This window comes from Geomesophilobacter sediminis, from assembly GCF_016458275.1.
Taxonomy (GTDB): Bacteria; Desulfobacterota; Desulfuromonadia; order Geobacterales; family Geobacteraceae; genus Geomesophilobacter; species Geomesophilobacter sediminis.
This window is the reverse complement of record NZ_JAEMHM010000002.1, coordinates 173,014-229,801: the sequence shown is the minus strand read 5'-3', so window position 1 is coordinate 229,801 and position 56,788 is coordinate 173,014. Positions and strand designations below refer to the sequence as shown.

Here is a 56,788-nt window from a genome sequence, read left to right as displayed (position 1 = left end):
ACGCCCTACCATCTGCAGAGAACCTTCAGGATCACCGCCGACAAATAGTAGCGGCTGATGGCCGGATAGTTACTTCCCCATCTCCGTCCCCAATTCCCCCTCCCCGCGCGGGAGGGGGGCAGAAGCGCCACCTGCAGCCAAGTGCCACCTTGAGCAGCGTGCCGGCGTCCCCCCACCTTTAGAGGGGACGGTTACCCTGGCAGACGGGATGGGTTTTTTCCAGATCGGAACAATGATGTCGCGCAGCAAAAGATAAGGTGACTCGTGCTCAATTACCATTTCGACTGGTCGATCATCACTTCGGGTAAGTATTTCGATTGGCTGGTCTCCGGGCTCAAGACGACCCTGGAGATATCGGCCGTCGGCATCGTGGGCGCCTTTCTGATCGGGCTTCTCATCGCGGTCCTCAAGATGAGCCACTTTGCGCCGCTGCGCTGGGCCGCCTCCGCCTACCTCGAGTTTTTCCGGAACACCCCGCTGCTGGTGCAGATCTTCTTCTGGTATTTCGGCTCGTACAAGATCCTTCCGGCCGCCGTCAACGATTGGCTCAACAACACCAACTTCGAGTTCGCCGCCGCCGTCCTCGCCCTCACCATCTACACCTCTGCCTTCATCGCCGAAGACATCCGCAGCGGCATCCTGTCCATCCCCAAGGAGCAGATGGAAGCCGCGCGCAGCGCCGGATTCTCGTACCTGCGTTCCATGCAGTACATCATCCTGCCCCAGGCGGTGCGCATCACGGTTCCGCCGCTGGTGAACCAGTTCCTCAACCTGGTCAAGAACTCGTCGCTTGCCATGACCATCGGGGTCATGGAGATCACCTACCAGGCGCGCCAGGTCGAAAGCTACACCTTCAAAGGGTTCGAAGCGTTCACCGCCGCGACGGTGGTTTACCTCACCCTTTCCGTCACCATCACGGCGGCGATGGAGTTTTACAACCGACGGGTTCTCAACCCGCAAAGAGGCTAAAGCCCACCCTCGCCTGCCCTCACCCCACCCTTTACCGAAGGGCGAGGGCGTTATCGGTTCTACGGAGCAAAAGCAGACATGGACTTCCAGGTCATTGCGGACAACTTCACCTACTTCATGATCGGGCGTTACCCGAACGGGCCGCTCGGCGGGCTGGGACTGACCCTCTATCTCGCCGTGGTCTCCTGCATCCTTTCCTTTTTCGGAGGGCTGATTCTCGGGCTTTTAAGCCTCTCCCGGATCGCCGTCATCCGCTATCCGATCAACGCCTTGATCAACGCCGTCCGCGGGCTGCCGCTGCTCATGGTCATCTTCTGGATGTACTTTCTCCTTCCGGCCGTCCTGGGCAAACCGGTGCCGGAAAGCCGGACTGTCATTGCGGCACTTACCATCTTCACCTCCGCCTACATGTCACAGATCGTGCGCGCCGGGATCGAGGGCATCCCCAAAGGGCAGGTTGAGGCCGCGCTGTCGACGGGCCTCAAACCGTGGCATGCCATGCTGTACATCGTCCTGCCCCAGGGGATGCGCAACATGATCCCCTCATTCGTGAACCAGTTCGTCTCCCTCATCAAGGACACCTCGCTCGCCTTTATCGTGGGGGTCTCCGAGATCACCCACGTCGGGACCCAAGTCAACAACCGGACCATGGCCTACCCTACCGAAATCTTTATCTTCATCGCTGCCGTCTACTTCATCGTCTGCTTTGCCTTCACCTCGTTTTCTCGCTGGCTGGAGGGGAGACTGGCCTGGAGGAAATCGATTTAGCATAATCAAAACAGCATTTTCTTTGACACTCGCACCTAAACGCGCTAGATTAGGCCCGCTTTACGAGCGCCAGCTGAGGGAGTCACGAGTGATCAAGACCAACAACCTTAAGATCAAAAGCATCACCCCCATCATTGCCCCCACCGACCTCCGCCAGGTTTTCCCCATTTCCGACGAATCCAGCATCTGCGTAACCGAAAGCCGCGAAGCCATCACCAAGATCCTTAACGGTCAGGACAAGCGGATCATGGTCGTCGTCGGCCCGTGCTCCATCCACGACACCAAAGGCGCGCTGGAATACGCCGAACGCCTTGCGGCGCTCTCGAAGCAGGTCTCCGAAGAGCTTCTCTTGATCATGCGGGTGTATTTTGAAAAACCGCGCACCACGGTCGGCTGGAAAGGTCTCATCAACGACCCGGATATGAACGGCACCCACCTCATCTCCAAGGGACTCGGCATCGCCCGCGGCCTGCTCTCCAAGGTCACCGGGATGGGTCTTCCGGTGGCGACCGAGATGCTCGATCCGATTACTCCCGAATACCTGGCCGACCACCTCTCCTGGGGGGCCATCGGCGCCCGGACCACCGAGTCGCAGACCCACCGGGAAATGGCCAGCGGCCTCTCCTTCCCGATCGGGTTCAAAAACGGCACCGACGGGAATCTCCAGATCGCCATGGACGCGATGAAAGCGGCCCTTCACTCGCACAGTTTCCTCGGTATCAACCGCGAAGGGCTTACCTCCATCGTCCAGACCAACGGCAACCCCGACGTGCATGTCGTCCTGCGCGGTGGGAAGAAGCCGAACTACAGCCCGGAAGACATCAAGAATACCGAGGAGATGCTCACCAAGGCTGGGCTCAACCCGACCATCATGGTCGACTGCAGCCACGGCAACTCCGAAAAGGATTACCGGCGCCAGCCGGAGGTTCTGAAGAGCGTGGTGGACCAGATTGTGGAAGGTAACCGCTCCATTTCGGGGGTGATGATCGAAAGCTACCTGAAAGACGGCAACCAGCCGCTCAAAGACCCCGCCAATCTTGCCTATGGCGTCTCCATCACCGACAGCTGCATCTGTTGGGAGACCACCGAGAAGATCCTTCTCGACGCGCACCAGCGGCTGAAAAAGTGCGGTGGGCGGAAACTGGCATAGCCTCCCGGTACTCATCCTTACCCAGTACGTCAAAAGCTCCCCCCGCCAGCCGGCAGGGGGGAGCTTTTTTTTGCGGAATTGGCGTATCCGCATCCGGTGGCCCCTTCGGTAATGAGCGAAGAATATGCTACGAAGGATTGTGGAATATTCTCCTCCCACATCTAGCCTAACCCCCCTACCCACCGAAATCACGGGCTTTTCAAGTTGGTACGCCCTATGCTTTGGTAGCTGCGAAGACTTCAGCTCAAAGGAGAAACCGCATGAACAAATTTATCGTCCTCGTCGCCGCAGCTCTCGCCTTTTCCGCCCCGCTTGCCGCCCAGGCCATGGATCACGAGCACATGGACCATGGGAGCCATGGCATGGCGGACCACGGCAACGTAGCTCATGAGGAAGTGGTGAGCGGAGTAAAAGCAACCTTCAAGATCATTCCCTGGAAAGAACGTCAGCCGGGGATGATGGAAACCCATCATGTCATGGTCGAGTTCAAGGATGCGAAAACGGGCCAGCCGCTGACGCAAGGACAGGTCCTGGTAAAGATCCAGGCACCGGATAAGAGCATCCAGACCAAGGAACTCATGGGAATGCAGAACCACTTCGGCGCCGACTTCGACCTGTCCCAAAAAGGCAAGTACGGCATCATGTCGAAATTCAAACTGAAAGACGGTAAAGAGGGGAGCGCCAAGTTCTGGTATCCCGTGAAATAGGACCACCGGCAGGCTTTGAGGGCGCCTCCTGCGCCCTCGGGCCTCGCACCACCCAGAAACCAGGTTTCTCATGCAAAAGAAATTTATTCTGGCCCTCCTCTTTTCGTTGTTAACCCTCCCCCCCACCGCTTTTGCCATGGAACAAAGCTTCAGCCAAAACGGCGTGAAGGCGACCGTGCACCTCTCGCCGGACCAACTTACGCCGGGCAAGGAAGCGACCCTGCGATTGAGCCTCGAGAAGGATGGGCATCCCGTCACCGACCAGGCTGTCGTCCTTGAGGTTTATGAAAAGGACGCCAAGGAACCGGTGATCAAGCGCAAGGTCGATGTGCTGGAAGGCGAGTACGTGGATTCCTGGAAGTTCGAGAAGCCGTCGGATTACCGGGTGGTATTGAAGATAGCCGCTCCTGGCCAGGCGGAGGGATTGCGCTACGAGATCGTGGCCTCAGTGGAAAAGGATGAGCACCAGGGGCACGGTTTCATGAGCCACATGTTCGGCGGACATTGGGGCTGGTGGGGCGGCGCTTTGATGGTGGGGATGATGGTTACGATGATGGTGCTGCTGTAGCCGTTATTTTTCCGCTCCAGACAGCCCCATCCACGCTTCAGGAGAGGCAGATACCCCATCCTCACCCTGTCCTCCCCTTGAAGGGGAGGGGACGCAGAATCTACCGTCGAGATGAGTTTACTGGATACGGTCGTAAAAAAGCCCCGGTGTCGGATGACGCCGGGGCTTTCATTTTGGCATGGAAAGGTAATCCTACTTCGCGGTCACCAGGTGCAGCGGCTTGATGAAGGTCGCATCGGTGGCGGCGCGAGCCTCCTCGACCACATCCGCCGGGACCTCGGAGTCGAGCGACAGGATGACCATCGCCTCCCCCTTCTTCTCGCGGCGCCCCAGGTTCATGGAGCCGATGTTGATGTCGTGGGTGCCCAGGATGGTACCGATCTTCCCGATCATGCCCGGACGGTCGGCATAGGCCAAAAGGAGCATGTACTCCTCGGGACGGAAGTCCATCTGGTAGTCGCGCAGCTTGACGATGCGCGGCACGCCTTCGAAGAGGGTCCCGGAAATGAGACGCCGCTCGCCCGGGCCTTCGATAGTCAGGGTGATCATGTTGGAGAACGCCTCGGACTGTGTCGATTTGACCTCTTCCACCACGATCCCCATGTTGTCCGCCACGAGCTGGGCGTTCACCATATTCACTTCCTGCTCAACGCGCTTGTTCAGCAACGAAGCCAGACCGCAGACGGTGATCGGGGTGCAGTCGTGCTGGGCGAGTTGACCGGTGTAGGAGAAGGTGATCTTGTTCGGGTTGGTGTCGGCCAACTGGATGATGAAGTCGGAAAGGACGTTGACCAGGTTGAGGTAGGGCCGCATCTGCCCCATGAGCGAGGCATCGAAGCGCGGAATGTTGATCGCGTTTTCGATCGGCTGCTCGTCGAGGTAATGGATGATCTCCTTGGAGACGTCCACGGCGACGTTCACCTGGGCCTCGAAGGTATTGGCGCCGAGGTGCGGGGTGACCACCATCTTCGGATGGCCGATCAGGCGTTTGAGGACGTCGGTGTCGGGCGGCTCCTTGCTCCAGACGTCGAAGGCGGCGCCGATGACTTTGTCGGAATCCAGCGCCTCGATGGTCGCCTCTTCGTTGTAGATCCCGCCGCGGGCGCAGTTGATGATGATCACGCCTTGCTTCATCTTGGCGAATTCGTTCTTGCCGATCATGTTGCGGGTTTCGTCGGTGAGCGGGGTATGGACGGTGATGATGTCGCAGACGCGGATCAACTCGTCCAGGGATACCAGCTTGACCCCCAGATCGTGGGCCCGTTTTTCGGCGATGTAGGGGTCGCAGGCGAGGACTTCGCACTCGAAGGCCTTGAGGCGGGTGGCGACGCGGCCACCGACCTTGCCCAGGCCGATGACACCGGCGGTGCGCCCTTTGAGCTCATAGCCGGTGAAGGGAGCACGCTTCCAGGCGCCCCCTTTCAGGGAGCCGTTGGCCTGGGTGACGTTGCGGCAGAAAGAGAGGAGCAGCGCCATGGTGTGCTCAGCCGCGCTGTTCGTGTTGCCGAAGGGGGCATTTACCACGATGACGCCCTTGGCGCTGGCGTAATCCACGTCGACGTTGTCGACACCGACGCCGGCGCGGGCCACCATCTTGAGGTTCTTGCCGGCGTCGAGCAGATCTTTGTCCACCGTCGTGCCGCTTCGGGTGATGATAACTTCGTAGTCCCCGATGATAGAGAGGAGTTCTTCCTTCTTCAGTCCCAGCTTCACATCAAGCTGCACGCGGGGATCGCTGTGCAAAAGAGCTAAGCCTTCCTGAGCCACCTCATCGGTCACGATAATCTTCATTTTCACTCCTTTTCTTTTTTGTGACTTAACTTCAACTTCTGGGTTCTACATCATAGATACTTCAACAAATCTATACTTATGACTCGCGATAAACCCCATCCTCACCCTGTCCGTCGCAAGCTCGCGCTTTCGCGCGCGACACCTTGAAGGAGAAGGGACGCAGGAAAAAGGGAATCCAAAGAGTTAAGCATGATCCTTCCTGGGTCGGTACCCCTGTCCGGTCGCACGGCAGCGCGGCTTGCGACGGTCGGGGGAGGATTGGTTACAAACCTTTCGCTCGCAGGATAAACTGCCTCACCTTTTCCGGATCTTTTTTCCCCGGACTGAGCTCGACGCCGCTGGAAACGTCCACGCCGTAGGGCACAACCTGGGCCACGGCATCGGCCACGTTCTCCGGGGTGAGTCCTCCCGCCAGCACGATCGGCCCGTAGTTTTTGGCCTGAACGGCCAGATCCCAATCGAATCTCTCGCCGGTCCCACCATGGGCATTGGGGGAATAGGCATCCAGCACGTAGCCGGCCACCCGGTAGGACGGCATCGGCACCAGGCTTTCGGCTCCCTTGACCCGGAAGGCCTTCATCACCCTGCGGCGCACGGCGGCACAGAACTCCGGCGTCTCCTCACCGTGCAACTGGACGAGGTCCAATCCCACCCGATCCGCCGTTTCATTGACAAAATCCAGGGGAGCATTGACGAAAAGGCCGACCGTCTGGATGAATGGAGGGAGTTCCGCCACGATCCGCGCGGCCTGTTCGAGGTCCACGTTGCGGGGGGATTTCTCGAAAAAAATCAACCCGATGGCGTCGGCACCGGCCTCAACCGCCAATCGGGCATCGCAGGCACTGGTTATACCGCAGATCTTTACCCTTGTCATCGTTGTATACTCCGCGAGCCCCCACGCGGCCTGTCTTCCTTGAAGCTCCTCCCTTTGACAAAGGGGGGCCGGGGGGATTTGCCTTTGAGATATTAAACCTGCTGAGTAAGTTGCCACCCTGCCCCCTCTCCTTCAAGAAGAGGGACAGGGTGAGGATGGGGTTAATTGGGGCAACTTTCTCTTTAGACAAGACGTCACACCCTGACGCGGGCGGCTCAGAAGCAAATCCCCCTAGGTCCCCCTTTGTTAAAGGGGGACTTAAGATCCTTCTTTTAAAACCGTAATCCTTTACAGCTGCACCTTCGGCAGGCGTTCGAGGGCTTCCTTGATCTTCGCCTCCGGGTACTCGTAATCTTCGAGCGAACCGGAAAGGTAGGCGTCGTAGGCCCCCATGTCGAGCTGCCCGTGGCCGGAAAGCCCGAACAGGATGGTCTTTTCCTTCCCCTCTTCCTTGGCCAGGACCGCCTCGTCGATGGCGCAACGCAGCGCGTGGGACGACTCCGGCGCGGGAACGATCCCTTCGCTGCGGGCAAAGAGGATGGCGCCTTCGAAGCAGGCGTTCTGCTTGTATGCCTTCGCCTCGATGACCCCGGCGTTGTAGAGCTGGGAGACCAGCGGCGAATCCCCGTGGTAGCGGAGCCCACCGGCATGGATTCCCGGCGGCATGAAGTCGTGCCCCAAGGTGTACATCATCGCGATCGGGGCGAGCTTGGCGGTGTCGCCGTAATCGAAGGCGTAGACCCCCTTGGTCAGGGTCGGACAGGAAGCGGGCTCGACCGCGATGCAGCGGACCTGTTTGCCGGCGGCGCGGTCGGCGATGAACGGGAAGCTCAGGCCGGCGAAGTTGGAACCGCCGCCGCAGCAGGCAATGACCACGTCGGGATAGTCGCCGGCGATGGCAAGCTGCTCTTTCGCCTCCAGGCCGATGACGGTCTGGTGCAGGCAGACGTGGTTCAGCACGCTCCCCAGCGCGTAGTTGGTGTCGTCGTGGGTCGCCGCATCCTCCACCGCCTCGGAGATGGCAATGCCAAGGCTCCCGAGGTTATCGGGATCGTGAGCGAGGATCGTCCGTCCCGCATTGGTGAACTCGGAGGGGGACGGGATCACGGTGCCGCCCCAAAGCTGCATCATGCTTTTCCGATACGGCTTCTGGGTGCAGGAGACCTTCACCATGTAGATGGTGCACTCCAGGCCGAACATGGAGCAGGCCAGCGCCAGGGAGCTCCCCCACTGCCCGGCGCCGGTTTCGGTAGCCAGGCGGCGGATGCCGGCCTGCTTGTTGTAATAAGCCTGGGGGATCGCGGTGTTCGGCTTGTGCGAGCCGGCCGGGGAAACCCCTTCGTACTTGTAGTAGATCTTCGCCGGAGTCCCGAGCGCCTGCTCCAGCCGGCGGGCGCGGTAAAGCGGCGCCGGTCTCCACAGGCGGTAGATTTCCCGGACCTCGTCCGGAATGTCGATCCAGCGCTGCGGCGACATTTCCTGCTCAATGAGCGACATGGGGAAGATGGGAAGCATGTCGTCGGGGGTCACCGGCTGCAGGGTCTGCGGGTTGACGACCGGCGCCAAGGGCCCCGGCATGTCAGGGATGATGTTGTACCACTGCTTCGGGATCTGCGCTTCGTCCAGCACTATCTTAGTGTTCATGACGACTCCTTGTAGCGTAGAGAATCCGGCTAACCGGTTAACAAACTATCCCAGCAACTCCGCGAGCTTGGCGGCAATATCGTCCTCGCGCATCAAGGATTCGCCGATCAGGAAGGCGTTAACCCCCTGCTCCGAAAGGCGAATGATTTCCTCCCGTTGGGTGATACCACTTTCCGCAACCACGAGCCGATCCACGGGGATCAGGGCGCGCAGCCTCTCCGAGGTGGCAATGTCGACCTCGAAGGTGCGCAGGTTCCGGTTGTTGATCCCGATCAGTCGGCAGTCGGTCTGCAGCGCGCTCTCCAACTCCTTTTCATCGTGGACTTCCAAAAGGACGTCCAGCGCGAGATCCCGGGCCAGGGCAGAAAACTCCTTGAGCCGGGAAAGGTCGAGCATCGCGGCGATCAGGAGGATCGCGTCAGCACCGGCGGCACGCGCCTGGTAGATCTGGTACGGGTCGAAAATGAAGTCCTTGCGCAAAAGCGGCAGGCTCACCTGCTCCCGGATCAGCGCCAGATAACCGAGATGGCCGAGGAAGAAGTGCTCATCGGTGAGGACCGACAGGCAGGTCGCCCCGGTGTTCTGGTAGATCATGGCGATCTCCAGCGGGTCGAAATCCTCGCGGATCACCCCTTTGGATGGGGAGCCCTTTTTCACCTCCGCGATGATGGCGGTCCAGCCGGAATTGCAGGAGTTCTCTATCGCAGAGATGAAACCGCGCGGATGGTCTTCCAGATCGGCGATGCGTGCCTGAATTTCGGCAAGGGAGGAATCGGCCTTCATCCGCGCCAGTTCCCCAGCCTTGTAATCAACGATCTTTTTAAGTACGTCAGGGATGTCGGTCATCCGGATTTTCCTTCTTTGTATGAGGACTTGATTCGCGCCAGGAATGGCGCTCCCACAGACAGTTGGCACCCCTTTCCTTCAATGCCACAAAGTCCTTTTTCTCCCCCCCTTTGACAAAGGGGGGGCGGGGGGGGATTTGCCTTTGAGGTTCTCTGTTTTACTCTCTAAGGCCTGAACCTCAGGGGCAAATCCCCCTAAATCCCCCTTCTTCAAAGGGGGACTTAAACCCCTGCCTTAATTACTCAGCTCGTTGGTCAGCTTGACCAACTGCTCCAGTTGTCTGAGGGCGCGGCCGGAATCGATCGCATCGGCGGCGACCGCGACCCCCTCGATCACCCCGGCCGCCTTGCCGGCCGCCACCAGGCCGAAAGCGGCGTTTAACAGCACCACCCGACGCTTGGGCCCGCTTTCACCGCAGAGTACTCCCCTCACGATCTCGGCGTTCCCCGCGGCGTCCCCACCGCGCAACTCCTCGGGAGTGCAACGCTGCAGTCCGAATTGCTCGGGATCGATCAGGCTCACCTCAACGCCGGACTGGCTCACCTCGGCGACCCTCGTCTGCCCGGCCAGGGTGATCTCGTCCATTCCATCCAGCCCGTGGACGACGAAGCCGCGCCGGCAGCCGAGTTTTTTCAGGACGTTGGCGAGCTTTTCCACCAGGTCTTCGCGGTAGACGCCGAGGACTTGGCAGTCGGCTCCGGCGGGATTGGTAAGCGGGCCCAGGATATTGAAAATGGTCCGGATGCCGATCTCGCGGCGCGGCCCGATGGCGTGCTTCATGGCGCCGTGCAGCGCCGGGGCGAAAAGAAAGCCGATGCCGATCTCGTCCACGCAGCGCTCCACCCCTTCCGGCGTGATGCCCAGGTTGACCCCGAGCGATTCCAGGACGTCGGCGCTGCCACAGGATGAAGAGACCGCGCGGTTACCGTGCTTGGCAACCTTCACCCCGCAGGCGGAGATGACGAAAGCGACCGTAGTGGAGATGTTGAAGCTGTTGGTGGAGCCACCACCGGTGCCGCAGGTATCAAGGATGGTTTCACGGTCGAGGTTGATGTCATCGCGGTCGAGGTCCAGGACCTTCCCGACCCGGATCGGTGTCACCCGGTCCCGCATCACACGGGCCGCCCCGGTGATCTCTTCGACCGTTTCCCCCTTCATGCGCAAGGCGGTGATGAACGAGGCGACCTGGGCCGGCGTCGCGCCCCCCGACATGATCTGGTCCATAACCTCGATCATCTCGGCTTCGCTGAGATTTTCCCTCTCGACCACCTTGGCGATCGCCTTGCGAATCATCCTGCCACCTCCTGCATCAATCCAATTCCCCCTCCCCCTCGGGAGAGGGTTGGGGTGAGGGCCGGGTGTCAGCTAACCTCACCCGCCCTTCGGGCACCATCTCCCTCCAGGAGGGGGTTTTTCCGGTTGACTGGCCGCCTAGGCCTTGAATTTCCGGGACAGGTCCAGGAAGTTCTTCAAGAGTTCCATCCCACCCTCGGTGAGAATGGATTCCGGATGGAACTGGACCCCCCAGATCGGCAAGGTCTTGTGCCGCAGCCCCATGACCTCCCCTTCCTCGACCCACGCGGTGATCTCGAGCTCTTCCGGGAAGGTGGGGCGCTCCACCACGAGCGAATGGTAACGGGTCGCGGAGAACGGGTTGGGGAGCCCGGCAAAGATCTCCCTTCCATCGTGGTAGATGGGAGAGGTCTTGCCGTGCATCAAGGTGGAACTCTTGATGATGTTGCCGCCATAGGCGTATCCGATGGATTGGTGCCCGAGGCAGACGCCCAGAAGCGGAATCCGGCCGGCAAAACGTTTGACCACCGCAACCGAGATCCCCGCCTCTTCCGGAGAGCAGGGTCCCGGGGAGATGACGATCCGGTCCGGGGCCAAGGCCTCGATCTCCTCCAGCGTAATCTGGTCGTTGCGGAAGACCCGCACGTCCTCACCCAATTCGCCCAGGTACTGGACAATGTTGTAGGTGAAGGAGTCGTAGTTATCGATCATCAACAGCATGAATTACCTCGATTAAGTCAAGCGCACCGCAGAGGTCGCTGAGGGACGCAGAGGAAAGCCATTTTATCTTTTCGATCTTGCTTATAGCTCCCTCTCCCCCCGGGAGAGGGTTGGGGTGAGGGCTCAGCCCCCCATCCTCACCTGTCCGTCGCAAACCGCGCTTTCGCGCGCGACCCTTGAGGGAGAGGGGACGGTAGGGCAAAGGCGGCGTTTCATAGCAGCAGTTGCCAGACTCCGAATCGCCGTCAAAGAAAAAGGTTTTCCTCTGCGTCCTCCGCGTCCTCTGCGGTGGGCTTTCAAAAACTCAGACCAGTCCTTTTTCCGCCATCTCGATCGCCTTGACCACGGCCATCGCCTTGTTCACCGTCTCCTGGTACTCGGCGGCGGGGTCGGAATCGGCCACGATCCCGGCTCCGGCCTGCAGATGCACCTTGCCGTCTTTCACCACCAGGGTCCGGATGGCGATGGCAAGGTCCATGTTGCCGGAGAAGGAGAAGTACCCAACGGCGCCGCCGTATACCTCGCGGCGGGCACCTTCGAGCTCTTCGATGATCTCCATGGCCCGAACCTTCGGCGCGCCGGAAAGGGTCCCGGCCGGGAAGGTCGCGCGGACGACATCGAAAGAATCCTGGCCCGGGGCGAGCCGCCCCTGCACGTTGGAGACGATATGCATGACATGGGAGTAACGCTCGACCACCATCAGCTCGGATACCTTCACGCTCCCGATGCGGCAGACCCGCCCCAGGTCGTTTCTCCCCAGGTCGATCAGCATGACGTGTTCGGCGCGCTCTTTCGGATCGGCGAGCAGCTCCCGCGCCAGTGTTTCGTCCAGGGCCGGGGTCGCACCACGAGGCCGGGTCCCGGCAATCGGGCGCAGTTCCACCATGTCCCCTTCCTTGCGCACCATGACTTCGGGGGACGCGCCCACGACCACCGTTTCATCCAGCCGCAGGAAGAACATGTACGGGGACGGATTCAAGGTGCGCAGGGCACGGTAGATGTCGAAGGGATCGACAGTCAAAGCACCGGAAAACCGCTGGGAAAGGACCACCTGGATGATGTCGCCTTCGCGGACGTACTCCTTGGCCCGGACCACCGCGGCCTCGAACTCTTCGCGTTTCACGTTGGAAGAAAGGGAGACTTTTCCCTGCGCCGGCGCCGAAGAAACGGCCGGAAGCGGGGCCTTGAGACGGGCAATCAGCCCCTCGATCTTCTGTTGTGCCTCTGCGTAAGCTGCTTCCGGGGAGATGGTGCCGTCGAGGTGGGCGTTGGAGACGACCTTGATCTTCTGGCTCAGGCTGTCAAAGACGACGATGGTGTCGGTGATGATGAAGTAGGCATCGAAGGCGCCGATCAGGCCGGGGTTGGTATCGGGGAGCCGCTCGAAGTAACGTACCGTGTCGTAGCCCAGGTAACCGACCGCCCCGCCGAAAAAGCGCGGCAGACCAGCGACCTCGACCGGCGTGTACTGCTCCATGAACTCGCGGATGTACTGCAGCGGGTCGCTGACTTCGACGCGCCGGATCTCGTCACCTTCGATAATCTCGACGAAATCCTTGTTGCCGCGGATCACCACCGCGGGTGAGGAGCCCAGGAAGGTGTAACGCCCCCATTTTTCGCCCCCCTCGATACTTTCCAGCAGAAAGCCATGGCGGCCGTCGTCGATCTTCTTGAAGGCGCCTACCGGCGTGTCAAGGTCGGCCAGGATTTCCCGGTAGACGGGGATCAGGTTTCCGTTGCTGCAGAGGGATTGGAACGTGGCGAAATCTGGATAATACATGGGGCTCCCTGAAACGGCCGATCCGCCCTGCCGGAAGACCTCCTGTCCGGCGGTAGCGGTCCTAGCGGCCGTACTTGGCGGTAAAGCTTGCTGAACCGAGCTGATTGGACTTGAGCATGAACCCGATCATCGCGGGACTCGCCTCTTTGGGCAGTTCCAGCTTGTCCACTTTCAGCGCGTAGACCGTGAAGATATAGCGGTGCGGCTTGTCACCCTTCGGGGGGCAGGCGCCGCCAAATCCCGGGGCACCGTAGTCGGTGCGCCCCTGGACCGCTCCCTCGGGAAGCTTCGATCCGGCGGCATCGCCGGCCGCTTCGGGAAGGCTCGTCACGGATGCGGGAATGTTATAGACCACCCAGTGCCACCAGCCGGAACCGGTCGGCGCATCGGGATCGTAAACAGTAACGGCAAAGCTCTTGGTCCCTTTCGGGGCACCGCTCCAGGCCAGCGCAGGAGAAAGGTTCTCACCCGAGCAGCCGAAGCCGTTAAACACCTGTTTGGACGTCAGTTTTGAGTTGGGTTTGATGGTGGGGCTGGAAAGCTTGAACCCTGCGGCGTGAGCAACAGTTACGGATGCCAAAAGCACAATGCCGAAGGTGATGCTCGTTTTCTTGAACATGTCGTCCCTCCTAGGTCGTAACGCTTCTCAAACTGAATGAAATTAAGCTCTGACTACTAGCATATCGGGGGCTGTAGTGTCAAGGAAACCGGGCTTCGGCGAAGCGTTTTGGCCATCATGGCAGGTGCGATTTTCGCAGGGTCAGGAGTCGGTTATTTCACGCACTGATGTCGTCACCTCACCTATTATCAACCGGATGCACTGTCATAGGACGCTCCTGTGCCAGAGCGGCAATTTTTTTCTAAGCAAGCTAACCCCTTAAAAAGAGTTAACAGCTCTACATACCACCGAGAAATCATTGCAAAAACAGGAGGCTAGGCATGATTAATGCTGACAGTGCTGAAGCTACCGTGCCCATTGTCACTCCGGCGTGGCAAGGGAGTCGCCGTTTCAGCGTGGAAACGGCTGTTGGACTGAAGAGGACGCAGATGGCTCGCAGCGATGAACAGCAGCTATCACACAAGACAATGACATTTTTTGCTATGTAGCGCCTTGGTTTCATCCTGCGATCCCCTGCGTCCTCCGCGTTCTTTTTCAATGCTATGCAGTTAGAGGGAGGAGCCATGAAAAAATCATATCTGGTCCTGTTGTTACTCCTGGTGGGAGCGGGGATGGCCTGGGCGCAGGGGGGTATGAAGAAGAAAAAGCCCCTCCCCTACGAATTCGGTACCGTCACCCTCAACAACTACTCCGAACATGCCGGGATGCCGCCTGCGGTCTTCGACCACTGGGTGCACCGGAAGCACTTCACCTGCCGCCTCTGCCACGTCGATATCGGCTTCGGCATGACCGCCGGCTCCACCAAGATCAAAGCCGCCGACAACATGAAGGGGTACTACTGCGGCACCTGCCACAACGGCCAGTCCGAATTCGGCAAGGGCAAGCTCTTCGCCTCCTGCGCCAAGGAGTACACCCGGGAGGATTACAAGGTCTGCGTAAACTGCCATCGTGTAGACCGGAGCGAGGCGCGCGAAGACGCCTTCTACGATTTTGCCCAGGGAATGCCGCGGGAGACCTTCGGCAACGGGATCAATTGGGAGAAAGCCGAGGAGATGGGGAAGATAAAGCTTACGGATTACCTGGAAGGGGTCTCGGTGAAGAAGGCGAAGCTCAAGACCCAGCAGGATTTCTCCCTCACCAGCAAGGTAGAGGGAATGCCGGACATCATCTTCTCGCATAAGAAACACACCGTCTGGAGCGGCTGCGAGCTCTGCCATCCGGACATCTTCGTTGGGGTGAAGAAGGGAGCGACCAAGTACTCCATGGTGGAGATCTTCGACGGCAAGTACTGCGGGGTCTGCCACGGCAAGGTGGCCTTCCCCAACACCGACTGCCAGAGGTGCCACAGCGCTCCGGTGCAGTAAGACCGGGGTCCGGGGTCGGCGGGGTGAGGATGGGTTTCCGACGTCTCCCGCGTCCCCATCGCCGTCCTGTCCTCCCCCTTGAACGGGAGGAAACGCAGGTTTCGAGGCTACTATGACTATCCGCTTTTTTATTGCGGCATTTATCGTGCTCTGCCTGTTCCTGGCTCCGGCCCTGGCGGAATCGCCCATCAAAGCGGAGTTCGACGCCGCCTGTGCCAAGACCGATGACGCCATGAACCTGAGCGTGGCGGAGTTGAACGAGCTCATCGAGCGGTGCTCGCGCCTGCGCAAGTCCCTGGAAAAAGAAGACGAGACGGTCCGGAAGGTCTACCTGAAAAGAATCGATATGTGCGAGAACCTGTACCGCTTCGTTTTGGAGGCCAAGGCCAGGCAGCAGAAAAAGGGAGAGGCCGCTAAATGAACCGTTGGCGTTTCCGCGTGCGGCTCGCCGCCCTCCCCCTCTCGCTGGTAGGCCTGCTGCTGCTCGGTCCCGGCAAGACTTCCCTTGCCGACGATCGCGACGCCCTGGCCAAGGTCATTCACGCGATCCCGCCCAACGGGCCGTTTTGGCAGTATGGGAACGTGGTCATGGGGATGCGCTGCCGGCCGGTGGGGATGCAGCCGGTCATCTTCCCGCACTGGAAGCACCGCGCCATGTACACCTGCCGGGTCTGCCACATGGAACTCGGCTTCAGCATGAAGCAGGGGGACACCGGCGTCACCCGGAGCGAATACCTGAGAGGAAAATACTGTGGCGTCTGCCACAACGGGAAGGCGGCCTTCACCGTGAAAGGTGAGCCGGGATCGCCCAACTGCGAGCGTTGCCACATCAAGGACACCAAGGGGCTGGAAGCGCGGTTCGAAGAATTTGCCGAAGGACTGCCGATCGCGGCTTTCGGCAACGGCATCGACTGGGCCAAGGCGATCCGCGACGAGCAGATGGCACCCCGAAACACGCTCAACTCCCGCGCGGTGATCTCGCAGTTGCCGGACAAGCTGAAAACACCGCTGAAGCTCGGCTCGTACTCGGACCGCACCATGGTCATCTTCTCGCACCAGGACCACTTCGCCGAATTGGATTGCTCCTCGTGCCATCCCGACATCTTCAACATCAAGAAGGAAGGGACCAGATCCTTTTCGATGGAAAACAACCTCTACGGGAACTTCTGCGGCGCCTGTCACCTCCTGGTCGCCTTCCCGATGAACGACTGCAAGCGCTGCCATCCCCGCATCAGCTCCCTCGGCGCGTAACATAAAGGGGGCGGGCTCCGCAGGCGCCCGCCCCCTTGCTCAACATGCTGTCCCATCAGGGGACTGGCTTCGCAGAAGCCGGTCCCCTTTCGTTTTGGAAGGCGGTTCGACGCTGCGGGAGCGCGCTACCTTGGGAGCACGAAAAAAAAGAAGCCACCTGTCTGCCACAGGTGGCTTTTTGTCACTGCTAACTACATTAAATCATTTCAGTTCATCAAACCAACATCAGCATTACAGCATTACAAACGGGCACAACAGGGCAAAGGACGGGCAACAGGAACAACAGGTACTACATGGCAAAGGACAGGCAAAGGTACTGCACGAAAAAAGGTACTACAAACAACGTACTACATTACAGTTACTGCAAGGACAGGGCAAAGGACAACAACATTTCAAGAACAACATCCAAATAACAATAAAAGCAACGCATCATTCCATGAACATCACGTACTACATTTCAATTCATCATTACAGAGACATCATGTACTTCATGTACTGCATCTGCATCATCAGGTCGATTCGAGCATCCAATCGCTACTGAGTAAGGGCCTCATTCCTGAACGGACAGGAACGGGAATTGTGGTCCATACATCTTTCACAACTGAGCACTTGACAGAAGTATCTGCAGGAATCCCTGCTGGTAAAATAATATGTCTCAACTAATTCGGAGTTCATAAGCACCTCACCGACTGCAACACTATTTGCTCTTGTCATTGCCCTACATACTGCAAACCAGATGCCAGCATTAAAGATGGCGGGAACCAGCTGACAATACTGGCGTTCCAACTCCGCGTAACTTCGCCATTAACCGCGGATTGTAGTTATTTCCGACAGCTGCTGTTCTGTTTCTACACATCTTTTGGCCGGCCCCATCGCGCGATCAGGCTCAAAAACTGCCGCGAAGTCGCGAAGTCGACAAGTGATATCGCTGTAAAACTCTTCGACAGACAGTGGCGAACTAACGACGGTTCGGGCCAACCGCGGCCGGCTGGTGAGACTCTCCTTGCGGTTTCGACTCGCGAAATAACGGTACCGGCATTCTTAACGGCATGAAAAAGGGGGCCCCGGCGCAAACCAGGGCCCCCTTTTCGATGGAGGGAAGAAACGGGAAAAAACCTACCCGGCCAGGCTGCCCCCGACGAGCCGACCAACCAGATAGGTAACCGCCGCGGCGATCAGGCCGAAGCCGACCTGCCGCATTCCGGCATAGAAGACGGGACGCCCGGTAAAAAGCGTGATGGCGGCGCCTACGGCAAAAAGGCCGACCGCACTGAAGGCGGCACTGGTAACGACGGCTGCCGCGCCGCTCATGAACAGAAACGGAATGATGGGAATGACGGCTCCGGCGGCAAAGAGCAAAAACGAGGTAATGGCCGCCACCCAGGCCGATCCCCCCAACTCCTCGGGATCCACCCCGAGCTCCTCGCGGACCAGGGTGCCGAGCGCGTTCTCCCGGTCATCCATGATCCGGCCCGCGATCTGGCGGGCGGTCGGCTCGTCGATGCCGCGCGCCTGGTAGATCAGGACCAGTTCCTCGACCTCTTCCTCGGGGGCGTTCTCTATTTCCTCGCGCTCGGTCTCGATGTGCCTCTGGTAGAGCTCCCGCGAACTCTGCACCGAAATCCATTCCCCCAGCGCCATGGAAATCGCCCCGGCGAGCATCCCCGCGCACCCGGTGAGCAAGATGCTGCGATTGGCCAGCTGGGCCCCAGCCACCCCCATGATCAGGTTGAAGTTGGAGAGCAGGCCGTCGCTCGCGCCGAGAACCGCCGCCCGCAGCGCATTGCCGCCGGCCATCCGGTGCCGCCCCTCGAGCTGGGCCAGCGCGCTCCCCCCTACCCCGCCGGAATTCTGCACGATCTGGCGCAGCACCCGGGCGTGGGACTGTTCGGTCGGGATCAAGTCGGCCGCGTCCGGCTGGCTGCCGTAATCGCCGGAAGCGGTCTCCTCCTTGGCGGAAAGGGTCGGCACCACCATTTCCGGGCCAAGGGACCGGGAGAGCCAAGCCAGGAGCCGGGTGCGGACCGCGGGGCGAAACGGGGGCACCTTGGCCCCGGCGGCGGCAAGTTTCCCGGCCCACAGATCGGCATGGTGTTCCTCCGCCTCGGCAAGCTTTCGGTACACCTCGGCAAGCCGGGGGTTTTCCTCATGCTCGGAGAGCGCCCGGTAAAGGTAGGTGCTGTTGCGCTCCTCCTCGAGGTTTCGCAGGTAGCGGGCCCGCTCGGCTTTCTGATCCATCGGCATCCTTCCTGTTCCGGGAAATTACAGGTAAAACTTCAGCCCCAGCCGCGCGAACGGTGCCCGAGCCACATGCAGGTCAGGACGGTCGCCATCGAAGAACCGGAATTTCCTGCCAAAGGCCTCCCCCACCGAAAGGCCCAGCTTCACGCGTTTGGAGAGGGAAATCTCGGCACCGGCCGCAAGGCGTTCCTCGTGATAGCTGATCAGGTTGGCTCCGACGGAGGGGTCGTGCAGCCGGTATTCGCCGCCGGAAAATTCGGCGGCCAGGTAGAGCTCGGTCCCACGGCTGGGCCGGTACATGATCCCGGTTCGGGGAAAACCCAGACCGAAGGCCCACTGGGGGGTGGGGACGTAGAGGGCGCCGAGAATGGGGAGCACCGGAAACGAGCGGTTCATGCCGGTGTAGGCGACCCCGCCGATGAGGGTCCATTGCTGATCCGGGCGGTAGCGGGCATGCAGCGCCACCGGCACCCTGACGTCGTCCCCCGTGATCGCCTTGAAGTCCCCGGCGAGTCCGGGTGAGACGCGCGCGCCCAGCGCCAGCTTGTCACTGGTCCGGTACTCGCCCCCCAATTCCAATGCCACGGCATGCAACGACTCGGGAAGGTGTGCCGAGGCGGGAGCGTCGATCAAGCGCGCGCTGTAGTGCATGCCGGTAGTGAGCTCGAAACGGGAGCTGAGATCCTGTTTCCGGCTGACCCCGGCGCGGACCTGCCCCATGGTGACGTTGCCGCCCCCCTCCTCGATGCTGCTGCGGCGCAGCCAGTCGGTCTCGGCGAAGCTCTCCCATTTGGCCGGAGCCGCAGCGGGAGCCATGGTCAAAAGGTCGGTCGCCCGGTCCTCCATGTCCTTTACTTCCTGGGCGAAGACAGGGGTGGCAGTGAGGAGGAAAAGGCTGCACAAAACAAGGCGTCGGAGAATTCGGGACATAGGAACCTCATGAAAACGGGGACGAAAGGACCTTGGCGTTATACATTCTCTTCGTTAAAAGTACAACCCGCGGTCCGCTCTTTCCCCGGTGATTCCTTAAATTCGCCGCATTTCCCCTTTGATGATTCGAGGCAGGTCAGTCGCATTTGGTACCTCAACGGGACCGACCGCTTGTAGGAGCGACATTCTTTTCGCGATCGAGATCTCTTCTCCGTGTCGGTCCTCGAACAAGCATCTTAGAGGCCCACCTTGTGGAGGCGCCTTTCCAGGCGCGAATTTCACAACCGATGTAACAGCCTCCGGCGGTTCGCGCCAGGAATGGCGCTCCCACAGGGGGGGGCGGTGACAACCTCCATCAGGCATCGCGTTTCGTAGCTCAACGCGACCTGCCGCTTCGTTCTCGCACCGTGGCACAGGCAAAATGCACGTGCTCGCAGGCCCGATGGTAATCGGTGCGGCCGATGAAATAGCGGTAGTGGATGTCGTAGGGGCCGAGGTTTTCCTGCAGCTCCAATCCGCAGCCGTCAAGCTCCCCGGCAAGGGCATGGCCATCGAATCCGGATCGCATCGGCTCGCCGATGGATTCGACACTGGACAGCATGCGGACGACGCGGGGCGACGCCTTTTCCCGCTCATACGCGCCATGGTCCAGGTAATCGAACACGAGGGCACTTCCCGGCGAGGCGGTTGCGGCAACTTCACGCAAGGTATCGCGGACCTCGGCGGCGGAAAGGTAATAGGTGACTCCGAGCCAGCTGAAGAAGCTCTGTCGCTCCGCTTGAAAGCCGCTGCGCCGCAATTTAGCCCCGAGGCGGTCCCGGGAAAAATCGACCGGCACGAAATGCAGGTTCGGGTGGGAGCGCCAACCGAGTTCCCGGATGCGCCGACGCTTGTGCTCCTGGCTGGCCGGGTGGTCGACATCGAAAACATCGAGACGCTCCAGAAGCTCGGGGCGCCGAAACGCGAAGGTATCCAGACCGGCACCGAGAATGACGTACTGGCTCGCTCCCGCCTCGATCGCGCCGGAGAGCATCTCTTCGGCGTAGCGTGCCCGGGCGAGAACCACCGGGGTCGAGGCGCCGGTCTGCATCATCCAGGCGATCGCCGCTTTCCGGTCGGCAAACTTGGCCGCGCCCGCCGGGTTGTGCTGTTGTAAAGCCGCAAAGAGCATGGCTTCGATCTCTTCTTTCTCCCCTTCGGAGAGGATCGCACCGGCCAGGGCATCGGCAAAGATATGCGGGGCATCGTAGCGGTAGTGGTGCCAGCGGAAATAGGCCGTCATCTGGGCCGTTTTACTCGACTTGTTCTCTTCCATGCCGCCTCCTGAATCAGCGTCCAGCACCGGAATCGTGGGGGTAGTGACAGGCCACCAGATGCCCGGGGGCCAACGCCCTGAGTTCCGGCTGCTGCTCGGCGCAGCGGGCCTTCGCGCGCGGGCAGCGGGTGCGGAACCGGCAGCCGGAAGGGGGATCGAGGGGAGACGGGAGCTCCCCGGGCAAAAGTTCCGGCTCGCCGGGCGGCTGGCCCGGATCGGGGCGGGGCGCGGCAGCCAGGAGAGCCCGGGTGTAGGGGTGCGCCGGGAGATGAAAGATGGCATCGGTCGGAGCCACCTCGCAGAGCCTCCCCAGATACATTACGGCCACCCGGTCGCAGACCTGCTTCACCACGGCCAGGTCGTGGGCAATGAATAGAACGGCAAGGCCGAAGGCGCTCCGGATCTCGCGCAGAAGATTGAGGATCTGGGCCTGGATGGAAACGTCGAGCGAGGCGACCGGCTCGTCGCAGACTAAAAGCTTCGGTCGGGTCACCAAAGCACGGGCGATGCTCACCCGCTGGCACTGTCCGCCGGAGAGCTGGCGGGGAAGACGCTGGTAATGGAGGTCCGGATCGAGCCCCACCGCCGTCATCATCTCCCGGGCACGGCGCTCCCGTTCTCCGGCCTCCAGCCGATCCAGGGCCCGAAGCGGCTCCTCGATGCTTTTACCGACCGGGCGCATCGGGTTCAGGGAGGAGGCGGGATCCTGGAATACCATCTGGAACTGGCGGCGCAGCGAACGCAACGATCCCGCCGAAAGCCGGGTGAGATCGTGGCCGGAAAGGAGCACCCTTCCTCCGGTCGGGGGCGGAAGCTGCATGATCGCCCGTGCCAGCGACGATTTGCCGCAGCCGGACTCCCCGACCATCCCCAGAGTCTCGCTCCGCCCCAGTTCGAAGGAGACTCCGGAGACGGCCTGGACCCGGCCGCGCCGGGTGGAAAATTCCACGACCAGATCCTCCACCCGCAGCAGCACGTTATCTTCCGCAGCATAACCGGCGCTCATGGCATCTCCTCCCCCACCGGAAACCAGCAGGCGTAACGGTGGTGAAACGGGGATCCGGGGTCGAGGGTCGGGGGTCGGGGAGGCTCCGGTTTCGGGAGACTTTCGAACCCCGTCGCGACACCTGCCTCCGGTTCAGCCTGGTCCAATCGCGGCAGCAATGCCGCTTCTAGCAGCGACGGCTCCTGCTCGCGGCAAAGGTCACGAGCATAGGCGCAGCGGGGGGCAAAGGCGCAGCCGACGATTGGGGCGGCCAGATTCGGGGGCTGCCCGACGATGGCTGGTAGCGGGCCGAGGACCGGGGCGTCAATCCGCGGCAGGGCTTCGAGAAGAGCCCGGGTGTAGGGCATGCGCATCCCGGCGAAAAGCTCCGGAGTCGGCGCTTCCTCGACGATCCGCCCGGCGTACATAACCGCAGTATGGTGGGCGCGCCCGGCTACCAGTGCCAGGTCGTGCGAGACCAGGAGAATCGACATCCCGCGATCCCGCTGCAGGCGCCCCAACAGGTCCAGGATCTCGGCCTGAACCGTCACGTCGAGCGCCGTCGTCGGCTCGTCGGCGATCAGCAGCTTCGGGTCGCAGGAAAGGGCGATGGCAATTGCCACCCGCTGCCGCATCCCGCCGGAGAGCTGGTGCGGATAGCATTTCATTCTTGGCTCGGCCTGCGGGATCCCTACCGCCTGAAGCAGCTCGACAGTGCGCCGCTTCGCCTCCGATGCCGCGATGCCCAGGTGGTAGAGCATCGGTTCGCTCACCTGCCGCCCGATGGTGTGGACCGGATTGAGCGAGGCAAGCGGGTTTTGCAGCACGATGCCGATCTCATTGCCGCGCAGCCGCGTCAACTCCTTCGGAGAAAGTCTCGCAAGGTTGCGGCCGTCAAAAGTCATGCGCCACGCTCCGGGCAATTGAGCACCGCCCGGGAGGATTCCCGCCAGAGCGCGACAGAGCATGCTCTTGCCGCATCCCGACTCGCCGACCAGCGCCAGGGTCTTGCCTTTTTCGATGGCGAAGGAAACCCTTTCCACCGCCCGCACCGTTCCATGGCGGCTGGGGAGGCGCACCGTGAGGTTCTCCACCGAAAGCAGCAGGTTGGCACTCATGGCTGAGCCTCACTGATCCCGGCCCGGGCCCGCAGCCGCTCACCGATCACGTTCACCGACAGGATGGTCAGAAACATCACCGCAGCCGGGATCAGGCTCACCTGCGGAGCATGATCCAGGACCTCTCTCCCCTCGGCGATCATCCCTCCCCAGCTCGGCATCGGAGGCGGCACGCTCGCGCCAAGGAAGCCGAGCGCCCCCTCGGCGATGATCAAGAGCCCGGCCACCAGCAGCAGATAAACCAGCAGGGGCCGCATCACATTGGGAAGGATTTCCCGCAGCATCACCGCCCCATTCCCCGCCCCCGAGGCCCGTGCCGCCAGCACGAACTCCTGCACCGCCACCTTCAGAGTATTGGCCCGGGCAATGCGGGCGAAATACGGCACGGACACGATGCCAAGGGCCAGGGTGACCTTCGGGAGGCTGGAGCCGAAGATGAAGAGCACCATCAACAGGAAGACCACCCGGGGGAAGGCGAGAAAAGCGTCGACCGCGCCCATCACGACCGTCTCCACCACGCCGCGGTAGTACCCGGCGACAATCCCGAGCAGCGCCCCGACGGCGAGTCCCAGGGCCGGGGCAAAGATGCCTACCACCAGGGAAACCCGTGCCCCAAAGAAAATACGGCTGGCCAAGTCCCGGCCCATGGCATCGGTTCCGAGCAGATGCCCGGCAACACCCGGCGCCACGGCCAGGTGGTTCCAGTCGATCTGGTCCGGAGCAGGAACCGGCAAAAACCCCGCCGCCGCGGCCCCGAGCGCCACGAAGCTGAGCCAGGCGAGGGCGAGCCGATAGGTAACGGAGCCCTTACCCATCGGCACCCTCCCGCCGCAGCCGCGGGTCGAGCGCCCCATAGCATAGATCGACCGAAAAGGTGACCAGCACGTAACCCAAGGCAATGACCAGGACGCATCCAGCCACCACCGGATAATCCTGGGAAAAGAGCCCGGTCAGGAGCAAACGGCCGAGGCCGGGCAAGGAGAAGATGTTCTCGATGAGCACCGCCCCCCCGAGCAGGTTTCCGCCATGAAGGCCGACCAGGGTGATGAGGGAAAAGCAGGATGGGCGCAGGGCATGGCGGAACATGATGCGCCACCCCGGCAGCCCCTTGGCGCGCGCCAGCAGGATGAAGTCTTCCTGCAGGGTCGCGATCAGGTCGCTGCGCAGCACCTGCATCAGGGTCACCCACTCGACCAGGGCGATGGAAAGGGCCGGAAGCAAAAGCCCGCGCAGGTTTTGCCACCATCCCACGGAAAGAGGGGTAAAGCCGGTCGCGGGAAGCCAGCGGAGCCGGAGCGAGAAGAGGAACATGAGCACCACCGCCAAGGCGAACGGCGGCAAGGAGGCCAGTCCGAACCCGATCGTCCCGCTCAGCCGATCCCACCAGGAGCCGGGACGCCAGGCCGCGGCGATCCCCACCGGCAGCGCCAGGGCAAGCGCCAGAAGCTGAGCCAGGAGCAAAAGTTCCAGGGTAACCGGCAGCGAGGCAGCCAGGGCTTGCCCCACCGGTTCTCCGGTGCTCAACGAGCGGCCGAGCTCGCCGCGCAGCGCACCGGAAAGCCACCTGCCGTAGCGGACCGGCAACGAAGCGTTCAGCCCCAGTTGCTCCCGGAGGGAACGAACGTCGGCTTCCGTTGCGAAGCGCCCGGTAATCTCGTGCTCGATGCTGACCGGCATGTGGTCGAGCATGACGAAGGTGATCGCCGTGACCGCCAGGGCAACCAGAACAAGATGCAGGGATTTGCGAATCAAAAAGTGCACAGGCAGCCCTCATCGTTTAAACATGGCGGAGCCGGATCGGGGAGCCGCCCTGCCGGAGCCCGGGGGCGCCCTGTAGGAGCGACATTCTGGTCGCGATCGAATCTCTCTTCCTGTGGGAGCGCCTTTTCCAGGCGCGAATTCCACGACCTTTGTCACCGCCTCCGGCGGTTCGCGCCAGGAATGGCGCTCCCACAGCGGAAAGGGCAAATCCGCGCCGGGCAACCGCCCCGTCTTACTGCCCCTGTTCCAGCCAGGCGGCCACCGGATCCACCCACCGCTTTTCCGGTTTAAAAAAGAGCTGGTGGCCGGCCGCACTCTCCAGCACCAGTTCCTTGCCGCCAAAGCCGGAGCCGGCCTGGGCAAACTCGGCACCGCAGCTGCGGGCGACCTTGTCGGAGTTGGCATAGACGGAGAGGAAATCACCTTTCAGCGCGGCGAAGTCGGGATAGGCCTTCTCCAGCCCCTTGATGCCGCAACCGGCCATGACGACGTATCTGATCTTCGGTTGGCCGAGCTCCGCCGCAACCCGAAGCGCCAGGACCGCCCCCTTGGAATGTCCGGTCACGGCGATGTTCTGCGGCAGGACCCCGGCATCGAGCAGGCTGCGCACCTGCACGGCCGCTTTTCTGGCGTATTCCGCAACCGAGCTGTCCTTGGGCCGGATCTCGCTGATGACGGTGTAGCCGCGATCGCTGAAGCTTTTCAGGATCTCGTGGTATTTGCAGTCGCCATCGGGTCCTTTGTTTTCAACGTAGAGGTTGTGGAAAAAGAAGAGGTACTTGGCGGATGGAGAAGTGCCGCCCGGAAATTGGGAGGATGCAGCCTGAACGCCATAGGGAAGCAGTACCAACAAGGCAAAACCGAAAAATACCGCAGTTACCGTGGGTCTCATGTTCTCCCTCCTTTTACGGCGCCGCCGGCGCCGGCTCGAGTTCTGCTTTACATCACAGGGATCAACTCTCGTCAGCAACAAGGGTTTTACTCAGTGCAGGTGGGACGTTGCCCGCTTCGTGCTGTAGGAGCGGCATTCCTGCCGCGATCGAGCTGCCGAAATCGCGACAAGAATGTCGCTCCTACACTGGTAACTCCGGCCGATCCCCACCGTTGTCATTTCCCGGCCCACCAGACGTCTTTCACCCGTACGATCCCGTGGTCGATGCGGGAAATACCTTTCACCTCTGCTTTAGCAATCGCGTTGTAACGCAGCCCGCCACGGTAGAGACTCACCGCCTCGTCGTTGATCAGGCGCGCCACGCCGCAGAGCAGTTTTTCCCGTTCCTTCTGCTTGGTGCTCGTCTGGGAAGCTGTCAGCAGGCGGTCCATTTCCGGGTTGCGGTAGCGGCTGAAATTGAGTTCGCTGGCGGAGAAATAATTGGCATACAGCGTCGGGCCCATATCGGTCGCATCGAAGAGGGACCAGCCGGTCATCTGGTAATCGCCGGCGAAAACCAGCTTGTTACGCTGGCTCAACGCGAGGGACCGGAGAGTAACGGTCACCCCGATTTCCTTCATCATGCGCTGGATCATCTCGCCGAACTCCCGCCCCCGGGGGGTGTTGGTGATCTGCAGCTCGATATTGACCGGCTTTCCGTACTGAGCGATCAGTTTGCGCGCCAGGTCCAGGTTGTGCTGGCGGTACCCCACATCTCCGCAGGAGAAACTCCCCCCGAAAGGATCGTGGATTTCGGAGATGGTGTCTTTGTAACTTGCCCGGATGTAGAACTCCTGGTTCCAGGCGTGGGCGATCGCCCGGCGGACCCGGAGGTCGTTCAGGGGAGGCCGCGAGGTATTGAAAATGACGGTCTCGGCGCCGGTCACCTCGCTGTGGTAGACCCGAAGCGACCGGTCTTCCTGGGCTTGCAGCACGCTGGCGCCACGGTCGGTAAGGATGACGTCCATCTCGCCGGATTTGAGCGCGGTATAGCGGGTCTGCATGTCTGGGACGATCTTGAATACCACGCTGTCCAGGTAGGGGCGCCCTTTTTGCCAGTACTGCTGGTTTCTGACCAGGACCAGGCGGTTGTTGGGGAGCCATTCCCGGAAGCGAAACGGCCCGGTCCCCACCGGTGCCCGGTCGTGCGTCCCTTCGCGAACCGCTTTGGGCGAGGGAATATAGGCGGCGATCAGCAGGGGCGAAGCGATCTGGTCCTTGAAAGAAAGCCAGGGATGTTTGAGCTGGAAACGGACGGTGAAGTCATCGACCTTGGTAACGCCGGCAATCGGTTGCATGGTCGACGCACCACGGAAGTGGTTCCTGGGGTCGAGCAGCCGATCCCAGTGGCTGACCACTGCGTCGGCATTGAACGGGGTGCCGTCGTGGAAGACGACGCCCCGACGGAGCTTGATGGTCCAACTCTTGCCGTCCTTGCTCGAAGTGGCGGACAATCCCAGTTCCGGAAGGAGATTTCCCTTGGGGTCCAGATCGAACAGGCGCTCCTCGACCGCGACCGCGGCACTGCGCGCCGAGGTGTAGAGGACGCCGACCTTGATCGGGTCAAAGCCCCTGAAGTCCTCCTCGATCGCGACGGTAAGTGTTCCTCCGGGTCTCTCGGCAGCACCCCCGAGAGCCGCCCAGACCATTACGGTAAAAAACGACAGGGCCAGCAAGACGACGCACCGCGATGTTGCTCCTCTTCCATGTTCCATGGTCCCCTCCAATGCCAGTAGCACCGCCTAATTTCAAGGATTCATGGGCGCAGCATGCTAGCGCCCCTACGCGTTGTGGTTGATGGTTCCGGGTTTAGTGGTCTTTTTTCCGAACTGCAGCATGAACCCGTCGTAGATCGCACGGGAACTGCGGCGGATGAAATCCTCCGTTTCCAGGCCGGAGCGGTTCAGGAAGTGGATGTCGTTATTGAGCCAGTGGGCCAGTCGCTGGGCGAACATCATGCGCGCCATCCGGATCATCCGGAACTCCATGTCGTTCAAACCGGCAAAGAGCGGGTAATCGGCCAGTGACTGGTCCAGAAATTCCACCAGCCCCATCCCGAGTTCCTTTTGCAGATCGAGGTTGCGACCGTCCCCCAGGCAGCGGAAAAGATGCCGTTCTTCGACGGCGAAATTCACGTAGCTTACCGCCTGGTCGATCCAGCGGTCGCCGGTGCGATCCACCAGCAGGTGTTCCTTCATCAGGGCCATCGCCTTGCGGCAGACCTCGTCCTCGAGCTCCCGCACGTTGGAGAACTGCGAGTAGACCGGCATGGTGGAAGAACCGATCGACTTTGCCACCGCAACGACCGAAAAACCTTCCCATCCCATTTCCCGGACCAGCTGAAAAGCCGCTTCGATGATGTCATCGCGGCTGAATTGCGTGTTTCTTGGGGACATCGGTACCTTCATTCGAGTTTTAAATAGAGGCTTTATATAACGACTCTATAAATCAGAGCACACTCACTTGTCAAGCGCAAAAATAACAGCGTTCCATTTTATTCAAATTATGACGATTGACGGGATAGCAGCGATTTTCAGTCGCGATTTCAGGTTGGCGATCGCGACCGGAATATCGCTCCTACCAACTGCCAATTCGAAAAACGGCTGAAGATCTTCGGCCAGCCAGTCCAGCAGCAGCCAATCGTGCCCCGGACGGGCGCCCCAAGCGAAAGGCGCACACAAAACAAAAGGGCTCCCCCTTCCGAGGGAACCCTTTTATATTTCATGCGGCAAGAACCGTGGCACGGACTTCTTTCACTCGAAATTGCGCTCGTCGAAGATCCGTTTGGTTTTGCGCTCGGAACGGGGCATGGTCCCGTACGCCACGACCTCCACGTTGCAGGAAACGATGAGCTTGTGCTTGATGGCGGAGGCGATCCTTTTCTGCAGTTCCGGGTCGGAAACGCTCCCCGCCCCGGCGGCGCGCTCGACCTTCACCGTCATGAAGTCCCTGCCGTCGGAGCCGTGGCCGAGATGGACCTGGTATTCGCTTCCGATCCCCTCCACGTGGTGCAGTACCTCGTCGACCTGCCCCGGATAGATGTTGACCCCGCGGAAAATGACCACGTCGTCGGAGCGCCCGAGGATCCGGTCGTGCCGAGGCAGCGTGCAGCCGCAGGGGCACGGCTCCACGATCAGGCGGGTCAGGTCCCGGGACCGGTAGCGGATCAGCGGCGCCCCTTCCTTGCCGAGGGTCGTGTACACCATCTCCCCCACCTCCCCCGGGGCGACCGGTTCGAGCGTGATCGGGTCGAGGAGCTCCAGGATGTAGTAGTCGGCCCAATAATGGATGCCGGGCTCCCGGCCGCAGGAAAGACCGGTCCCGGGGCCGTAGACCTCGGTGAGCCCGGGAATGTCGTAGATCTCCTCCACCCCGAGCCCGGCCTTCATGGTCGCGAGCATCGCCGACGAGCTCCGCTCGGCGCCGAGAATGACCTTCTTCAGCTTGAGCTTGTCGCGCAGCCCCTGGCGGAGCACCTCTTCGGCAAGGAGCAGCCCCATCGAGGCGGTACAGCAGAAGACGGTGGTCTCCAGGTCGATCATCAGGCCGATCTGCATGTCGAGGTTCCCCGGGCCGACCGGGATGGCGAGCGCACCGAACTTCTCGCAGGCGAGCTGGAAACCGGCACCGGCGGTCCAAAGGCCGTAGCCGACCGCAATCTGCACCCGATCCTCGCGGGTCAGCCCGGCCAGTTCGTAACAGCGGGCGAACATGCTCTGCCAGTCGTCGAGATCCTTCTGCGTGTAGCAAAGGACCTTGCGCTTGCCGGTGGTCCCGGAGGAGGCGTGGATGCGCACCAGGTCGGTAAAGGGGACGCTGCGCAGGGCAAAGGGGTATCCCTCGGCCAGATCCTGCGCGGTCAAGAGGGGCAGCCGTTTAAGGTCGTCCAGCGAACCGATGGAGTCGGGGGTGACCCCGGCGGCACTGAGCTTCTCCCGGTAGAAGGGGGAATTTTCATAGGCATGACGCACGGTCCATTGCAGTCCGGCCAATTGATGCGCAGCAAGATCGGCCGGGGATACCTTCGCGGGAAAACGCTTCAGCATGTACGATGTCTCCTTCTCGGGCTGCGGTCAGGCCGCGCCGTATTCCATACCGGCCTTCAGGGCGGCCAAGGCCCCTTGCAGCTGCTTCTCCTTGCCGGCAAGCCTCGCCTTGAGCACGGCAATGACCTCCTCGGCGCTGCAAAAGAGCATCCCCGGCTGGGCCAGCGCCCGCCCCAGGACGATCAGGTTCACACTGCGCGGGTCCCCCAGGTTGAGGGCCAGGGTATCCGCATCGACGGTCACCGCCTCCTTGCCGGCGGCAGCCTCGGGAAGGGCACGCGCATTGGCGGCGACGGTCCCGGAGTGGTTGAGAAAATGCAGGTGCAGGGCCACGGTCTCCGCCTTCAAAGAAAGGAGCAGGTCGGCCTTTCCCGGGCGAACCAGCGGACTGGAAAAATCCCCCACCTTAAGGTGCGAGATCACGATCCCGCCGCGCTGCGCCATGCCGTGAGTCTCCGAGGTGAGCACCGGAAGCCCCTTGGCGATAGCGGTCTCGGCAAGGAGCCGGGTAATGAAGAGAATCCCCTGCCCTCCCACACCGCTGATGATCAGTTGCTGCCGGCTCATCCCTTAACCTCCTCGATCGCACCCACCGGACAGACCGACAGGCAGACGTTGCAGCCGCTGCAGATCATCCGGTCCACGGTCACCTTCTTGGTCGTCTCGTCGTACTCGAGCGCCGGGCACTCAAAGGCGGCGGTGCAGACCCGGCAGCCGATGCATTTTTCCGCGGTCACTGCCGGCTGCGCCCGCTGGACGCGAGGTGCGCTCCGGTCGACCAGGCAGGGGCTCTTCGCGATGACCACCGCGACCCCTTCTTCCCGGGAGAAGGCCACCGCCTCTTTCATGAGCGCGGTGAAGCCGGGGAGATCGAGAGGGTCGGCACTCTTGCAGAAGCGGACCCCGCAGCCCTGGACCAGGTTCTCGATGGCGACCGGGAGGCCGGCCGGAGTCCCCTGCGCCGGGGTCGGCTGGTTGCCGGTCATGGCGGTGGTGGCGTTGTCCAGGATCACCAGGACGAAACGCGCCCCCTGGGTCACCGCATCGACGAGCGGCGGGACGCCGGCATGAAAGAAGGTGGAGTCGCCGACCGTGGCGACGATGTCGCGCTGCTGGCCGGTGATCCGGTAGGAATGGTAGAAGCCGGCGGCCTGGCTGATGGAGGCGCCCATGCAAAGGACGGTGTCGACCGCGCCCAGGTTGATGCCGAGGGTGTAGCAACCGATGTCGCTCGGGTAGATCCCTTTGGGCGCCGCCTTCTTGATCGCATAGAAGCTCGCCCGGTGCGGGCAGCCGGGGCACAGGGTGGGACGGCGTCCTCCCGGTGCCGCAGCCGGCGCCGACGGCGCCGCGGACAACCCGGCGAAGTCGGCCAGGATCCGCTCCACGATCTCGGGGAGGAGCTCCCCTGCCTCGGGAACCGCGCCCGAGAGCTTGCCCCGGACCTTGGAGCGGTCCCGGAACTGCATCTCGATGACGCCGGTGGTCTCTTCCAGGACCAGGATCTCGTCGTAGCCGGCCAGGGTCTCCTCGATGAAGGCGCTGTGCAGTGGATAGGGCTGCACCACCTGGTGGAAGCTCACCTGGTCCCACAGGCCCAGGTCGCCCAGGGCCTCCCGCACGTAGGCCGCCGCGGGGCCGGAGGCGACCACCGCCTTGCGGCTCACCGTCTGCGGGTTGTGGCAGCGGGGCGCGGTCGGGGTGTAGGCGGCGATGTTGGCGAGTTTCTCGTTGAGTTCCAAGTGGAGCTGGTAGCGGAACTTGGGAGTCGCCGCCCAGCGCGAGGGGTCTTTGCGGAAATTGGCGCTGCGCCCGAGCTGCGCCACCGGCTCCAGCGCCACGTCCTGGCAGGCGTGGCAGACGCGGGTGGTGGGGCGCAGCATGACCGGAATGGAAAAGGTCTCCGAGAGCGCAAAGGCGGTCCCGGTCAGCTCCCGTGCCTGCTGCGGGGAGTCGGGATCGAGCACCGGGATCTTGGCGAGCATCGCCATCAGCCGGCTGTCCTGCTCGGTCTGCGAGGAGTGGGGACCGGGGTCGTCGGCGCTGACCACGATGAAGCCCCCGACCACGCCGAGGTAGGCAGCGCTCATCAGGGGATCGCTCGCCACGTTGAGCCCGACCTGCTTCATCGCGGTCGCAGCGCGCAGGCCGGTCTGGCTGGCGGTGTAGGCAAGTTCGAGGGCGACCTTCTCGTTGACCGACCACTCGACGTGCATCTCGACCCCTTCCCGGCGTTGCCACTCCTGTACCGAGGTGAGGATTTCCGAGGCGGGGGTTCCCGGATAGGAAGCGGCGACGACGCAGCCGTTTTCCACCAGCCCGCGCGCGATCGCCTCGTTTCCTTGCAGCAGTTTTTTCGTAGGTGCTTCGACAGCCATGGTTGGTACCTCGTCGGGATATGCGAAAGGTCCGCATTTTCACGCCGGGTGCCGAAATTGTCAACAATTTATAGGAACGGAGGGGGCGCCGGACCCTGGTTTTCCCGGCGCAATCATTACTCTTTCTTTGACGCCACCCCCATCCCCATGGTACTAATGGCAGGCTGCCGGCTACGGCACGGCACCGCGTTTCGAATCCCCGAGGGCTTATGTTTTTGCGAAGATACCTGACGTCGCTGCGCACCACCTATCGTTTCATGGTCTGCTTCGGGCTCCTGATGGGGCTCGTCTTCCCGTTCTATTCCTATCTTTTCTTCGGCCCCCGCGCCTTTTCCCCTTTCTACGTCCTGGGCTGCCTCGTCGCAGGCTTTGCGGTCGGTTCCTTCTGCTACTACCTGGTGCGCCAGGTCCTCGGGGTGCACCTGGAGCGCCAGCACCAAAGCATCGCCGCCTTGTCTTCCCATCCGGTCCCCAAGGCCGACGACGAGTTGGAAGCGCTGCTTGCCTTTCACGAGCTGATGGTGACCCGCATCGTTACCATGGCGGGTGAGGTCTCCACCCTCATCGAGCACCTTGCCCCGCTGCATGCCCAGCTCGCCGCGAGATTCGTCGAAATCGCCCGAGGGAGCGAGACGCAAAGCAGCAAGGCACGGCAGACCCTGCACACCGTCGCGGAGGTGAATCATTTCTTTGCGGTCGTCCTGAGCGAGATCGACGACCTATCCCGGCGTACCGAGGCACGGACCGCACTTTCCAAGCAGATGACCGACACCACCGACATCATCGCCGAGAACATCAGGGAGTACTCCGCCTCCGTGCTGGAGACCTCCTCCTCAATCCAGGAGATGGCGATGGGGGTGAAGCAGAACGCCACCATCATCCAAAGCTTGGCCACGTCGACGGAGCAGACCGTCGGTTCGATCGCCCAGATCGGCAGCGCCATCAGCCACGTGCGCGACAACGCCCAGAATGCCGCCGACTCCTCCGAAGGGGTCCGGCGCCAGGCACAGGGCGGGCTGCTCTACATGGCGACGACCCTCAAGGCGATGCGGGAGATCGAGAAGTCAAACGAAGAGTCCTTCGACGCGATCAACCGGCTCTCCATCCACTCGGCGCGGGTCGGCGAGTTCCTCAACGTGATCCAGGAGGTGGTGGAGCAGACCAACCTCCTCTCCCTGAACGCCTCCATCATCGCGGCCCAGGCCGGAGAACGGGGCAAGGCGTTCGGGATCGTCGCCGAAGAGGTCCGCTCCCTCGCCCAGCGCACCTCGCTTTCGGCCAAGGAAATCGGGGATCTGGTCAAGAACATCCAGAAGGAAACCGCGGCGGTACAGCGGGCGGTCACCCAGGGGAAGTCGAGGGTCAAGGACGGGGTGAAGATCTCCGGGCAGACCAACGAGGCGCTGGTCAAGATCGAGTCGGGCGCTGCGGAGGCGTCCGAAATGGTGAAGCGGATCGCGGCCGCCACCGTGGAGCAGGCGGCGCAGAGCCGGTTGATCAGCGAGGAAGCGGAAAAGAACCTGCAGCGCGTGAAATCCGCCAGCGGCACCACCAAACGCCAGGAAGAAGGCATCAGCGACATCCTCAACTCGCTGGAGCACATGCGCCTGCTTTCCCAGAAAATCGACTTCTCGATCCAGGAACAGGGGCGCGGCAACCGGCTCTACCTGCAAAGTGTCATGGAGGACAACGAGCGGGTCCGCAAGCTGCAGGAAAACGCGCTGCAGCAGTCCCGGATCGGCGAGGCGCTGCAGCAGTTCGTGCAGGAAGTAACGGCGATGATCGAGCGCAACAGCTCCGCCGCCGACGAGATGAGCGGCACCGTCGCCGAAATCGCCCAACGCTGCTCCGATCTGGAGGCGAGCACCCGCCCCTTCCTGCCGGAGCGCGAGCATCCCGAACCACCCCTTTGCCAAGCGGCCGAAGCAGACCCGCCCGCCCCCTGACTCCCCCTCCGCCCTCTCCTGCCGCACCAGCAGATGCGGCCACCGCGTTTGGTCCCGCCGCGGTCCCCCCCTTGCTTTCCCACCTTTCTACCGACGTCTGACAAATAACCTTCTTTACGTATGTCACAGCGCGATGCTTCAGTTACCTGACTGCATCAACAACTCCGCTATCTCACGAAGATACTTTCAGTGTCATTTTTAACATTACCTAATTCATCACTTTTCATTTTTCACATTCGCGCTATCATCTCACGGTCTTAAATTTCACCACCGGAGGTTGACGATGGCCGCACCGACGACGTCCATGCAGGGGGGGGTGCCCCTGTTGCTGAAATGTCAGACGGGGGTAAAGGGACTCGACGAGATCACGGACGGGGGGATTCCGCGCGGTCGTCCGACCCTTGTCTGCGGTGGCACCGGTTGCGGCAAGACGCTCCTTGGGATGGACTTCGTGATTCGGGGCATCGTCCAGTTCAACGAGCCCGGGGTCTTCTTCTCGTTTGAGGAGAAACCCGAAGAGCTGATACAGAATTACGCCTCCTTCGGGGTTGACCTCGAGGGCCTGACCCGGGAGGGGAAACTCGTCCTGGAATATGTCCACATCGACCGGACCGAGATCGAGGAGGCCGGCGACTACGACCTGGAAGGTCTCTTCGTGCGCCTCGGCCACTCCATCGATACCATCGGGGCGCAACGGGTGGTGATCGACACCCTCGAAGCCCTCTTTTCCATGTTTGCTAACGACATGGTGCTGCGCGCCGAGTTGAGGCGCCTGTTCGCCTTCCTGAAGGGGAAAGGGGTCACCACCATCGTCACCGGCGAGACCGGCGCCCACACCCTGACCCGCTTCGGCCTTGAGGAGTATGTTGCGGACTGCGTCATCGCCCTGGACCACACGGTAAAGGAGCAGATCGCGACCCGTCGGCTGAGGATCGTCAAGTACCGCGGTTCCAGCCACGGCACCAACGAATACCCGTTCCTCATCGACCACCAGGGGCTTTCCATCCTCCCCATCACCTCGCTCAAGCTCGATCACCCGGTCTCCACCGAGCGCATCTCCACCGGGATCGCGCGATTGGACAACATGCTCGGGGGGCAGGGATTCTACCGCGGGAGCAGCGTCCTGATCACGGGCACCGCCGGCACCGGGAAGAGCAGTCTTGCCGCCCACTTCGTAGACGCCGCCTGCCGCAGGGGCGAGCGGGCCATTTACTTCGCCTTCGAGGAGTCGCAGAACCAGATCATCCGGAACATGCGCTCGATCGGCATCGACCTGGAACAGTGGGTGACCCGGGGGCTCCTCACCTTCCATAACACCCGTCCCACCATGTACGGGCTGGAGATGCACCTCGTCTCCATGCACAAGGTGGTGGAAACGGCCGCCCCCTCGGTGGTCGTCGTCGATCCGGTCTCCAACCTGATCAGCACCTCCAGCATCCGGGAGGCCAAGGCGATGCTGTCCCGCCTGGTCGACTACCTCAAGCTGAAGGAGATCACCGCGATCTGTACCGACCTCGCCACCGGACCGAACCCAGCCGAGTCCACCGAGGTGGGCATTTCCTCCATCATGGATGCCTGGCTGCTCCTGCAAGACATCGCCGGCAGCGGAGAGCGCAACCGCGGTCTCTATGTCCTCAAGTCCCGGGGGATGCAACACTCCAACCAGGTGCGCGAGTTCATCATGACGAACGACGGCATCGAGCTGCGGGACGTGTACGTCGGTTCCTGCGGCGTCCTGACCGGAGCCGCCCGCACCGCCCAGGAGGCAAAAGAGGCGGCCGAGGCCCTGCAGCGGCGCCAGGATATCGAGCGCAAGCAGCGGCAGCTGGAACGCAGGAAGATAGCCATCGATGCGCAAATCATGGCGCTGCGCACGGAATACGAAGCGGATCAGGACGAACTGCAACGGGTCATCGCCCAGGCCAAACGGCAAGAGGAGCGGCTGGTCCTCGATGCCGAGACCATGGCGGCGGCGCGGCAGTCCGACAACCTCTGCAGATCGGCAGCTGCCCCGGAAACGGTACAGGGAGGTAATCAGGTATGAGTGCTGACCAGATTGTGAAAGGAACGACCACCGCGGGGGGCGCCGAGGCAGTCCACTGGCTGCTGACCCTGTACGTAGCGGGCCAGACGCCCCGATCGGTTACCGCTTTTTCCAACCTCAAGCAGATTTGTGAAGAGCACCTGCCGGGCCGCTACGACATAGAGATCGTCGACGTGGTGACCAAGCCGGAGCTCGCCACCCGGGACCAGGTCGTGGCGCTGCCGACCCTGGTGCGCAAACTTCCGGAACCGGTGCGCAAGGTGATTGGGGATCTCTCCAACAAGGAAAAGGTACTGGTGGGCCTTGAGGTACGGACCATGGAACGGACGGTGAAGTAGGTGAGTTGCCACCGCTCCGGAGGGGCATTTCGGCGTTGCAGGAGGCGACCTTGGAGCGAGCTCAGCCGGAAAGGTACCTGTTGCGCCTCTATATTGCCGGCAGGTCGCGCCTCTCCCAGCGCGCCGTGGTCAACGTCAAGGCCATCTGCCGGGAACACCTCCCGGAGCGCCATATCCTTGAGGTGATCGATATCGAAGAGCAACCGGAACTGGCCGGCTCGCACCAGATCGTCGCCGCGCCGACCCTGGTCAAGGAGTCGCCCTTGCCGCATCGGCGGTTTATCGGTGACATGCCAAAAACAAGCACGATTCTCCAGGGACTTGGGTTGGATCCGGAGTCGTGACGCTTTGGGGGCCCCAAGATGCCTGTCGAGGGATCCGCTCACAACCGGCAGAAAAAGGAGGAACTGCTGCTTCGGCTCCACGAGGCCGAAGCGGTTCTGGACGCCATACGTAACGGCGAGGTCGACGCCGTCGTCGTCCGGACGCCGGTAGGCGAAAAGGTGTTCACCCTTGAGGGGAGTTATCATCCCTCCTGCGTGCTCGTGGAAACCATGAACGAAGGGGCCTGCACCCTCGCTTTCGACGGCACCATTCTCTTCTGCAACTCACGCCTGTGCACCATGCTGGATCGCCCGTTGCCGGAAATCCTGGGCGAGCCGTTCCTGCGTTTCGTCGTCCCCTCCGATGCGGACGCCTTCGACGCCATCCTGCACAAGGGGCGCCAGGAGCGCTGCAGCGTTGAAATCCGCATCACGACCCCCGAAGAAAAGTGGATTCCGGTCATCTTCTCCTGCCGCCCCCTGGATCAGGACGGCAAAGAAGGGATCTGCGCGGTCATCACCGATCTCTCCGAAAAAATCCGGCTCGACGAGACCATCGCCTCGGGAAATCTGGCCAAATCGATCATCGAGCAGGCCGGAGAGGTGATCGTGGTCTGCAACGAGGAGGGGCGGGTGATCCGGGCCAGCCAGCTCACCAACGACCTGCTCGGCAAAAGCCCGATGGGCGAACATTTCGACGACGTCTACCGGCTCACCATGGGCGAGACGGAGCGGCTCTTCACCGTGGCCGATCCGCTGCAGCGGCGGTTTAGGCGTAACGAAGAGGTCCGGCTCAAGGTCGCCGCGGAAACCATCCTCTACTTTCTCCTCAACGCCGCCCCGCTGACCGACGACGGCGACCGGGTCATCGGCTGCGTGGTTACCTTGACCGACATCACCTACCGCAAGGAGGCGGAAAAAAACTTGCAACGGGCCCGCGAGGAGCTGGAGCAACGGGTGGCGGAACGGACCCTGGACCTCGCCCGGACGGTGCGGGAGCTGCGCGAAAAGGAGCACATGCTGCTGCAGCAAAGCCGTCTGGCGGCAATGGGGGAGATGATCAGCAACATCGCGCACCAATGGCGCCAACCCCTGAACGCGCTGGGGCTCATCATCCAGGAACTGCCGATGGTCCTCGAGGAAGGAGAGCTGACCCCGGAGTTTTTGGACCAGTCGGTAGCCAACGCGATGATGCTGGTTCAGCACATGTCGAGCACCATCGACGACTTCCGGAACTTCTTCAAGCCGGACAAGGAGAAGGTCCCGTTCCGCCTCAGCCAGGTGGTCGGCAACGCGGTCAAGCTGATCGAGGCGAGCTTCGACAACCGCGAGATCGAGATCACGCTCCACTTCCAGGACGACCCCACCATCGTCGGCTACCCCAACGAATACTCCCAGGTCATCCTCAACATCCTGAACAACGCCAAGGATGCCGTGGAGGCCCGCGGCACGGAAAAGCCGATGGTGGAAATCAGGATCGCGGCGCTGGGGGAGAAGTCGCTACTCACCATTACCGACAACGCCGGCGGCATCCCCGAGGAGATCATCTACAAGGTCTTCGACCCCCACTTCACCACCAAGGATACCCAGGGTACCGGGATCGGTCTGTTCATGGCCAAGAACATCATCGAAAAAGGGATGAACGGCCGGGTCAGCGTGCGCAACACCGGCACCGGCGCCGAATTCACCATCGAGGTCTGACATGCCACAGCACATGCCGATCAGCATCCTGCTCTGCGAAGACGACGAGAGCGCCCTGCAGACCTTGCAACGGGTGGTGGCCCGGCTCAGGCCCGACTCCACCATCTATTCCGCCACCAACGGCAAGAGCGGGCTGGAATGTTTCGAGCGTCACCTTCCCGACATCCTGATCACGGACATCAGGATGCCGGTGATGGATGGCATCGAGATGGCGCGGCGGATGAAGGAAGTGAAGCCGGAGCTGAAAACCATCGTCATCACCGCCTCCAGCGAAAAAAGTGCCGAGGACTTCCGCGCCAAAAGCCCGGTCGAGATCGACCACTTCTGCTGGAAGCCCCTCGCGTTCAACAGGCTCGCCAGCGCCATCAATGACTGCGTCATCCGCATCGCCACCGAGAGGGGCAACGGTTAATCTCCCCCCCCGCCATGGAAAAGACAACGAAGGGCAGGCTGTTCTGGGTACTCTACGCACCGCTGGGACTTTGGCTTCTGGCCTGGCCCGTCCTTTTCTACCTCACCGCGTCGGTCTTCGATTCCCCCCGCAAAAACGACCTGGAATGGCAACTGCGCTACCTCATGGTGTATGCGGTGTGGCTCTATCCGATTGCATTCACCACCGGGCTGAACGCCTCGCTATCGGCGATCAAGAATGCGGAAACGGTGCGGGCCGTCGCCCTGCCCGCCGCACTTCCCCTCTGCTTCATGCTGGTGGTCCTGTTCTGCCTCGCACTGAGCCTGCCGCCCTGGTAACGCCCCGCTCCGCCGCTCCCGGTGCACGGAAAAGCCTTGCACCCCGGTTCAAATCAGCGCCACCATTCCCCAGCCCCTGGTCCCCAGCTCCTGGCCCCGCTTTCCCTCCCCATCCGATTACTTTTTCACCTTTCCCCCTTGAAAATGGAGCGACCCGTGATTAGGTTCTTCCCTGCTATCTACATTCCGCCAAAGGAGACCACCACGACATGGGCAAAACTGTGAAAAAATTCGAGACGGAGGTCCAGCAGCTTCTGGACCTGGTCATCCACTCCCTCTACTCCAACAAGGAGATCTTCTTACGGGAGCTGATTTCCAACGCCTCCGATGCCATAGACAAGGTGAAGTTCGAATCCCACTCCAACATGGAGCTTCTGGAAGGGAACGCGGATTGGAAGATCAAGATCCATCCGGACAAAGAGGCCGGGACCCTCACCATATCGGACAACGGGATCGGGATGAGCATGGACGAGGTCGCCGACAACATCGGCACCATCGCCAAGTCCGGCACCAAGAACTTCATGGCCGCCCTCAAGGAGCAGAACCTCGCCGAGAACCCGGAACTGATCGGCCAGTTCGGCGTCGGCTTCTACGCATCCTTCATGGTCGCCGACCGGGTCACCCTGGTCACCCGCAAGGCGGGGGGAAAGGAGTTCGGCTGCCGCTGGGAGTCCGCCGGCGACGGGAGCTACACCATCGAGGAGTGCGAGAAGGAGACCCGCGGCACCGACATCACCTTGCACCTCAAGGAGGAGATGACGGAGTTTCTCGACGAATGGCGCATCCGCTCCATCGTGAAGAAGTACTCCGACTACGTCCAGTACCCGATCGTCATGGACGTCACCCGCAGCGAGCCGGTAAAGGACGCCGAAGGTAACGTGATCGAGGGGGGGGGCACCATCGAGAAGACCACCGAGGAGACCCTCAACTCGATGAAGGCGATCTGGACCCGTTCCAAGAGCGAGATCACCGAGGAGGAGTACGAGGAGTTCTACAAGCACATCTCCCACGACTACGACAAGCCGCTCGCCACGATCCACTACTCCGCCGAAGGGGTGAGCGAGTTCAAGTCGATCGTCTACATCCCGGCCCACAAACCGTTCGATCTTTTCCTGCGCGACCACAAGAAGGGGGTCCACCTCTACGTGAAGCGGGTTTACATCACCGACAACTGCGAGGCCCTGCTCCCCGACTATCTCCGCTTCATCAAGGGTGTGGTCGACTCAAGCGACCTGCCGCTCAACGTATCCCGGGAGATCCTCCAGGAAGACATCCAGATCAAACGGATCCAGAAGAGCCTGGTGGGCAAGATCCTCTCCACCCTCGCCGAGATGAAGGAAAAGGACTTCGACAAGTACCTCAAGTTCTACGGGGAGTTCGGCCCGGTTCTCAAGGAAGGGATCCACTTCGACCACGCCAACCTCGACAAGATCAAGGACCTGCTCCTTTTCGAAAGCTCCAAAACCGAGAGCGGCAAGTACGTCTCGCTCAAGGAGTACGTGGAGCGGATGCCGGAAGGGCAGAAGGAGATCTACTTCATCACCGGCATGTCCCGGGCGTCGGTGGAGAACTCCCCCTACATGGAAGTCTTCCGCAAGAAGGATTACGAAGTCCTCTTCATGGTCGATCCGGTCGACGAGTGGGTGGTCCAGGCCCTGCACGACTACGACGGCAAGCACCTGAAGGCGATCGACCGCGGCGACCTGGAGCTGGAAACCGAGGAAGAAAAGAAGGCGCAGGAGGCCAAGAAGGAAGAGAAGCAGAAGGAATTCGGCGGGGTGATCACCTTCATCCAGGAGACCCTCAAGGACCGGGTGAAGGAAGTGCGTTTCTCCTCGCGTCTGACCGAGAGCGCGTGCTGCCTGGTCGCCGAGGAGATGGGGCTGAACGCTAACATGGAGAAGATCTTGAAGTCAATGAACCAGGAGGTGCCCGAGAGCAAGCGCATCCTGGAGCTCAACCCGGACCACCCGATCCTCCAGGTGATGACTTCCATGTTCGAGAAAAACAAGGAAGACGCCAAGCTCAAGGACTACTGCGAACTCCTCTTCGACCAGGGACTTCTGACCGAGGGCACCCCGATCAAGGACCCGCTCCGCTTCACCAAGCTGGTGAGCGAACTGATGGTCGCCGGCGGGAAGTAACACCGGTTCAACGTTCTTAATTCTGAGTTCTTAGTTCTGAGTTCTGAGTTCTGACTTCAGAGCGCGGCTCTGTTAATAAAGAAAAGGGGGTGGATCTTTTACGATCCGCCCCCTTTTTTTGAGCCGTCAACCTTGAATTTTGAACATCGAACCCTGAACTTCGCCCGCCTCGGCGGGCGGCGCGGTTACCCCGTCTTCCCGTACAACTGCTCCGAGCTCTGGAAGGCGCGCTGCACCCGGGTCATCAGACCGATCTCCTTCACCGGCTTCAGGATGAAGTCGAAGAAGCCGCGCTCCAGGGCCTCTTTCTCCTCGTCCGGGGTCGCCGCCGCGGTCATCAGGATGACCGGCATGTAACGGAACTCGGGGATGTTCCGGATCGCGTAGAGGAACTCGTATCCACCCAGCTTGGGCATGACCTTGTCGGTGATGACCAGCTTCGGCTTCAAGGTGAAGATCTTGCTGAAGGCGTCCATGCCGTCGACCGCGGTCGCCACCGCATAGCCGCGCTTCTTGAGGATCCGCTCCACCGACTCGCGGGTCAGCTCGTTGTCCTCGACCACCAGTATGGTGTTCGCGTTGGGATCGGTGATGTTCTGCCCCAGGTAGTGCCGCGCGATCGCCTTGTTGATCTCGGTGCGGGTGGAAACGTAGAGGATCACCTTCACGTTGGTGCGCTGGGCGATCTCCTCGAAGAGCTCCTGCTGGGTCGGATCGGCCACGGCGAGGCCGAGCTTGCCGCCATCCAGCTTCAGGGGAAAGATGGTGTTCTTCACCGCCACGTCCATCGGGATGAGCCGCAGCACCTCCTGCGGGAAGGCATACTTGGCGAAGTCGTTGATGATGCGGCAGCGGTACTGGGTCGCCAGCGCTTCGGCCAGTTCCTGGGGGGTCACCAGGCCGATCACCTCGAGCAGTTCGCCCAGCCGGATGTTCTTGCTCTTGGCGTGCTCGACCAGCCGCTGAATCGAGGCCTCGGTCAAAAGGGCACGCTCGACGAAGATCTCCCCAAGGCGCTTGTGCGAGGGATTCGGGGCAGGCTTGTTGAGGTTCTGGGTGTCTACGGTCATGCTAACTCCGGAGGAATGGAACGGGTGTCCAGCGGCGCCCCTCGTTCAGGCGCAAAAAGACGTCAGGGGCTCCCGCTTTGGGGCCCGAGCCGTTTGGCGCAGCGTGTTCAAATGAAATAATAGTTAACTTCACCAGCTAGGCAGTTTAATGATAACTATGGAAGCGAAAGGACTTAAAAGTCAAGGGTTTTTTTGACATCGGGCCGCCGGTTCGCCCCACCAAAAGCCCCGCCCGGTTCCGATCCGGGAGCCCCGCCCAACCTTGGGTCAGGAGGTCAGCACCTCGTCGGAAAGCTCGTTGCGGTCGTCCTCCCCCCTAGGGAAGTGCCGGGCCAAAAGATCGCCGCAGGCATCGACGGCATGGCAGAGCGCATCGGCCGCCCTCCCCTCGCGCAGCCCCGCCGCGAGCTCGTCGGCCAGTTCCCGCCAGGAGGCTTCCGGGATCTTCGCGTTGATGCCGCGGTCGCCGAGGATCCAGACCTTGCGCTCCAAAAGCGAGATGAAGATGAGGATCCCGGTCTCGTGGCGGGTCCGGTAGAGACCTTTGCGGAAAAAGCTCGCCAGGGCCCGCTCGTGCACCGCCAAGGCCTGCCGGGCCGGCCCGACGAAGCAGAGCTTCAGCCGGGGAAAGCGTCGGAACAGGACGAGCATCGGAAAGTACGCGACCAGAACCAGCGGGATGTAGCTCCAGATGGTGACGTGCCGCGTAGCCACGGCAACCGCGGCCGCGACGAGCGCCGCAACCAGCAGCGCCCCGAGGCGCTCCGCTTCGAGATACCGGTCGCTCTCCTCGACGACCATGGTGACGATCTCGCCGGCGGATCGGGCCTCGGCGCGCGTCACCGCCTCCCGGATGCGGTGTTTTTCCCCCCGGGTCAGCACGACCCTTCTTTTCCCTTCCCCGCTCGTAGTCACCAGTCCCCCGAAGCGCCTCCGCCACCGAACGTACCGCCCCCCCCCGAAAAACCGCCGTCACCGGAACCGCCGCCGAAGCCGCCCCCGCCGCCAAAACCGCCGCCGAAGCCGCCGAACCAGGGGCCGCCCCCCATGAAGCCGCCCCGCCCGCCGGTCCCGAAGAGAAAGGAGAGAAAAAGTCCCAGCAGGAAACCGCCCGCGGCCAGCAGACCGAGCAGCGCCAGCGAGAGGCCGGAATAGGCCATCACGGCCGCCAGGGGGAGCCCCACCGCCCCGGCTATCCCGCCCAAAACCCGGGAGATCCCGCCGAAGAACACCGCCGCCACCGCAACGAAGATGAGCAGGGTGAAGATCGGGTGGGCGCCCCGCTTGCCGTGCCGCAGGTCCTGGGCCCCTGCCGCGTACTCGCCGCGGACCACCGCCATGATCGCGTGCACCCCGGCCGTGATACCGCCGCTGAAGTCCCCCCGCTTGAAGGCAGGGGAGATCTCGTTTCTGATGATCCGCCCGGAGACCAGGTCGGTCAGCCGGTCCTCCAGACCGCGTCCCACCTCGATCCGGATCTTCCGCTCGTTCTTGGCGACCAGCAGGATGGCGCCGTTGTCCTTCCCCTTTTGTCCGATGCGCCACTTTTCCGCCACCGCGATCGAATACTCCTCGATCGGGACCCCATCGAGCGATGCCACGGTGAGGACCACGATCTGGGTCGAATCGCTGCGCTCGAATCCGGCGAGTTCATCCTCCAGTTGCCGGGACGTCTCCGGAGAGAGCAGCCCGGCGTAGTCGTTCACGTGGGCACGCAGCGGCGGGACCTCCACCGCCGGGGCGGCAACGGTCCAGCAAGCAATCAGCAACAGGGAAAGGAAAAGGGCGCGCATGGTCAGGGCGGGTTTAGAACTTAACCCGTGGCGCGGTCCGCGCCCCTTCCTCGGCTCGGAACGGCTCTTTGCGGTTCAGGTGCAGCAGCACCGAATTGGTAAGGGAATTGGGGAAGGTGCGGATGCTGGTATTGAAATCCTGCACCGCCTGGTTGTAACGGACCCGGGCCACGTTGATGCGGTTTTCGGTACCCTCCAGCTGGTTTTGCAGGTCCATGAAATTCTGGTTCGCCTTCAGATCGGGATAGCGCTCCACGACGACCATCAGACGCGACAGCGCCCCGCCCAGGTCGGACTGGGCCTGCTGGAACTTCTGCAGCGCCTTGGGATCGTTGATGGTGTCCTTGGTGGCCTGGACGGTACCGACCCGGGCACGGGCTTCGGTTACCGCCTTCAGGGTCTCCTCCTCGTGCTTGGCATACCCCTTCACCACCTCCACCAGGTTCGGCACCAGGTCGGCACGCCGCTGGTAGGCGGCCTCAACGTCGCCCCAGGACGCAAACACGGCCTCTTCCTTGGCCTGCATGGTGTTGTACCCGCAACCGGAAAAAACGGCCGGAACAAGAAGGATCAGCAACAACTGCACTACTTTTCTCATGATACCCTCCGTCATACGTGGCCACTGACAGTAGCAACGAAAGGGGACATTCTACCATCCATTTCCCCTGTCACAACAATGTGACAGCAAACTATCTATCAAAGGAACAAAAAAGTCGTCAGTCTGAAAAGGAGGAGGAAGTGGGGAAGGACAGAATGTAGAAACCGGAGCGGTAGATTTTTACCCGCACCGGGCGAGTGCTGATTCACCACGGTCTTTATTGAATGCAGGCCGGGCAATTAATCTGGCTGACGCATTGCAGGTCGGCTCAGTGCAAAGAACGGGACGTGGAAACTGGCAATGGATCTATCCAAGCAGCGCTAGGAAGTGTAGGCAGGGCCGAAGCGGAGCGGGTCGTTGAGAGGGTAGTTGACCTCGACGTCGACCTGCGCCGCCGCCTGGCGGGCAAGCATCGTGGTTACCGCCTCCTCGCCCAGCGGCCGTCCCGCCAGATACCCCTGGATCTCGTTGCAGCCAAGCCCCTTGAGAAAGCCGAGCTGCTCGTGGTTTTCGACGCCGACCGCCAGTACCTTGAGCCCAAGGCTCTGCCCCATGGCGACTATCGCCTGGGTAATCGCAGCGTTGTCCTGGCTTTGCGGCAGATCCCGCAGGAAGGAGCGGTCGATCTTGATCCGATCGATCCCGAAGCGGCGCAGGCGCATAAGTGATGAGTAGCCGGTCCCGAAACCGTCCACCGAAATAAGCACCCCAAGTTCCTTTAACTGGCGCAGGGTCCGTTCCGCCTCGTCGACGTTCACCATGATGGTCGCCTCGGTCAGTTCCAGCTCGAGAAAACAGGGTTCCAGCCCGGTCTCCTCCAGCACCGATCCGATCAGCGCCACCAGGTTTTTCTGCCGGAATTCGCGGGTGGAAAGATTCACCGAAACGGTCAGCCGGCCCAGCCCCTGCTCCTGCCACTGCTTGTTGCGCAGGCAGGCGTGACGCAGCACCGTCTCGCCGATGGAGCAGATCAGCCCGGTCTCCTCGGCCAGCGGGATGAAGGTCGCCGCCGGAACCATCCCCATCTCCGGATGCTGCCAGCGGGCGAGCGCCTCGGTACCGATCAGGGCGCCGGAAACCAGGTCGATCTGGGGCTGGTAGTGCACCGCGAACTCGGAGCCCAAAAGCGCACGCCGCATCCCGGCGTCGAGGGTATGCCGTTCCACCAGCTTCACGTTCATCGCCTGGGAATAGAAGCGGTAATTGTTCTTGCCCAGATCCTTGGCATTATACATGGCGACGTCGGCATGCTTGAGAAGCGTCTGCACGTCCTCCCCGTCCAGCGGGAAGATGGAGATCCCCACGCTTCCGGTCGCCACCACCTCGGCCTTGTCAAGCTGGACCGGCGCGGAGACCGCGGCAAGAATCTTGCCCGCGACGTCTCCGATATCCTCCTCGTGGCTGATCGCGGTCAGCACGATGACGAATTCGTCGCCGCCGATCCGCGCCACCGTATCGGTCTCCCGCACCACCTCCACCAGCTGCCGCGCGACGCAGTTGAGAAGCCGGTCACCGTTGTGGTGCCCGAAAGTGTCGTTCACCTCCTTGAACCCGTCCAGGTCGAGGAAGATGACGCCGACCAGCCGGCCGTCGCGGTTGGCCTGCACGATCGCCTGGCTCAGACGGTCGCCGAGCAGGGTGCGGTTGGGGAGGCCGGTCAGCGGATCGTAATAGGCGAGCTGCTGGATCTCGTGTTCGACCCGTTTGCGCTCGGTGATATCGAGGATGGTACCGGTCATGCTGGAGTAGGTTCCCTCCTCGTCCGGCTCCACCTCCCCCTGCGCGTTCACCGACAGTTCGACCCCGTCGTCGCGGACCAGGCGGCAGTCGATGTTGAAGGGGTCCCCGGTGCGCAGGCAATCCAAAAGGGCCATCTGGACCGGCTCCATGTCGCCCGGATGAAGGTAGCGGATCAGGTCGCGCAGGGTCGCCTTGGCGACCGCCTGGGGAGAGAGGCCGAGCAGTTGCACCAGGCCGTCGGAACAGATCACCCGGTCGGTGGCAGGATCCCACTCCCAGCTCCCCATCCGCGCAATCTGCTGGGCCTTGGCCAGGCGCGCTTCGCTCTCCCGAAGGGCAAGTTCAGCCTGTTTGAGCCGCCGTTCGGTTTCGATCTCCCGCTTTACCCGCTGTACGGCAGCCGGTAGCCGTTCCAAGAATTCGAAGTCTTTGACCAGAAAATCGCGGGCGCCGCTGCGCATGGTGCTCACGGCAAGGCGGGTGTCTTCGATGCAGGTGATGATGATGAAGGGAGGAACTTCCCCCTGTTCGTTTTCCAGGGCGGCGACCACCTCGAGCGCGTTCATGTCGGGCAGGGTGTAGTCGAGAAGCATGAGCAGAGGCTGGTTCTGGGCAAGGTAGGCGAGGGCATCGGCACCGGTGGCGGCCTGGTCGCAGCGAAATCCCTTCTGTTCAAGGGTCATCCGGACCAACTGGGCCTGCGCGGCATTGTCTTCGACGATGAGGATCGCATTTTTCCGGGGATCCCGGGTCGCGGCTCCTGATCTCATACTCCCCCCATATACAATATTCCGTCACCGCACCCGCGGTCCGGACCAGCCACGGAAAGGATCGCCCCGGCCGCCGCCATCCTGCCCCGTCATCGCATTCCGCCATTCGGCGAAATACCGATAAGCGAGGTGACGCAGGGCGGAAGCGAGCGGTCGGCTCCTATCCGGTGGAAATACCAATTAAATACCGCATAGCCGCCCCAAGGACGGCGACAAAAGACGGACACTTGCTCTTCACGAGCAAAAGGCTAAAAGCGTGAAATGACTGTATACACATATCTAACTGGATACAGATTCTGACAAAACACAGCAAACAGTATGGCAAAAACTCAATTAAGCATGATTACATACACCACAGCCGAATTTTCTGCAACAGTTAATGCCCCCTCAAGCAACAACTGATCACAATGACATAGTCTATGTTATCGAATGACCAGTGCAGGTACAGAACGTACTGCTGAGATCGCTCATGGAAATACAGCGATACCACCGCGACCATGTCCGGAGGACTCGGTCCAGACGGACCAGGACGCGAGGATCGCGCCCCCCCCTGCCCGTACCGGCCACCCCGTTGCTTGATTCGGTGCAAGAAAACGACCAGCACCCCCCCTGTTCATTTTTTTATCAATTTCGGCAACCGTTTTTCCCGGATTCCGTCCCCAACCGGCCCCCCCCTGATGACGCGCACAAAATCACCCCCACCGCACCCAAACCGGCAAAACGACCATCACGAAAGAAGTTGCCCAGGATCGATCCTTCCGGCATCCTCCCCGATCCAACCGCCTCTGCTTCGCGGGAGCACTGGCAAATATCGGCTCCTGCCCGCATTTTCCGGCCATATAACGTATCCTCCGGTCAATGCACCGTTCTTGCACATTTACTGTTCTAAACTTGCATAGTCAGTATTTACGGGGCTTTAGAATCGCAGGTGGCAGCAAACGTGCAGCGCAGCCGAACCCGCCAAACCGGGCAAATCTCCGCAATAAAGCTGCAAAGCCCGAATCCATGGGCATCCGCAGGCAATCAGCGGAAAAGCGTAGGCATCTGCCGCCATTTCGCCAAAGAACGTTATTCGACCGAAATGCCACAATTTTCGAGTCCCGATATTAAACTCCTCTCGTTTCGCTCCCTCCCCCCGCTGATTTTTTTTGAACATCCCCCCCTTCGCAACCCAACACATTTATCCTTTATTTACGGTCACTTGAGACACCCCATTGCGGGGAAAAACCTTACATTTCCGTAAGAATTAGAGCCCCACATTCTCCTCTCTCATGAGAGCATGAAATCCTGGCATACTTCCCGCTAAGCTAATGAGCAACGAAGCGTCGCACCGTTCAAGTAAGCGGAAAACAGATAAAAACATGGAGGGTTGTGCGTGATCACTTTCTACCTTACGTTTCTGGCGGCATCCAGCGTCATGGCAGTTTCCTACCAGTTGGTCTGCCTGACCGGCTATAGAAAAGAAAAAGTTACCGGCGAAACCAAAGCGTGCGCTGTTGCCTGTTAACCCTTTACCGTTGATTTAAAAAGGAGAAAAAACATGCTTGCTTACATCCTCGAATTCTTTGCCGCTTCCAGCATCCTCGTCCTTTCCGTCCAGTTCTCGTGCTATCTGCAGTACGAAAAGGAGCGGCAGGAGTCGAGCAAATCCATCACCGCCACTGCCAACACCTGCTCCGCGGCTTTCTAAGCGCCGGAGCTACTCCAAGAACGGAGGTAAAAGTCATGCTGCTATTGATCATCGGAGGGCTTGCAATCGTCAGTTGCATCACCATCGTCACTCAGCTTCTTTGCCACGTTCAAGCGGAGAAAGAGGCCAAGCACTAGCCTCTTTGCGCACCGCACCAACGAAAAAAAGGCGGCCCTATCGGCCGCCTTTTTTTCGTTTATCTCCCCTTAGCTACTCCTTTTCCCAAAACTGGGCCACCTCGCTGAGGATGCTTCCCGACACCAACTCGGTCACCTGCTCGGCGAACCAGTCCCCCGGCATCGACGCGCTATATTCCGGTTCCAGGAAGCGATCGTCCATCAGCACGACTACCCCCTTGTCACGTTCCGACCGGATCACCCTTCCCGCCGCCTGGACCGCCTTGGCCATGGCCGGAATGCCGTAGGCATATTGGAACCCCGCCCCGTAACGCTTCTGATAATAGCGCCGCATCTCTTCGCGCTCCAGGTCATAGGTCGGCAACGGCGGCCCCACCACGAAGGCCCCGATCAGCATCTTGCCGGCGTAATCCACCCCCTCCGCGAAGGAGCCCCCCTGGACCCCGAAGGCGATCGCCGGCGCCCCCTCCTGGCGCAGCCGCTCCAGAAGGGACTCCACCCGGTCCCCGCGCATCCTGCGCTCCTGCAGCAAGAGTTCGAAACCGTCCGGGACGTTAAAGAGGGCGGCGACCCGTTCCAGGAAATCGAAGGAGGGGAAAAAGGCGAAGTAGTTACCGGGCTGAAGCGCGGCGATGCGCGCCACCGCCTCGGCGATCTTGGCGTAGTTCTTCTCGCGCCGCGAGTAACGGGTGGAGACCTGCGGAATGACCAGGAGCTTGCGCCGCTCCCGCGCAAAGGGAGTGCTGAACTCGGCGCTGCGGACCCGGGCCGGATCGAGCCCGCAAAGCCGTGCGTAGTACTCAAAGGGTTTCAAGGTCGCCGAAAACGCCACCACCTGGCCGAACTCCTGGTAGCAGGGCTTGATGAGCGCGGCGGCGTCGCAGCAGGTGATCTTGAGGGTCCCGCCGCCGTTTCGGTCGGGATGGAAGGTAGCGAAAAACTCGTCCCGCTCCGGGTCCTTCAGGTATGCCAGGCTCTCCACGAATGAGGACCAGGTATAGCAAAGACGCAGCACCGGATCGTCGGCGCCGAGCTCCAGGTCCGCCTCCAGGTAGCGCGAGAGAAAAGCGCGCAGCTTCGCGTCGGTATCCCAGAAGAGCTCGACAGGAGGATCGATCCGAAAGGGGGTCTCTCCCCTGCCGCGGCAGCCACGGACCGCGGCGAGACAGGCGTCGAGAAGCTCCTCCCCCGGGCGGCGAAAGCGGGCCGGGATCCGCTGCAGATCCTCGCGCCAGCTCTCCAGCAGGGCCGTGGATAAGGCCGGCGAGTACTGGTCCATGGTGCGGGCCGGGAGGTTGTGGGCCTCGTCGATCACCAGGTTCGGCTTCCCCTGCTGATCGATGCCGGAGGCGGCAATCCGGGTGGCGGCGGAGCGGGGGGCAAAGACGTAATTGTAGTCGCAGACAACGACGTCCGCCTCGTGGGCCAGATCGAGCTGCAGCTCGAAGGGACAGACGCGGTAGGTCTCCCCGATCTCCCGGAAGGTCCGGGCCCGAAGGCGCCGCTTGCGTGCCAGGATTTCCAGGACGCCATGCTCGCGCAGCTTGTCGTAGTAGTCGCGGGCATATTCGCAGCTCTCCGGGTCGCAAAGCGGCTCGTCGTGAAAGCAGATCTTCCCCTTGGCGGTGATGCAAAGCGATTTCACCCGGGCGCCGACCTCCTTGAACCGGGCCACCGCCTCCTCGGCCACCGCATGGAGGCTGTTTTTCGGGGTGAGGTAGACCACCCGCTGTCCCCGGGCCAGCGCCTCCTTGAGCACCGGATAGAGCACCCCCACCGTCTTCCCCAGCCCGGTCGGCGCCTGGATCAGCATGGGGCGGCGCTCCGCCATCCCCGCTTCGATCTCGGCGATCAGCTCCAACTGTCCCGGCCGGGGCTCGGCAAAGGGGAAGGGAAACCCGGCGGCCAGCTGACGCCGGCGCTGGGCCCGTTTCTCCCCTTGGGCCGCATCGACGGCCAGCTCGGCCAGGCGCAGGTCGAGCCACTGCCGGTAACGCTCGGGATCGAGTTCGAGGGGAAGATCTACGGCATCGGAGGTGCGCGAGGATACCAGGTGGAAGGTGAGTTCGGGAAGGACGCCGTCTTTGAGCCAGAAGAAATAGCCGTAGCTTAAGAGTTGGAGCGCATAAGGGTGCCGGTAGGGATCGTCCTTGAGGCGGCGCACCAGGTCGTGCAGGTCGAAGCTGCTTTTGATCTCCTCGATGCGCGGCGGGGTGCTTGGGAAGAGCCCGTCCATCCGCCCCTCCACCGTGAAACGGTAGCCGTCGCGCTCGAAGGTGGCACTGATGGGGACTTCGGCCTGGGAGGAGGGATCGGCGAGGGCGCGCCTTTTCTGGACCCTGAGGTGGATCTCCTGCCCTTCGGCGGTGGCACGGCCCGAACCGGAGTGCGGCTCGAGGTGCCCAACCCGGGGCGCCGGCAGCGCGAAGTCGCGCAGCGGAACGGTGATGCTTTTAAGGGAACCTTTCATGTATCTCGAGGTTTACGTTCGGCGTTCGGCGTTCGGCGTTCGGCGTTCGACGTTCGACGTGGGACGTGGGACGTGGGACGTGGGACGTTCGACGTGGGACATGCGACAAACCATGCTACTCCCTACAGCGCATTACCTAAACGAAAAAAGCCCCCCGGCTCGCGCCGGGGGGCTGGATGCTGCTCGGGGCTTACTTCTTGCCCCCCATGCCGGGGAGCTCATGCACGTCGAGGTGGCAATCCAGGCAGCGCGGGTAGTGCTTCAGGATACCGGCCGGGTGCGGAGCCTTGTGGCACTCTTCGCACTTCGGAATGTAGCCGTGCTTGTCGTGGTGGCAGGTGGCGCAGTTGACCTTGGAGTGCTTGCTGACGGTCTTGGTCCATTTGCCGTACACCTTGGTGTGGCAGGAACCGCAGGTCTGGGCCGGTTCGTTGGACTTGTAGGTAACCTTCTTCGGCTTGTGGACCGAGTGGCAGCCGAGGCAGCTGCTGTACTCCTGCCCTTTGTAGTGCGGCTTGTGGCACTCCTGGCAGGACGGTTTGTAGCCGTGACGGGTGTGGTGGCACTTGGAGCAGGCGAGCAGGGAGTGCTTGCTCGGGAACTGGACCAGCTCAGCCTTCTCTTCCTGGTGGCAGGTAGCGCAGCTGTTGGTCAGACGCTCGGTGACCTTGACCACCCGCGGGGTGTGCGGGTTGGTGTGGCAGGTAGCGCAGTCCTTGTTGGCCGGCCCGTGGATGTCGGTGTGGCACTGGGAGCACTTCGGCATAATCTCGGCGTAGTTCCCCTTGTTCGGGTTGTACGCGTGGAAAGCCTTGTGGCACTCCTGGCAGGCGAAGCGGTGCTTGCCGCCCTTCTCCTTGAGGGCGCCGAACTGGTAGCTGTGGCACTGGGCGCACTGCGACGGGGTCAGCGGCTGCGGAGCCTGGGCGTACATCTGGCTGTCCACCGGGATGTCGACAGTAGCGACTTTCGCGAACGCCGACGAGGCGGCGAAGACGAGTGCCAGAGCGAGCAGGGAACCAGCGAACTTGCTAAACATGTTCCGTTTCATCATTCCTCCTATTCATGGCAATTTACAAAAACGATCCTGTATACTACCGCAACCGGTGTCCTGTCAAGAACTTATGCCCCCTAGAGCCGCGTGATTCCGAAGTTTCCGGTAAACCGGAGCTCCCCTCCCGGTCCGGTGGCCGCGTCTCTTCGCACCCGATCCCGACGCCGGGTTTACCCGGTACGCCGGTAAATGCTATGATCGAAACAGGGGCAAGAAGAGGAGGACCCTATGGCTACCAAATGCGAACCGATCCGTTCCCAGCTCGAAGCGCTGGAAGAACAGCTTAAGAACACCCCCAAGTACGTCGCCCAAGGGCAAAGCAAACAGATCAACGAAGAGTGGATCAACCTGGAAAGCCACGTCCGGAGAACCCGGATGTCGCTGCAGGTTTGCGTAAGCGGCGATCTGGAACTGGTCACCGACGTTTTCCGCGGCTGAGACCGACAAGATTCCGGCCCAAAACGCAAAAGCGCCCCGGGAGGAAAGATCTCCGCAGGGCGCTTTTTCTATTTGGGTAATCTTCGCTAAAGCCGCCGGTGAACGTTCCCGACACGGGAGATGGCCTCCCACATCTGGTCGAGGTCCGACCACCGTCGGCCGGCCCCTGGGAAAGGAAGATCCCGCTTTCTCAACGGCACCTCCGCAATCAGGACCCACCGGTTGTCCCTGCGGATCGCGGTCACCTCCTGGTCCCTGACCATTCGGTCCAGTTCACCTTCGGGGACCAGACTGATGGTGCCGTTTTTCAACAGGATTCTCACAAACATGCGACCTCCTGTACCTTCTTGATCTCGAAGGCGTTGAATCCGCGTTCCCCCTCGACCTCATGCCACATCCCGAAAGCTTCCAGGCGATCCCCCACGGCCACCGGTTTGATTCTCCCGAACAGCTTCACTTCCCTGTCCAGACCTTCCCCGGTCACCCGCAGGATGCTGAATCCCGATGCGGGACCGTGATAGTCGACCGATGACACTACGGCATAGATGGTGGTGTATATGACACGGGAATGAGTAAGTGACACGTTGAAGCCCTCGATTGGTAATGACACCGTAGTGACGGTGAAGTTACAGCCCCCCCCCTCTAGCCCGGGAAGGGTTCCTCCCAAAGTACGGGTGATTTTGAGCTGTGCATAATTAGCACGATTAAATTATTTATGTCAAATCTTTAATTTCAACTGAGAGTAAAAGAACTGTCAAAGGCCCCTGTGACCGAGACAGGGTGTGTGGTGCTCAGAGTGTGGGTTGACCAACCGCGTTCACGCAGGGGAGGCCACAATGGGACTTCACCGTGACTGCAACGCGATAACCGCCCAGACAGTTTCTCATGCCACAGGTCTTGCCGGCTCGTGAGTTGGAAGTATTTTACCCGAAATTTACGCATTCCATGTGCCGAGGTTGCAAATGCGCCGGCGATTTTAACAACGCCTGCACCGGAGTTTGCATTTCATACTTGAGAGTTTGCAATTCACCACGCCGACTCTTGCAATTGGGCCGCAGGTTTTAACAACTCCGCCCGCGGAGTTGGTCATTTTCCCTGCTGAGATGGCAATCCTCCCCGCGGAGTTTGCCATTTTCCCTCCTGAGTTGGCAATCCTCCCCTCCGAGTTTGCCATTCGTCCGTTCACTTTAAAAACCTGCCGCGTAGTTGGTCTAACACCCACAGTGAATTACCGACTCGTCCCCCCGGATCTACTCCTCTTCCGTTCACCTTGAATTCGACGCCGCTCTGGTTGCAATCGGCCATGCGCATAGTACCCTTCCTACGATTAATATTTACCAATCACAATCAGGCCGAGGAGTACCCCGATGGAAAAACGCCTCATAACCGCATTCAACAAACTCGGGCACGGCGAGTTCCTTCTCAAGGCCCGTCCCACCGTCGAGGCACTCACCGAAACGGGAATCCTCGGGTTCACCTGGGCCTTTTTCCTGGCAACCCCGGACGCACTCAGGGAATCGTTCCAGCAACTGGAACAAACTCACGCCGCATCGCTTCGGGGCGACCCGGTAAAGACGGTGGAAACGAACACCCGAAGGCATGAGTTCAACAGCATGTTCGGCGATGTTCTCGATTTTGTGAGCATTGCCGCCCGCAAGGACTCGACCCTTCTGATCCGGGCCGGACTTGGCTGGATCAAAAAGACGACCACGTCCCCGCAAGCCCGTGCCCTTTCCCTTTCGACGGGGCCGAAAAACTTTACCGTCAAGCACGGAACGGAGCACGGGGTGATCATCGGCAGATGCAGCCGGATCCCTGGTGCGAAGAGCTACGAGGTGTGGTGGGCTGAGGACCCCAATAATGAGGAAAACTGGAAATACCTGGTGGTTTCGTCGAGGTGCAACCGAATCGAGATGAGGAATCTGACCCCGGGGAGACTCTACTGGTTCAGGGTCCGGGCGATCCTGAGCAACGGCACCAGCCCCTGGTCCGCCCTGATCAGCCTGATGGCGATCTGAGGTTCCAAGATTCGCTGGCACCCAAAGGAGTTGCCGACGATCGGCAGATTCCATCCCGGGCATTTGGTCGTCAATTAGGTTTACGGTGCGCTTAAACTAGATTCACCCGGAAACGAGGCTGCACCTTGCGCCCGGCGGTCCGTCGGGCGGGCAAACAGGGGGCTCAGGGGAACACCAAGCCACGATGTAACAAGACCCCGCACTGCCGAGCTTGCGGGGTCTTGTTGTTTCAGCAAAAGCCATTTGCGGTAGCCGTGTTTAGCAGCCGATAGGCGCCCTATTCCGGCGTGAGGATACGGGAGGAAAAAGGGGACGGTCTTTTTTGTCAGAGGCGGGTGAGGTCTTCGTGGGGGTCGTCCCACGGGTTGATGTGGATCATGACGTCGCCTACATTGGGGAAGCGCTCGAAGATGAGCCGCTTCACGGTCTCGACGATGTCGTGGCTCTGCTTGACGGTCATCTCGGGGTCCATGTCGAGTTCCATGTCCACGATGATGTACTGCCCGGAACGCCGCCCGCGAATCTCATGCACCCGCCCTACCCCCGGCACTGCGGCGGCCACCTCGGCGATCGAGCTCATCAGCTCGGCCTGGGGACGGCCGTCCATCAGTTCGTGGGCGGACATCCGGAAACCCTGTAACCCCAGATGGACGATGAAGAAGGCGGTGATCCCGGCAGCGATCGGGTCCATCATTTCCACGCCAAAATAGGCGCCGGTGACGCCGATCAGGGTCGCAACGGAGGTGATGGCATCTTTTTTATGGTCGCGGGCCACGGCGACCACCGCGGGGCTCCCCAGTTGGTTGCCGATCCCCATGGTATAGCGCCCCAGCGCCCACTTCACCAGGATGGTCACCAAGGCCGCACCAACCGCCATGAGTTGGGGGGATTCGTAGTCCCCTTCCCGGATCCGCACGACGGAGTCGTAGAGAATCCACAGGCCGGTGGCGCAGATGATGAGCGATACCAGGATGGCGCTCAGGCTTTCCACCTTGCCGTGCCCGTAGGGGTGCTCCTCGTCGAACGGTTTGCGCCCTACCTTGAGCGCCACGATGGTGGCGGCCATCACCACCAGATCGCAGGCGCTCTCGACGCCGTCGGCAAACACGGCCTCGGAATGGCCGAAGTGACCGGCGGCCAGCTTGATCACCATGAGAAAGGCGTTCATCCAGAAGCCAATCCGGATCACGCGATCGGCGCGGTTGAAACGCTCGTGCCTCAGCATGCCGCCGCCACCTCCCGAAAATCCTTAACCACGAGCTGGAGCCTGGTCCTGCCGTTCCAGACGTTGACCGTCGGTGCGAAGACCAGGTCCAGCCGGTTGCCGGCCGGCTCCCGCTCGGCGAGCCCGAAGGCGATCGCTTCCAGGCGCTTGCCGCCGCAGGAAAGATCGAGTTTCAGGTGCCCCCCCTTCAAGACCCGCGTCGACACCACGGTCGCCCCACGCAACAGAAACAGCGGCTCCGGGTTTCCCATCCCGAAAGGCTTCAAACGCTCCAGGCGTTCCGGGAGTGCCAGGTCCAGGTCCCGCGGGGTGATCTCGGCATCATAGTAAAGGCGCGGGGTGAGCAGGTCATCATCGAGTACCCGCCCGGCTGCCGCTTCGAACTCCTCGATGAACCGCTCCAGACGCGACTCCTCGATCGACAGCCCGGCGGCGTGGCTGTGGCCGCCGAACCGGACCAGGTGCTCTTCACATTCACGGATCGCATCGA

54 protein-coding genes (2 of these 54 running past the window's edge) are annotated in these 56,788 nt (G+C 61.4%); 22 read left to right on the top strand and 32 right to left on the bottom strand.

What is annotated here, in order from left to right; genetic code table 11:
- From JFN93_RS02740 to JFN93_RS02715, 6 genes are all read left to right on the top strand, one after another.
- Positions 1-48, top strand: partial view of an ABC transporter substrate-binding protein gene (locus JFN93_RS02740; protein ID WP_236021502.1) — the 3' portion only. Its footprint begins 780 nt before the window's first position; the window shows 48 of its 828 coding nt (coding positions 781-828); its start codon lies beyond the left edge, outside the window; it ends in the stop codon at positions 46-48.
- Between the two features lie 216 nt (positions 49-264).
- Complete coding sequence (locus tag JFN93_RS02735; protein WP_199382457.1) at positions 265-969, top strand: amino acid ABC transporter permease; 705 nt, start codon at positions 265-267, stop codon at positions 967-969.
- A gap of 78 nt (positions 970-1,047) precedes the next feature.
- On the top strand, positions 1,048-1,737 hold the full coding sequence (locus JFN93_RS02730) for an amino acid ABC transporter permease (protein WP_199382456.1): 690 nt from the start codon (positions 1,048-1,050) through the stop codon (positions 1,735-1,737).
- 88 nt (positions 1,738-1,825) lie between these two features.
- Positions 1,826-2,887, top strand: coding sequence for a 3-deoxy-7-phosphoheptulonate synthase (locus JFN93_RS02725; protein ID WP_199382455.1), 1,062 nt, complete (start codon positions 1,826-1,828; stop codon positions 2,885-2,887).
- A gap of 260 nt (positions 2,888-3,147) precedes the next feature.
- Positions 3,148-3,594: a hypothetical protein gene (locus tag JFN93_RS02720; protein ID WP_199382454.1), complete on the top strand. Its 447-nt coding sequence runs from the start codon at positions 3,148-3,150 to the stop codon at positions 3,592-3,594.
- A gap of 70 nt (positions 3,595-3,664) precedes the next feature.
- Entirely contained in the window at positions 3,665-4,162 is a 498-nt protein-coding gene (locus JFN93_RS02715) for a hypothetical protein (RefSeq protein WP_199382453.1), read from the top strand.
- 192 nt (positions 4,163-4,354) lie between these two features.
- Here the strand turns inward: JFN93_RS02715 and serA are convergent, their stop codons facing one another.
- The 8 genes from serA to JFN93_RS02675 form a co-directional block, all read right to left on the bottom strand.
- A complete protein-coding gene (gene serA, locus JFN93_RS02710; protein ID WP_199382452.1) occupies positions 4,355-5,953 on the bottom strand; it encodes a phosphoglycerate dehydrogenase in 1,599 nt (532 codons plus the stop codon).
- 262 nt (positions 5,954-6,215) lie between these two features.
- Complete coding sequence (locus tag JFN93_RS02705) at positions 6,216-6,827, bottom strand: phosphoribosylanthranilate isomerase (RefSeq protein WP_199382451.1); 612 nt, start codon at positions 6,825-6,827, stop codon at positions 6,216-6,218.
- A gap of 288 nt (positions 6,828-7,115) precedes the next feature.
- Entirely contained in the window at positions 7,116-8,471 is a 1,356-nt protein-coding gene (locus JFN93_RS02700) for a TrpB-like pyridoxal phosphate-dependent enzyme (RefSeq protein ID WP_199382450.1), read from the bottom strand.
- Between the two features lie 45 nt (positions 8,472-8,516).
- A complete protein-coding gene (trpC, locus tag JFN93_RS02695) occupies positions 8,517-9,317 on the bottom strand; it encodes an indole-3-glycerol phosphate synthase TrpC (protein ID WP_199382449.1) in 801 nt (266 codons plus the stop codon).
- A 234-nt stretch (positions 9,318-9,551) separates the two neighbouring features.
- Positions 9,552-10,610, bottom strand: coding sequence for an anthranilate phosphoribosyltransferase (gene trpD, locus JFN93_RS02690; protein WP_199382448.1), 1,059 nt, complete (start codon positions 10,608-10,610; stop codon positions 9,552-9,554).
- A gap of 138 nt (positions 10,611-10,748) precedes the next feature.
- Positions 10,749-11,330, bottom strand: coding sequence for an anthranilate synthase component II (locus JFN93_RS02685; RefSeq protein ID WP_199382447.1), 582 nt, complete (start codon positions 11,328-11,330; stop codon positions 10,749-10,751).
- A gap of 304 nt (positions 11,331-11,634) precedes the next feature.
- The gene (gene trpE / locus JFN93_RS02680; RefSeq protein WP_199382446.1) at positions 11,635-13,110 is read right to left on the bottom strand and encodes an anthranilate synthase component I; all 1,476 of its coding nucleotides are present in this window, start codon (positions 13,108-13,110) and stop codon (positions 11,635-11,637) included.
- Positions 13,111-13,171: 61 nt separating this feature from the next.
- Entirely contained in the window at positions 13,172-13,729 is a 558-nt protein-coding gene (locus JFN93_RS02675) for a YbhB/YbcL family Raf kinase inhibitor-like protein (protein ID WP_199382445.1), read from the bottom strand.
- A gap of 320 nt (positions 13,730-14,049) precedes the next feature.
- On the opposite strand from JFN93_RS02675, the gene JFN93_RS02670 reads away from it, so the two are divergent.
- The 4 genes from JFN93_RS02670 to JFN93_RS02655 all read left to right on the top strand — a co-directional run bounded on the left by JFN93_RS02670 (position 14,050) and on the right by JFN93_RS02655 (position 16,344).
- Complete coding sequence (locus JFN93_RS02670; protein WP_199382444.1) at positions 14,050-14,217, top strand: hypothetical protein; 168 nt, start codon at positions 14,050-14,052, stop codon at positions 14,215-14,217.
- Positions 14,218-14,292: 75 nt separating this feature from the next.
- On the top strand, positions 14,293-15,093 hold the full coding sequence (locus JFN93_RS02665; protein ID WP_199382443.1) for a c(7)-type cytochrome triheme domain-containing protein: 801 nt from the start codon (positions 14,293-14,295) through the stop codon (positions 15,091-15,093).
- Positions 15,094-15,205: 112 nt separating this feature from the next.
- A complete protein-coding gene (locus JFN93_RS02660) occupies positions 15,206-15,514 on the top strand; it encodes a hypothetical protein (RefSeq protein WP_199382442.1) in 309 nt (102 codons plus the stop codon).
- Positions 15,511-16,344, top strand: a complete 834-nt coding sequence (locus JFN93_RS02655) for a c(7)-type cytochrome triheme domain-containing protein (RefSeq protein ID WP_199382441.1) — start codon at positions 15,511-15,513, stop codon at positions 16,342-16,344. Before JFN93_RS02660 ends, JFN93_RS02655 begins: the two co-directional genes overlap by 4 nt.
- A gap of 1,116 nt (positions 16,345-17,460) precedes the next feature.
- Here JFN93_RS02655 and JFN93_RS02650 read toward each other — a convergent pair.
- The 13 genes from JFN93_RS02650 to JFN93_RS02590 all read right to left on the bottom strand — a co-directional run bounded on the left by JFN93_RS02650 (position 17,461) and on the right by JFN93_RS02590 (position 32,049).
- Positions 17,461-18,582: a VIT1/CCC1 transporter family protein gene (locus JFN93_RS02650; protein ID WP_199382440.1), complete on the bottom strand. Its 1,122-nt coding sequence runs from the start codon at positions 18,580-18,582 to the stop codon at positions 17,461-17,463.
- 24 nt (positions 18,583-18,606) lie between these two features.
- Positions 18,607-19,515: a DUF6268 family outer membrane beta-barrel protein gene (locus JFN93_RS02645; protein WP_199382439.1), complete on the bottom strand. Its 909-nt coding sequence runs from the start codon at positions 19,513-19,515 to the stop codon at positions 18,607-18,609.
- A 376-nt stretch (positions 19,516-19,891) separates the two neighbouring features.
- A complete protein-coding gene (locus JFN93_RS02640) occupies positions 19,892-20,830 on the bottom strand; it encodes a class I SAM-dependent methyltransferase (protein WP_199382438.1) in 939 nt (312 codons plus the stop codon).
- A gap of 13 nt (positions 20,831-20,843) precedes the next feature.
- Positions 20,844-21,836 (bottom strand): ABC transporter ATP-binding protein, encoded by a 993-nt coding sequence (locus JFN93_RS02635; protein ID WP_199382437.1) that lies wholly within the window; start codon positions 21,834-21,836, stop codon positions 20,844-20,846.
- On the bottom strand, positions 21,833-22,933 hold the full coding sequence (locus JFN93_RS02630; protein WP_199382436.1) for an ABC transporter ATP-binding protein: 1,101 nt from the start codon (positions 22,931-22,933) through the stop codon (positions 21,833-21,835). The genes JFN93_RS02635 and JFN93_RS02630 overlap by 4 nt, the downstream gene beginning before the upstream one ends.
- Positions 22,930-23,748 (bottom strand): ABC transporter permease, encoded by an 819-nt coding sequence (locus JFN93_RS02625; RefSeq protein WP_199382435.1) that lies wholly within the window; start codon positions 23,746-23,748, stop codon positions 22,930-22,932. The genes JFN93_RS02630 and JFN93_RS02625 overlap by 4 nt, the downstream gene beginning before the upstream one ends.
- A complete protein-coding gene (locus JFN93_RS02620) occupies positions 23,741-24,694 on the bottom strand; it encodes an ABC transporter permease (protein ID WP_328753485.1) in 954 nt (317 codons plus the stop codon). The genes JFN93_RS02625 and JFN93_RS02620 overlap by 8 nt, the downstream gene beginning before the upstream one ends.
- 232 nt (positions 24,695-24,926) lie before the next feature.
- Positions 24,927-25,586 (bottom strand): alpha/beta hydrolase family protein, encoded by a 660-nt coding sequence (locus tag JFN93_RS02615; RefSeq protein ID WP_199382434.1) that lies wholly within the window; start codon positions 25,584-25,586, stop codon positions 24,927-24,929.
- A 215-nt stretch (positions 25,587-25,801) separates the two neighbouring features.
- A complete protein-coding gene (locus JFN93_RS02610) occupies positions 25,802-27,340 on the bottom strand; it encodes an ABC transporter substrate-binding protein (protein ID WP_199382433.1) in 1,539 nt (512 codons plus the stop codon).
- Positions 27,341-27,406: 66 nt separating this feature from the next.
- A complete protein-coding gene (locus tag JFN93_RS02605; RefSeq protein WP_199382432.1) occupies positions 27,407-28,021 on the bottom strand; it encodes a TetR/AcrR family transcriptional regulator in 615 nt (204 codons plus the stop codon).
- Between the two features lie 357 nt (positions 28,022-28,378).
- Entirely contained in the window at positions 28,379-29,671 is a 1,293-nt protein-coding gene (locus JFN93_RS02600) for a phenylacetate--CoA ligase (RefSeq protein WP_199382431.1), read from the bottom strand.
- 27 nt (positions 29,672-29,698) lie between these two features.
- Positions 29,699-30,238: an indolepyruvate oxidoreductase subunit beta gene (locus JFN93_RS02595; protein ID WP_199382430.1), complete on the bottom strand. Its 540-nt coding sequence runs from the start codon at positions 30,236-30,238 to the stop codon at positions 29,699-29,701.
- A complete protein-coding gene (locus JFN93_RS02590) occupies positions 30,235-32,049 on the bottom strand; it encodes a thiamine pyrophosphate-dependent enzyme (RefSeq protein ID WP_199382429.1) in 1,815 nt (604 codons plus the stop codon). The genes JFN93_RS02595 and JFN93_RS02590 overlap by 4 nt, the downstream gene beginning before the upstream one ends.
- A 209-nt stretch (positions 32,050-32,258) precedes the next feature.
- Here JFN93_RS02590 and JFN93_RS02585 point away from each other — a divergent pair, with 209 nt between their 5' ends.
- The 8 genes from JFN93_RS02585 (at position 32,259) to htpG (ending at position 41,295) form a co-directional block, all read left to right on the top strand.
- A complete protein-coding gene (locus JFN93_RS02585; protein WP_199382428.1) occupies positions 32,259-33,995 on the top strand; it encodes a methyl-accepting chemotaxis protein in 1,737 nt (578 codons plus the stop codon).
- A gap of 283 nt (positions 33,996-34,278) precedes the next feature.
- The gene (gene kaiC, locus JFN93_RS02580) at positions 34,279-36,039 is read left to right on the top strand and encodes a circadian clock protein KaiC (RefSeq protein ID WP_236021501.1); all 1,761 of its coding nucleotides are present in this window, start codon (positions 34,279-34,281) and stop codon (positions 36,037-36,039) included.
- Positions 36,036-36,377: a circadian clock KaiB family protein gene (locus tag JFN93_RS02575; RefSeq protein ID WP_199382427.1), complete on the top strand. Its 342-nt coding sequence runs from the start codon at positions 36,036-36,038 to the stop codon at positions 36,375-36,377. Before kaiC ends, JFN93_RS02575 begins: the two co-directional genes overlap by 4 nt.
- Positions 36,378-36,427: 50 nt before the next feature.
- Positions 36,428-36,721, top strand: a complete 294-nt coding sequence (locus JFN93_RS02570) for a circadian clock KaiB family protein (RefSeq protein WP_236021500.1) — start codon at positions 36,428-36,430, stop codon at positions 36,719-36,721.
- A gap of 18 nt (positions 36,722-36,739) precedes the next feature.
- On the top strand, positions 36,740-38,401 hold the full coding sequence (locus tag JFN93_RS02565; protein WP_199382425.1) for a PAS domain-containing sensor histidine kinase: 1,662 nt from the start codon (positions 36,740-36,742) through the stop codon (positions 38,399-38,401).
- 1 nt (position 38,402) lies between these two features.
- Positions 38,403-38,813, top strand: coding sequence for a response regulator transcription factor (locus JFN93_RS02560; protein ID WP_199382424.1), 411 nt, complete (start codon positions 38,403-38,405; stop codon positions 38,811-38,813).
- Positions 38,814-38,827: 14 nt separating this feature from the next.
- Positions 38,828-39,151, top strand: a complete 324-nt coding sequence (locus tag JFN93_RS02555) for a hypothetical protein (protein WP_199382423.1) — start codon at positions 38,828-38,830, stop codon at positions 39,149-39,151.
- A gap of 209 nt (positions 39,152-39,360) precedes the next feature.
- Positions 39,361-41,295, top strand: a complete 1,935-nt coding sequence (gene htpG, locus JFN93_RS02550; RefSeq protein ID WP_199382422.1) for a molecular chaperone HtpG — start codon at positions 39,361-39,363, stop codon at positions 41,293-41,295.
- A gap of 185 nt (positions 41,296-41,480) precedes the next feature.
- On the opposite strand, the gene JFN93_RS02545 is transcribed toward htpG, so the two are convergent.
- From JFN93_RS02545 to JFN93_RS02525, 5 genes are all read right to left on the bottom strand, one after another.
- A complete protein-coding gene (locus JFN93_RS02545) occupies positions 41,481-42,365 on the bottom strand; it encodes a response regulator (RefSeq protein ID WP_199382421.1) in 885 nt (294 codons plus the stop codon).
- Between the two features lie 267 nt (positions 42,366-42,632).
- Positions 42,633-43,280, bottom strand: coding sequence for a TPM domain-containing protein (locus JFN93_RS02540; RefSeq protein WP_328753475.1), 648 nt, complete (start codon positions 43,278-43,280; stop codon positions 42,633-42,635).
- A complete protein-coding gene (locus JFN93_RS02535; protein ID WP_199382420.1) occupies positions 43,277-44,158 on the bottom strand; it encodes a TPM domain-containing protein in 882 nt (293 codons plus the stop codon). Before JFN93_RS02535 ends, JFN93_RS02540 begins: the two co-directional genes overlap by 4 nt.
- Before the next feature lie 13 nt (positions 44,159-44,171).
- On the bottom strand, positions 44,172-44,756 hold the full coding sequence (locus tag JFN93_RS02530) for a LemA family protein (protein WP_199382419.1): 585 nt from the start codon (positions 44,754-44,756) through the stop codon (positions 44,172-44,174).
- A gap of 320 nt (positions 44,757-45,076) precedes the next feature.
- Positions 45,077-47,266, bottom strand: coding sequence for a putative bifunctional diguanylate cyclase/phosphodiesterase (locus JFN93_RS02525; RefSeq protein WP_199382418.1), 2,190 nt, complete (start codon positions 47,264-47,266; stop codon positions 45,077-45,079).
- A gap of 1,375 nt (positions 47,267-48,641) precedes the next feature.
- Between JFN93_RS02525 and JFN93_RS25720 the strand changes: the two genes are divergently transcribed.
- On the top strand, positions 48,642-48,773 hold the full coding sequence (locus JFN93_RS25720; RefSeq protein WP_268898773.1) for a hypothetical protein: 132 nt from the start codon (positions 48,642-48,644) through the stop codon (positions 48,771-48,773).
- Positions 48,774-48,806: 33 nt separating this feature from the next.
- Positions 48,807-48,956, top strand: a complete 150-nt coding sequence (locus tag JFN93_RS02520; RefSeq protein ID WP_199382417.1) for a hypothetical protein — start codon at positions 48,807-48,809, stop codon at positions 48,954-48,956.
- Between the two features lie 210 nt (positions 48,957-49,166).
- On the opposite strand, the gene JFN93_RS02515 is transcribed toward JFN93_RS02520, so the two are convergent.
- Together JFN93_RS02515 and JFN93_RS02510 are read right to left on the bottom strand one after the other, a co-directional pair.
- Complete coding sequence (locus tag JFN93_RS02515) at positions 49,167-51,563, bottom strand: ATP-dependent DNA helicase (RefSeq protein WP_199382416.1); 2,397 nt, start codon at positions 51,561-51,563, stop codon at positions 49,167-49,169.
- Positions 51,564-51,753: 190 nt separating this feature from the next.
- Entirely contained in the window at positions 51,754-52,614 is an 861-nt protein-coding gene (locus JFN93_RS02510; RefSeq protein ID WP_199382415.1) for a cytochrome C, read from the bottom strand.
- 231 nt (positions 52,615-52,845) lie between these two features.
- On the opposite strand from JFN93_RS02510, the gene JFN93_RS02505 reads away from it, so the two are divergent.
- Positions 52,846-53,055, top strand: coding sequence for a hypothetical protein (locus JFN93_RS02505; protein ID WP_199382414.1), 210 nt, complete (start codon positions 52,846-52,848; stop codon positions 53,053-53,055).
- A gap of 86 nt (positions 53,056-53,141) precedes the next feature.
- On the opposite strand, the gene JFN93_RS02500 is transcribed toward JFN93_RS02505, so the two are convergent.
- Positions 53,142-53,384 (bottom strand): GSU3473 family protein, encoded by a 243-nt coding sequence (locus tag JFN93_RS02500; protein ID WP_199382413.1) that lies wholly within the window; start codon positions 53,382-53,384, stop codon positions 53,142-53,144.
- Positions 53,375-53,638 (bottom strand): hypothetical protein, encoded by a 264-nt coding sequence (locus JFN93_RS02495; RefSeq protein ID WP_199382412.1) that lies wholly within the window; start codon positions 53,636-53,638, stop codon positions 53,375-53,377. Before JFN93_RS02495 ends, JFN93_RS02500 begins: the two co-directional genes overlap by 10 nt.
- 784 nt (positions 53,639-54,422) lie before the next feature.
- Between JFN93_RS02495 and JFN93_RS02490 the strand changes: the two genes are divergently transcribed.
- Complete coding sequence (locus JFN93_RS02490; RefSeq protein WP_199382411.1) at positions 54,423-55,073, top strand: fibronectin type III domain-containing protein; 651 nt, start codon at positions 54,423-54,425, stop codon at positions 55,071-55,073.
- 325 nt (positions 55,074-55,398) lie between these two features.
- Here JFN93_RS02490 and JFN93_RS02485 read toward each other — a convergent pair whose 3' ends face one another.
- Together JFN93_RS02485 and recJ are read right to left on the bottom strand one after the other, a co-directional pair.
- On the bottom strand, positions 55,399-56,298 hold the full coding sequence (locus JFN93_RS02485; RefSeq protein ID WP_199382410.1) for a cation diffusion facilitator family transporter: 900 nt from the start codon (positions 56,296-56,298) through the stop codon (positions 55,399-55,401).
- Positions 56,292-56,788, bottom strand: the final stretch of a protein-coding gene (gene recJ / locus JFN93_RS02480) for a single-stranded-DNA-specific exonuclease RecJ (RefSeq protein WP_199382409.1). 1,225 nt of this gene lie beyond the right edge of the window; 497 of the gene's 1,722 nt are visible here — the last part of the coding sequence; its start codon lies beyond the right edge, outside the window — the gene reads right to left on this strand; the stop codon is at positions 56,292-56,294. Before recJ ends, JFN93_RS02485 begins: the two co-directional genes overlap by 7 nt.

Excerpts from the sequence above, each read along its gene's own strand:
- JFN93_RS02730 (WP_199382456.1), top strand. The coding sequence starts at position 1,048 with ATGGACTTCCAGGTCATTGCGGACAACTTCACCTACTTCATGATCGGG.
- JFN93_RS02720 (WP_199382454.1), top strand. The coding sequence starts at position 3,148 with ATGAACAAATTTATCGTCCTCGTCGCCGCAGCTCTCGCCTTTTCCGCC.
- JFN93_RS02715 (WP_199382453.1), top strand. The coding sequence starts at position 3,665 with ATGCAAAAGAAATTTATTCTGGCCCTCCTCTTTTCGTTGTTAACCCTC.
- serA (WP_199382452.1), bottom strand. The coding sequence starts at position 5,953 with ATGAAGATTATCGTGACCGATGAGGTGGCTCAGGAAGGCTTAGCTCTT.
- JFN93_RS02705 (WP_199382451.1), bottom strand. The coding sequence starts at position 6,827 with ATGACAAGGGTAAAGATCTGCGGTATAACCAGTGCCTGCGATGCCCGA.
- JFN93_RS02700 (WP_199382450.1), bottom strand. The coding sequence starts at position 8,471 with ATGAACACTAAGATAGTGCTGGACGAAGCGCAGATCCCGAAGCAGTGG.
- trpC (WP_199382449.1), bottom strand. The coding sequence starts at position 9,317 with ATGACCGACATCCCTGACGTACTTAAAAAGATCGTTGATTACAAGGCT.
- trpD (WP_199382448.1), bottom strand. The coding sequence starts at position 10,610 with ATGATTCGCAAGGCGATCGCCAAGGTGGTCGAGAGGGAAAATCTCAGC.
- JFN93_RS02685 (WP_199382447.1), bottom strand. The coding sequence starts at position 11,330 with ATGCTGTTGATGATCGATAACTACGACTCCTTCACCTACAACATTGTC.
- trpE (WP_199382446.1), bottom strand. The coding sequence starts at position 13,110 with ATGTATTATCCAGATTTCGCCACGTTCCAATCCCTCTGCAGCAACGGA.
- JFN93_RS02675 (WP_199382445.1), bottom strand. The coding sequence starts at position 13,729 with ATGTTCAAGAAAACGAGCATCACCTTCGGCATTGTGCTTTTGGCATCC.
- JFN93_RS02670 (WP_199382444.1), top strand. The coding sequence starts at position 14,050 with ATGATTAATGCTGACAGTGCTGAAGCTACCGTGCCCATTGTCACTCCG.
- JFN93_RS02665 (WP_199382443.1), top strand. The coding sequence starts at position 14,293 with ATGAAAAAATCATATCTGGTCCTGTTGTTACTCCTGGTGGGAGCGGGG.
- JFN93_RS02660 (WP_199382442.1), top strand. The coding sequence starts at position 15,206 with ATGACTATCCGCTTTTTTATTGCGGCATTTATCGTGCTCTGCCTGTTC.
- JFN93_RS02655 (WP_199382441.1), top strand. The coding sequence starts at position 15,511 with ATGAACCGTTGGCGTTTCCGCGTGCGGCTCGCCGCCCTCCCCCTCTCG.
- JFN93_RS02650 (WP_199382440.1), bottom strand. The coding sequence starts at position 18,582 with ATGGATCAGAAAGCCGAGCGGGCCCGCTACCTGCGAAACCTCGAGGAG.
- JFN93_RS02645 (WP_199382439.1), bottom strand. The coding sequence starts at position 19,515 with ATGTCCCGAATTCTCCGACGCCTTGTTTTGTGCAGCCTTTTCCTCCTC.
- JFN93_RS02640 (WP_199382438.1), bottom strand. The coding sequence starts at position 20,830 with ATGGAAGAGAACAAGTCGAGTAAAACGGCCCAGATGACGGCCTATTTC.
- JFN93_RS02635 (WP_199382437.1), bottom strand. The coding sequence starts at position 21,836 with ATGAGCGCCGGTTATGCTGCGGAAGATAACGTGCTGCTGCGGGTGGAG.
- JFN93_RS02630 (WP_199382436.1), bottom strand. The coding sequence starts at position 22,933 with ATGAGTGCCAACCTGCTGCTTTCGGTGGAGAACCTCACGGTGCGCCTC.
- JFN93_RS02625 (WP_199382435.1), bottom strand. The coding sequence starts at position 23,748 with ATGGGTAAGGGCTCCGTTACCTATCGGCTCGCCCTCGCCTGGCTCAGC.
- JFN93_RS02615 (WP_199382434.1), bottom strand. The coding sequence starts at position 25,586 with ATGAGACCCACGGTAACTGCGGTATTTTTCGGTTTTGCCTTGTTGGTA.
- JFN93_RS02610 (WP_199382433.1), bottom strand. The coding sequence starts at position 27,340 with ATGGAACATGGAAGAGGAGCAACATCGCGGTGCGTCGTCTTGCTGGCC.
- JFN93_RS02605 (WP_199382432.1), bottom strand. The coding sequence starts at position 28,021 with ATGTCCCCAAGAAACACGCAATTCAGCCGCGATGACATCATCGAAGCG.
- JFN93_RS02600 (WP_199382431.1), bottom strand. The coding sequence starts at position 29,671 with ATGCTGAAGCGTTTTCCCGCGAAGGTATCCCCGGCCGATCTTGCTGCG.
- JFN93_RS02595 (WP_199382430.1), bottom strand. The coding sequence starts at position 30,238 with ATGAGCCGGCAGCAACTGATCATCAGCGGTGTGGGAGGGCAGGGGATT.
- JFN93_RS02590 (WP_199382429.1), bottom strand. The coding sequence starts at position 32,049 with ATGGCTGTCGAAGCACCTACGAAAAAACTGCTGCAAGGAAACGAGGCG.
- JFN93_RS02585 (WP_199382428.1), top strand. The coding sequence starts at position 32,259 with ATGTTTTTGCGAAGATACCTGACGTCGCTGCGCACCACCTATCGTTTC.
- kaiC (WP_236021501.1), top strand. The coding sequence starts at position 34,279 with ATGGCCGCACCGACGACGTCCATGCAGGGGGGGGTGCCCCTGTTGCTG.
- JFN93_RS02575 (WP_199382427.1), top strand. The coding sequence starts at position 36,036 with ATGAGTGCTGACCAGATTGTGAAAGGAACGACCACCGCGGGGGGCGCC.
- JFN93_RS02565 (WP_199382425.1), top strand. The coding sequence starts at position 36,740 with ATGCCTGTCGAGGGATCCGCTCACAACCGGCAGAAAAAGGAGGAACTG.
- JFN93_RS02560 (WP_199382424.1), top strand. The coding sequence starts at position 38,403 with ATGCCACAGCACATGCCGATCAGCATCCTGCTCTGCGAAGACGACGAG.
- JFN93_RS02555 (WP_199382423.1), top strand. The coding sequence starts at position 38,828 with ATGGAAAAGACAACGAAGGGCAGGCTGTTCTGGGTACTCTACGCACCG.
- htpG (WP_199382422.1), top strand. The coding sequence starts at position 39,361 with ATGGGCAAAACTGTGAAAAAATTCGAGACGGAGGTCCAGCAGCTTCTG.
- JFN93_RS02545 (WP_199382421.1), bottom strand. The coding sequence starts at position 42,365 with ATGACCGTAGACACCCAGAACCTCAACAAGCCTGCCCCGAATCCCTCG.
- JFN93_RS02535 (WP_199382420.1), bottom strand. The coding sequence starts at position 44,158 with ATGCGCGCCCTTTTCCTTTCCCTGTTGCTGATTGCTTGCTGGACCGTT.
- JFN93_RS02530 (WP_199382419.1), bottom strand. The coding sequence starts at position 44,756 with ATGAGAAAAGTAGTGCAGTTGTTGCTGATCCTTCTTGTTCCGGCCGTT.
- JFN93_RS02525 (WP_199382418.1), bottom strand. The coding sequence starts at position 47,266 with ATGAGATCAGGAGCCGCGACCCGGGATCCCCGGAAAAATGCGATCCTC.
- JFN93_RS02520 (WP_199382417.1), top strand. The coding sequence starts at position 48,807 with ATGCTTGCTTACATCCTCGAATTCTTTGCCGCTTCCAGCATCCTCGTC.
- JFN93_RS02515 (WP_199382416.1), bottom strand. The coding sequence starts at position 51,563 with ATGAAAGGTTCCCTTAAAAGCATCACCGTTCCGCTGCGCGACTTCGCG.
- JFN93_RS02510 (WP_199382415.1), bottom strand. The coding sequence starts at position 52,614 with ATGAAACGGAACATGTTTAGCAAGTTCGCTGGTTCCCTGCTCGCTCTG.
- JFN93_RS02505 (WP_199382414.1), top strand. The coding sequence starts at position 52,846 with ATGGCTACCAAATGCGAACCGATCCGTTCCCAGCTCGAAGCGCTGGAA.
- JFN93_RS02500 (WP_199382413.1), bottom strand. The coding sequence starts at position 53,384 with ATGTTTGTGAGAATCCTGTTGAAAAACGGCACCATCAGTCTGGTCCCC.
- JFN93_RS02490 (WP_199382411.1), top strand. The coding sequence starts at position 54,423 with ATGGAAAAACGCCTCATAACCGCATTCAACAAACTCGGGCACGGCGAG.
- JFN93_RS02485 (WP_199382410.1), bottom strand. The coding sequence starts at position 56,298 with ATGCTGAGGCACGAGCGTTTCAACCGCGCCGATCGCGTGATCCGGATT.